The sequence below is a fragment of the Rhodococcus ruber genome, from assembly GCF_027270735.1.
In the GTDB taxonomy this organism is placed as follows: domain Bacteria; phylum Actinomycetota; class Actinomycetes; order Mycobacteriales; family Mycobacteriaceae; genus Rhodococcoides; species Rhodococcoides rubrum_A.
Window position 1 is genome coordinate 173,015 of record NZ_JAPWIJ010000005.1, and the last position, 57,671, is coordinate 230,685.

Consider the following 57,671-nt stretch of genomic DNA (forward strand, 5'->3'; position numbering starts at 1 on the left):
AACCGCGACGAAATGGACCACTCGGTGCCGACGCGTTCGAAAGTATCGTCGTAGCTACCGACCAGAATAGGTTGAAGCGCAATCACACCTTCGACCGCCTGCAGCACAACAGCACTGGAGGAGGACGAACCCGTCCCGGCATCCTCGTCGACGTCGATTATCAGGTTCGTGATGACGTGCCGCGTATGTGTGGAACCGTCCTCGTACACGCGCGCTGAGGCACGGAAGAAGCCGGATACAGCGTCCGCTCCTTCGAGACGGACGCGCCCCTCGGGGCCGTCCATCTCCACGACCGCTTTTGCGAACAAGTCGCCCACTCCGTCGAAGTCTGCCGCGTCGATCCGTTGCGCGTAGCGCGCCAGGATGTTTGCTATCGCGTTATAACCTGAAGTGCTCATTGCATCTTCCTCCGTATTGCCCGATGACGATTCAACCTTTGTTGACGTCACGTCGAAGATTATCGCAGTGTCATCGAGAACGTGGCGCTATCGAGCATCGGAGCCATACGGAAAACCGAGGAGGAAGTTTCCTTTTTCACCGGCTCATCGACGCTTTACTGAACGGCAGTTGACGCGTCGGATCCTCCTCGCGAGGCAACCCCAGCACTCGTTCACCGATGATGTTGCGCTGAACTTGGTCGGTTCCACCTCCGATCGAGGTCATGAACGCGTTCATCGACAAGAAGTTCGCTGTGTCCCCGTCGGGATGATCCCGGCCGTCTGCCATACACTCGGCCCCCACGATCGCGGACCGTAGAGCTGCGCTTTCGTGGAGAATGCCCGACATCGACAACTTGCCGAGCGCGGCGACGGCCGACTCTACGCCGGCTGCTGCTTCTGCCTCTGCTCGTTGGGAATTCCACTTGTTCACTGTCCGCATCGCCATCACGGTCGCGAGGCGATCCCGGATGACAGGGTCCTCGAGACGTTCGAAAGTTCGCGCCAGCCCGATGAGGTCTTCCTCGCCCGAATATTGTGTGACGGCCATTGCGTCGTTGTCGCGCCCAGCTCGTGCACGATCGCCCATCACCAAGCGTTCGAACACCAATGCACGCTGAAGTACCTTCCATCCACCGTGCAGCTCACCTAGTCTGAGACCGTCGCTGACCCGAGCTCCGGTGATGAATACTTCGTTGAATTCGGACTCGCCGGTGATCTGTTTGATCGGACGTACTTCGATACCGTCTTGTTTCATCGGGAAGAGGAAAAAAGAAATTCCTTTGTGCTTGGGAGCATTCCAGTCTGTGCGTGCAAGCAAGAAGGCGTAGTCGGCGTCCGCCGCACCGGATGTCCACACCTTTTGACCGTCGATCACCCACTCGTCGCCCTCTCGTACTGCGCGGGTTCGAAGCGAGGCTAGATCTGATCCTGCTCCGGGTTCGGAATAGAGCAGACACATCCGGAATTCCGACGTCAACATCGGCCGCACAAAACTCGCCCTGAGTTCGTCGCTGCCGAAGACGCGAACGGTGTTGGCGTGCATGTTGAATCTATCTTGACCGCTTCCCGGTGCCCCGACACGGTCGAATTCTTCTTCGACGATTGAGGCAAGTGAGTCGGGTAGTCCCCTGCCGTACGAGTCGGTGGGCCACCGCGGCACCGCCCACCTATTCCGGACAACCACGTCGAGCCAATCGGGGTCGCTCAGTTGGCCAGGCACCCACTTCTCGGCAAGGAATTCGCGAACGCCCGAACGTATACCGTCCGGCGTCGGATCGTCCGAATGTTGATCGACAGTCATGAGTGATCCTCCTGCGCCGCTAGCGTGCGGTCGATGAATTTCGCTCGATGAAACTGCGAGTCGCCGAGCAGTACCGCGCTCGTCCTGGCTCGCCGTAGGTAAAGATGGGCGGGGTGTTCCCAGGTGAACCCGATTCCGCCGTGTACTTGAATGTTCGTGTTGGCGGCTTCCACGAATGCATCGGAACAGTAGAACCGAGCAAGGTTCGCAGCTGCGCCGATCTCGGCATCGGAGGTGTCTGCCATGCCGGCGGTGTATCGGGCTGCCGTTTTCGCAGACTCCACTGTCACCAGAAGGTCGGCCAGGATGTGTTTGATCGACTGAAAGCTGCCGATGGGACGCCCGAACTGAACGCGCTCTTTGGAGTACTGCACGGCCATGTTCAACACCCGCGACGCTCCGCCAGCCTGTTCGCATGCCAGAAGCACGCAGGCCCGATCGGCTGCCGCAGCTATTCGTTGTGCCACATCGCCGCTGGGTCTCAACAACGTTGCTTCGGTATCGACGAAATTGACCTCGGCGAGCTTTCTGGTCCGATCCAGAACAGACATCGGTTGACTCGAGACACTCGTCGATTCTGGTTCGACCACGAACATCCGCGGTCCGTCGGTCGTAGCGGCGACCACCACGAAGAGGTCGGCCGTGTGTCCGTCGACGACGTACCCGACGGTGCCGTTCAGTCGCCACGAACTGTTGCTACCGGCAGCCTCGACCTGAGGCGTGCGGACACGTCCCGTCGGAGTCAGCACTGTCCCTCGGACGGACCCGTCTCCGATCGCTGGAAGGTACCGGTGACACGCTTCGACATCGCCCGACGCCACGAGATATTGTGCGGCAGTCATAGTCGATAAATACGGTGAGCACGTCAAGTCCGCGCCCATCTCCTCCAGTACCACGCCCGCTGCTGTTACGCCGAAACCATCGCCTCCGTACTCCTCAGGGAGGGCTGCCGAAAGCACGCCGAGACCTGCCAAATCTCGCCAGAATTCGATCTCGTATCCGCTTGCGGTTTCCATTGTCTTTCTGACCTGCTCTTCTCCCGAGCGTTTGGTCAGGAAGCCACGGAAAATTGTCCGCAGTTCGACAAGTTCATCGTGGGGAGCGAACACCCTTGTCACCATTCTCTCGGTCGCTCGAAGACGCGACGTTCGGGTTGTGGCCGCGGTGCCAAACAACCGTCAACCGCAAAGTCTCGAATTTCCAACGCCCGTCGACGTATACGTGTTCGCTGTCGTAACGGCCGCCCAGAACCCAAGCATCCCCGGCGTCTTCGCTCACGAGGTGTGTTGCCTGTACGTATGCCTTCGATGTGACAGAGTTGTCGTCCCGTCGAACAGCAACATTGCTGATCATGTGATGTGTCCGTAGCCACGACCCCAGTCGATGCTCTGCGATCGCCGCGATTTCGCTCTGCGGTATGGGATCTCGCCAGGCTACGACCAGACTGCCCGTGGGTGAGTACAGATCGGCGTAACCCTGCCAGTTCTTGGAATCGACCCGATCGGCAAACTCTGTGTACAAGGCTGCGATGACGTGATGCAACGCGAGTGCATCCGTCAATTTGGCGGTCTCGGTCATATTGGGGCTCCTCCGATAGTGGACAGTTTGGCTTCTGGCTACGACAGCCGAGCGGTGCGGCGAACCCGCTGCCGTTCGAGTTCTTTCCGACCGAGTGACATCGAATGAACTTCGTCCGGCCCATCGGCGATTCGCAGGCACCGAGCTGCCAGCCAAAGATCGGCAAGGGGGTGATCTTGCGAAACGCCGCCTCCTCCGTGCGCTTGGATAGCCTTGTCCACAACCCATTCCGTCGTCTGCGGCACGCCGACTTTGATTGCCTGGATCTCGGTGTGGGCGGCCTTGTTACCGGCAGTGTCCATGAGCCAGGCCGCCTTGTAGACAAGCAAGCGAGCTTGTTCGATTCGCAATCGCGATTGAGCCACCCAGTCCTGGATGATGCCCTTCTGAGAGAGGGCCGTCCCGAACGTCGATCGCTCATCTGCCCTCGCACACAAGAGTTCCAAAGCTCGTTCTGCCATTCCGATCGCGCGCATACAGTGGTGGATGCGTCCCGGCCCGAGCCTCGCCTGCGAAATCGCAAAACCCCCACCTTCGGTACCGATGAGGTTTTCGGCAGGGACCCGTGCGTCGACGAATTCGATCTCCGCGTGGCCCCCGTGCACACTGTCGTCGTTACCGAAAACCTCGATATGGCGGGTAATTTTGAGCCCTGGTGTATCTCGCGGAACCAGAATCATGGACTGTTGCTGATAGCGCGGTGCCGCTGGATCGGTCTTACCCATCACGATGAACACTGCGCAACGGGGACTCATCGCGCCGGAGGTCCACCACTTCCGCCCGTTGATCACGTACTCGCTGCCAGACCGTTCGATCCGAGTAGCGATGTTGGACGCGTCCGACGATGCAACGTCTGGCTCGGTCATGCCGAATGCCGAACGGATCTCACCATCGAGCAGAGGTTGCAACCATTCCGACTTCTGCTGGGGAGTACCGAACATCTCCAGCACTTCCATGTTTCCGGTGTCCGGTGCCGAACAATTCATTGCTTCCGGAGCCAGAAGAGGGCTTCGCCCAGAGATCTCGGCGATCGGTGCGTAATCCAGGTTGCTCAGACCGACACCGTCGTGTGTCGGCAAGAACAAATTCCACAGACCAGCTGCCCGGGCGGTCTTCTTCAGGTCGTCGATGATCGGACGAGGTGCCCACCTGTCGCCGGATTCCGTCAGGTCGCGGCTTTGCGCAGCCAGCACCGATTCGGCCGGATACACGTGCTGGTTCATGAAATCTTCTGCCCGAGAGCGTAACTCAGCGGACTGTTGAGGTAGTGCGAACTCCATCGAAATCATCCTTGTCAGCGAGTGCGGAATTCCAACGAGTGCCAACCGTCTGCGTTCAGATCGACAGTGTTTCTGCGGCTGCGCGGGCAGCGATCGGCACGATATCCGCGTAGGCACCAAGCCGGGGATCACTGGATTGGCCGGTCGAGGCTCGATTAGTCAACTGCTGCAATGCGATCGCGGTCTTCCACGAACCGAATGCTTCGTACCACGCAAGACGGGACACGTCGAAACCGGTTAATTGCGCGTATCGGTCTCGAAGGTGCGCTCTGGTCCACAAGCCCATGTTCTCCTGCCCCGGCCAGAGCGCCCGCGCGGCTTCACCGGCGTCACCGGCCTCCGGCCAATACGACAGAGCCGTCCCCAAATCGATCAGGGGGTCACCGAGGGTGGTCATATCCCAGTCGAAGACAGTAACGACCCGGGTGGGATCGGCGGGCCGGAACTGACAGTTGTCGAGCTTCAAGTCGCTGTGCACCAGCGACACCCGAACGGGATCAGGAATATCAGCGGCGAATCTCTCACCCAATTCATCCATCACAGGCACGTCATCGTTGGGTCGCGACGCTTCCCACCTCGCGCGCCACCCGCGCACCTGCCGTGCAGTGAACCCCTCAGGTCGGCCGAGACCGGTCAGCCCACATTTGGCAGGATCGACCAGGTGCAGGTCGGCCACCGCTCGAGCGAACGCTTCGCTGACCGACGAGCCAGCCCCCAGGATAGTGCGCATCGGACCTGGTAACTCGTTCCGTATGACCGCTCCACCTCGGTACTCCGTGGTCAAGAACGGCGCGCCGAGGACGGTCGTGTCTTCGCAGTACCCCAGGGCCCTGGGCGCGCGCGGGTACTCCTGCCAGAGGCGAGAGAGCACCCGGTATTCCCTACCCATATCGTGGGCACCGGCAGGGATTTCTCCTCGGGGTGGGCGCCGGACAACGACGCGGGTCTCGCCGAGCACGACATGGAATGTCAGATTCGCCGAACCGTTGGGGAATTGATGCACTTCCATCGCTGCATCAGCGGGGACCTCGAGGATGCCGGACAGGTACTCCTTGAGATTATCCCAGTTCTGCTCGTCCCCTGGACGCACGTCTGCGATCTCCGGGTCGTCGGCAATCTCATAGGTGCTCACTGGTAGCCTCCGTCGACGTTGAGCAGCGCGCCAGTGGTGAAACTTGATGCGGCACTGGCAAGGTAGAGGACCGTACCTGCGATTTCTCGCGGATCGCCCGCACGCTGCAGTGCAATTTTGTTCTTGGCGTCTGCCGCGAACGCGTCCATGTCCCACGCGTTGCTGACATCGGTCAGAAACGGTCCTGCCACGATCGCATTGACCCGGACGTGCGGGCCATAGGCGCGCGCCATTCCCACGGTCAACGAATTGAGGCCAGCTTTGGCAGCGGCATATGGAACTTCGGCCGGTGTCGGACTGTTTGCAGAAGCGCTGCTGATATTGATGATCGACCCCGCGATTCCATCCGACAGCATGCGTGCGGCAACGAGCGCGGACAAACGAAACGGACCCTTCAGGTTTACGTCGAACACTTTGTCGTACAGCTCTTCCGACATCGAGTCCAGAGACTCGTACAGCGGTGACATCCCCGCGTTGTTGATCAACACATCGATTCGACCGAATTCTTCGTAAGCCGCCTCGACGAGCTGCCCGACATCGTCCCAATGACCGACATGGCACCGAACCGGCAATGCCCGCACTCCGTAGTCACGAACGATCTCAGTCGCGAGTTGCTCACAGCTTTCGAGCTTCCTGCTCGCGATCACCACGTGGGCACCCGCGGAAGCCAGAGCACGCACCGACTCGCGGCCGAGGCCGCGGCTGCCACCGGTCACGACCGCAACCTTGCCTGTAAGGCCGAACAAATTATCTTCCATACCCATTTGCCAATCCGCTTTCTTTGTCTCGGCCCCGCCGGCCCTGGCAGGTGGGGCCGGTCACCTCGGACACCAGCTCGTCGAGCTGGATCGCGATATGGAGGCCGCCCGCCTTCACGCCGTACCGACTACGTATACGCATTCGCAAACAGGCATGTTCAGTAACTCCTCGGCAGACCTAGCACGTGTTCGCTGATGTAGTTCAGAATCATTTCGTTGTTGAGCGGAGCCACGCGCAGAATGCGAATCATCGGCCACAGAGTGATGAGGTCGGTAGTGCGGTCGAACGCCGAACCACCGTGAACCTGCATAGCCGCATCGATCGCGTCGTCGGCTGCCTCCGATGCGAGTAGCTTTGCCATGTTGGCGTGGTCGCCTGCCTCACCGCCTGCGTCGTATGTTGCTGCTGCGCGGTACGTCATCACCCGTGCAGCTTCGAGACGTGCCCGTGCATGGGCCAAGGGATGCGCTACGGATTGATAGGACCCGATCGGCGGACCCCACGGAGCCCGCTGCTTGACGAAATCGACTGCGCGAGTGAGGGCCAGGGACCCCAATCCCAGCGTCCAGGCCGAGATGACGATGCGCTCGGCATTGAGAGCCTCGAACATTCCACGCGCACCCTGACCTTCCACGCCGATAAGCGAATCAGCTGGGAGCGTCACATCGTCGAAATAGACAGTGAACTGGCGCTCTGGCGCGTGCCACTCGATATCCATAGCAGAAAGTGAAATGCCGGGAGTGTTCGAAGGAATCACGAAAAGGGATATTCCATCCGATTTTCGCTTCGCATCCACCGCCGCCGTGGTGCGCGCTACGACCAACATGTGATCAGCTTGGTCCGCGCCCGAGATGAAGACCTTCTGACCGTTCATCACATACGACCCGTCATCAGTCCGTCGCGCGAACGTTTTCATCGCAAAACTATTCGTACCCGCGTCTGGTTCCGTCATTGCGAACGAGAACAGCCGATCGGCGGTGAGCGACGGTACAACATGCTTCTCGATCTGGTCGGGGGTTCCGTTCTTGAGGATAGCCTGACGGGCAAACGAGGTCAGCGAGTACAGCATTGGAGGAAGTCCGGCTCGGCTCATCTCCTCCATCACGGCGGCTGTCGCAGTCACACCGCCGCCCGCGCCGCCGATGTCCTCCGGGATACCGAGCGCGAAAAGACCGGAGTCGGCCATGGCCTTGTACAGCTCAACCGGGGCCTCGTCGTTTGCTGCTTTTTCCAGGTAGTACGCGCGATCCCATTTGGCGGTCACGCCGGCAACGGCCTCCCGGATCGCCGCCAACAGGTCGGCAGTCTTATCCATGTTCATCGAGTTGACTTTCCTCTAGGCTTACGTCTCATCGTCCAACGAAACGCGGAATACGTTTCTCCACAAACGCTTTCGGACCCTCAGCGGCGTCGGCACTGCGTAGCACCCTCGTGTTGAGTGCGTGCTCAATGACAAATGCATCGGTCAGTGCGAGACCGCGAACTGCGGCTTCCTTAGCGGTCTGAACTGCAACCGGACCATTGGCTGCGATCCGCTCTGCAATCTCGAACGCCCTGTTCAAGACGTCTTGCGGCGCGGTGACTTCGTTGATCAGACCGACCTCGAATGCTCGGGCCGAGGTGATCTGATCGCCTGTGAGAAGTAGCTGCATCGCCACAGCCCAGGGGATTTGGCGCGGCAACCTGGCATGACTGCCCGCGCCAGGGATCAACCCCCATCGCACTTCACCGAGCCCGAACCGAGCGTCCTCGGAAGCAATCCGAAGGTCGGTCCCGAGCATGATCTCCAGTCCGCCGCCGATGCACACGCCACGCACCGCCGCGACAACCGGCTTGAACAGATCACTGAAGAAACGACGAGTTGGATCCGGGTTCACGACATCGTGCCCGGCCTCGACCGTCGCGGGCAGCAACGTCGCCAGGTCGCCGCCCGCCGAGAATGCCCGTTCGCCCGCACCGGTGACGACAACACAACGAACGCTGTCGTCTTGTCGGACCACGGAGGTCAGTCGATCGAGTTCCCACACCATCTCGAGTGTGAACGCATTCAACTTGGCCGGTCGGTTCAATGTGATAAGCGCGACACCACCACGTTGCTCGTACTCTACTTCGGACATTCTGCGCCTCTCAGCAATTGATCAAATCAATTCGACAACAGTCGCGTTGGCCATGCCGCCGCCCTCGCACATCGTTTGCAAACCGAATCGAATACCGTCTCGCCGCATTCGATGAATGAGAGTGGCCATGAGGCGAGTGCCCGAACACCCGATAGGGTGTCCGAGCGCTATCGCTCCCCCGTCGGAGTTCACAATCGTTCCGTCGGCACCGGTTTCGGCCAGCCACGCGAGTACAACAGATGCGAACGCCTCATTGACCTCGAACGTCCCGATATCAGAGAGATCGAGTCCGGCTTTCCGCAGGACTTTTGCAGTCGCGGGAATTGGCCCGGTCAGCATTGTCACTGGGTCGTCTGCAACTACGACAGCGGTGTGAATTCGCGCCAACGGCACCAAACCCAGCTTCGCCGCCTTCTCGGATGTCATCAACAGCAGAGCAGATGCCCCGTCACTGATCTGCGATGCATTCCCCGCTGTGATGTCGCCGCCTTCCCGAAAGGCAGGTCGCAATTCGGCGAGGGACTGCACGGAGCTTCCCCGCCGTATACCGCCGTCCATGGCCACTGACGTGCCATCCCCGAGTGGTACAGCATGGATTTGCGAGTCGAACGCGCCACCGTCCTGCGCCGCAGCAGCTCGAATGTGGGATTCGGCCGAGTACTCGTCGAGCTGAGTGCGGGAAAGATTCCACCGGTCCACGAGCGTCTGAGCGCTGGAACCCTGGTCCGGAAAAGCTCCGTAACGCCGTTTGCCCAACTTCCCGAACGGCGACCCGGAGGCCATGGACGAACCCATAGGAACACGCGACATGGACTCGACGCCGCCGGCCACCGCGACCTCGTACTGGCCCGAGATCACGCAGGCCGCAGCAAAGTGAACCGCTTGCTGCGATGAGCCGCATTGACGGTCGATGGTCGTGGCTGGAACCGACTCGGGCCACCCTGCCCCCAAGACCGCGTTGCGCCCGATATTGAAAGACTGATCGCCGATTTGTGCCCCGCACCCCCAGATGACGTCGTCGACCACCGCGGGGTCGATCCCGGTGCGCTGCTCCAACCCCTGCAGCACGACCGATGACAAATCAGACGGGTGCACATCCGACAGGGATTTTCCACGGCGCCCGATAGGCGTCCGGATTGCCTCTACAACCACTGCATCTCGCATCCAGACGACCAACCTCTCGAATGACACTTCGCTACTTACTGACGCAATGTTAGCATTAGCACTCGATGATATGAAAGTGGCCAGTGTCACCGAACGGCCCGGTTCAGGAGGCGAACGATGTTCGACAACGCGACAACGGATGCACATACGAGCGAGGACCAGCAGCGGTCGGATGCACCCGAGATCGCCGACGCTCGCGTCGAACGCGCGCTGAGCGAGTTACGTTTGGGCAGAATGGTTTTGGTCGTCGACGACGAAGACCGAGAAGATGAAGGAGACCTCATCGTCCCAGCGCAATTCGCCAGTCCGCGCGCGGTGGCGTTCATGATCAGACACACGAGCGGGATCCTGTGCGCCGCAATGACCGAGCAGCGCGCCGACGAGCTGCACCTTCCTCTGATGACCGACAACAGTGACGATCCACGGGGAACTGCCTTCACCATCTCTGTCGACCTCAAAGGTGTCACTACGACCGGCGTCTCCGCGGCCGACAGAGCTGCAACTGCCCGCGCATTGACAGATCCGGCAACCCGCGCCGAGGACTTGTCTCGCCCCGGCCACGTGTTTCCACTGAGGGCGCGCGCGGGGGGCGTATTGCAACGAGCGGGGCACACCGAAAGCGCAGTCGACCTATGCACACTTGCAGATCTCGAACCTGTGGCGCTCATCGGTGAGATCACAAATGACGAGGGCGAAATGGCCCGACGACCAGAGCTGAGGCAATTCGCGAGCGAACACGGTCTCACCATGCTGTCGGTCGCCGACCTCGTTCGATATCGCCGAGCACGAGCATCGGTGGTCGAACGCATCGCATCCGGACGAGTACCTACCGACGCCGGTCAGTTCACTGCCGCATGTTTCCGTTCGGTGATCGACGGCTGCGAACACGTTGCGTTCGTACTCGGCGACGTGGCCGGTGCCACCGAGCCAGTTCTCACCAGAGTGCACTCCGAGTGCCTCACCGGAGATGTCTTCGGGAGCCGCCGTTGCGATTGCGGCGAACAGTTGGACGCAGCGATGCGCCTGATCGGACAGGCAGGATGCGGAGTCGTCGTCTACCTGCGAGGCCACGAAGGCCGCGGAATCGGCCTCGCACACAAGCTTCGTGCGTATCAATTGCAGGATGCCGGTATGGACACATTACAAGCGAACGAAGCACAAGGCTTACCCGTGGACAGCCGCGAATATGGAGTCGGTGCCGAAATCCTCCGCTCGCTCGACGTCCGAAAGATACGACTGATGACCAACAACCCAGCCAAGTTTCGGGGCCTGTCGGGACACGGAATCGAGATCGTGAATCGGCTTCCGTTGGTCGTTCAACCCAACCCGGAGAATCAGAAGTACCTAGATACCAAACGAATTCGGTTGCAGCACGCTCTTTCTCCCGAACGCGCCTCCTGACCTCTTGGGTCTTTCCTGGTCATCAACCCAATCACCACAACCGAACGTCCAAGTTCCGCGATCGAATGGAACGCGGCAACAGATCGAGGCAGACATGGAAAACTTGTCGGAGACATTCTCAGTTCAGGTCACCAAGCGGCGAACAGTCGCCGAAGACGTCGTGGAAATCTCACTTGGATGGAGCTGTGCGTCACCGCCGTCCTGGGGTCCGGGTGCCCATATTGATGTAATTCTTCCGTCGGGCGCTATCCGTCAGTACTCCTTGTGCAATAAGACTGGGCACAACGAGTTCGTGATCGCCGTCTTGAAGGAGCTTGGCGGACGTGGCGGCTCCCTCGAGGTTCATTCGGCACTGGTAGTCGGAACATGGGTGCATGTGCGAGGTCCACGCAATCACTTCGTATTGAATCCTGCGCCTAGTTATTTGTTCTTGGCCGGCGGAATCGGGATCACGCCGATCATGTCCATGGCGCTCGACGCATCCGAACGCAGAATTCCCTGGTCACTCGTGTACGGAGGGAGAACCCGGTCCTCGATGGCATATGTCGAATACCTCACGTCGATGGCAGACGGCCGAGTGTCGTTGGTCCCTCAGGACGAGGAAGGCCACCCCGACTTCGTAACCCCAATGCAAGAGCTGCCACCAGGTGGACTGGTGTACGCATGTGGGCCTGAACCGATGTTGGCGGCGACCGAGGCTGCTGCCTCGGCAATCTTCCCTCAAGGAAGCCTGCATCTCGAACGTTTCGGAGCGAAAGAAGGTGGGGTCACCGTCGTCGGTGATCGATTCGACGTTGAACTTGCACGCAGTGGTTGCACCCTCACGGTCGGCCCGAACGACAGGCTGATCGACGTGGTGAGAACCGTTGCCGAAGTGCCATTTTCCTGCGAGGAAGGGTACTGCGGATCGTGTGAAACCAGGGTCGTGAGCGGCACTCCGGACCATCGGGACCAGGTCCTCAATGACGACGAACACGAGAGCAACGAGACCATGATGCTCTGCGTCGGCCGCAGCCTGTCGAGAACATTGGTACTCGACTTGTGAGTGGGCCCAACAGCGCCCCGGTGCGGTCGTCGACTGCTGGCCGCTCCGAACGCTCCTCCCCTCAACTGCGGTTGACTGAGCGCCAGACAATTGACTCTAGTAATGTCCTTGACTAAGTGATAGCCAGAATCGAAGGGGGATCAGTGCCTGCCAACGCTAGCGAAGCTGCTCCAACAGCAAGCCGTGACCGTAAGCGCCCCAACATCCGCGAACGGCAGCGCAACCTGACTCGTGAAGCGCTCCTGTCAGGTGCAGCCGAGGCATTCGCAGAGTCCGGCTACAATGCTGTGACCATAGAGGATATTGCGTTGAGGGCCGGCACGAGCCGCGGCACATTTTATCTATACTTCACAAAAGGCCAAATTCTTGCGGAACTCATACTTCGCGTGTTCTCCGAGGAAATCGGCGGCACCTCCGAAACGGCCCTCCTGCCCGACTTGAAGCTCGCCGAACCCTACGACGTCGACTCGCTCATGAAGTGGCTACGTGAGTACGTCGAGACGTGGGAACGAAACAGCAGTTTGGTTCGCGCATGGATGGAGGGTGAGGTCAGCGACCCCGAGGTTCAAGAGTTGACGAAGATGCGCGTCGCAAGGGCCGTGGAACTGTGGAGCGAGATTCTCCTGGCAAGGCGGAAAACGAGAAGGAAAGCCGACAAGGAATCCGCTCGAGCTCACGCCGTGTTGTTGGACCTGCAACTTCAGTATTTTTGCTTCTACGTCGTGGTGCGCAGGCTCGATACAACCGTCGAAGCCGGACTTCGCGCGCTCGCAGAGCAGTGGCATGCGGTAATTCACAGTCAGGCGTAGGTACACGCGCCACGTCTGCCGACACCGAGAACCGTTCACGCGTCTGCACACGATATGGGCAGGCTTCGGTCAGTTGCGCGTCACCGAAACGGGCATGCCGGTATCTGTTGAACTTCTCGGGCAAAACGTTCACACCCGGTCCCCGCACACTGCATCATCGAAGGGTGCAACATGAAGGTGGTGCGTTAGTGGAGAACCGCGCTTACGCACGCGATCGTTCAGGGCGATTCTGCCGGGCAGTTCGGCCGCACCTAAGCGCTACGGTGTCTTCGCGGTGCTGATCGATGCGGCGACGCTTGCTGACGAGCTCGTCGCAGCCGGATTCGATATGGTCGTCGAAATCGGCAGGGGTACCTACGGAATTGTGTTTCGCTGTGTGGAGCCCGATCTGGAACGGTTCGTCGCCGTCAAAGTTCTGACGCTGAGCAGAGATTCCGACGAAGGCGCACGCTTCGTTCGTGAGCAGCATGCCATGAGTCGACTGTCCAGTCACCCGAGCGTGGTCGAGATCCTGCGTGTTGGTGTGACGCACGAGAACCACCCTTACATTGTGATGCCCTACTACAGCGAGGGGTCACTGGAGAACCTGATTCAAAGCTCAGGACGGTTGACAGTTCCGTCCGGCTTGCACATTGCCGCGTCCATTACGCGAGCGCTGGCTGCCGCACACCGACTGGGCATAGTCCATCGCGATGTGAAACCTGCGAATGTTCTCGTCGGCGACACCGGTGCAGCCGTATTGGGCGACTTCGGCATCGCGCACATCCCCGGAGGGTTCGTCACAGGTACCGACACCATTACTGGCTCGCCGGCGTTTACTGCACCCGAAGTATTAGCGGGCTACCCAGCGACGTCCGCTGCGGACGTGTACAGCCTCGGCGGTACAGTGTTTGCTGCGTTGACGGGCCACGTGTTGTTCCAGAGGCGATCTGGAGAGAAGCTTTTCACTCAGTTCGTAAGAATTGCGGCCCGAACCGCCTCTGAGCTTGCCGAGGCGGACCTTCCTACTGACGTATCGGACATCATCGAGAACGCAATGGCGGATTCACCGAGCGATCGACCGACAACGGATGAACTCGTCGAGTTACTCGTCGAGTCCGCAGAGGCTCATGACACCCACACGGTTGCGGCCCCACGGCATGCGCAGAACACCAACACCAACACCACGCGCGTCGAGGCGACAGTAGGCAACTTTTTGACGCGAAACGCGGCTTTCGTCGGCCGGAAGATCGAGATGCGGGAGGCAGAACACGCCTTCGGACGATGTCGGTTGTTGACCCTGGCCGGCCCGGGCGGAGTAGGTAAGACCACTTTGGCCACCCAGCTGGCATCCAGGAATCGGGACAATTTCAAAGACGGCACTTGGATGGTTGAACTGGGTGAGCAACGGGACCCATCGCTGCTGTTTCCAATGGTCGCAACTGCTTTACGACTGAGCGGTCGCCGAACTGCCCATCTGGACGACATCATCGACCATCTGTATGAGCGGAATCTACTACTCGTCATCGACAACTGCGAGCACATGGTCGGCGATGTGGCGATATTTCTGGACGCCGTCTTGAAACGGGCTCCCGGCGTCCACATCCTGGCAACAAGCCGAGAGCCCCTCAACCTCGCCGACGAACAGATTCTGCGTGTCCTTCCAATGACGCTGCCCGACAGTGATGCTGCAACCACGCTGAAAGATCTAACCCATTACGACGCGGTCGCTCTTTTCCTCGATCGGGCAAGAACGGCGGCACCCGGTTTCGAATTGACCGTCGACAACCAGGACGACGTTGTCGACATCTGTCAGCAGCTCGAAGGCATCCCCCTTGCGATCGAGCTCGCCGCCGCCCGACTAGCTACACTTTCTCCACACCAGCTTGCGCATCGTCTCAGCGATAGATTTTCGCTACTCAATCACGGATACAGAAATCTACCGGACAGACAGCGGACACTTCGCATGTGCATCGATTGGAGTTACGACCTGTGCACCCCTGTGGAACGAGTTCTATGGCACAGGGTGTCCGTCTTCGCCAACGAATTCGAATTGGATGCCGTCGAAGGTATCTGCGGGACTGGTATGACGCCCAGTCAAATTTTGGACACTCTCGATTCGCTGGTCGAGAAGTCCATAATTCTACGTGGCCAGAGCGGATCGACCGTCACCTTTCGACTTCTCGTGATGGTACGAGACTACGGTCGAACACCGGCGGATGAATCGAGCGAATTCCTGGAGACAGTCCCTCTCCGGGACACTTGGTACCAGGCCCTCGTCGAACGAGCCAACGATAGCTGGATTGGTCCGCAGCAGCTCAGCTGGCTCGACCGACTGGAGCGCGAGCTGCCGAACCTGCGCGAGATCTTGCAAAACTGCATCACTAATCCGGAGCCGGACGGAACGAGACTCGGTCTGCAGATCGCATCCGGACTGTTCAATTACTGGACCTCACGCGGTCAGCCGGCAGAGGGCCGGACATGGTTGCGTCATCTACTTCGGTCGAATGAGTGTTCGTCCACGTACGAGGTGGCAAGAGGTTTGGCATCCGCGAGCATTTTAGCCGAACTGCAAGGCGACCTGGACGAAGGCGAGCGCCTCGTCTCGCAGGGAATGCGCTTGCTGGACCAAACGGCCGACCGACGTGCGTGGGCTGTGATCAATCATGCAGATGGTCTCACGGCACTATTCAGCGGCGACCTCGGGCGCGCGACGATGCGTCTCGAAAGCTCATCCGTTTATTTCGGCCACAGCGGCGAAGTCGCAAGGCAAGTCGAGTCACTCGAGTTGCTGGGACTCTCCGCAGAGTTACTGGGCGAATCCGAGAAAGCTATAACATCGTTCGAGCAGGCTGTCGAAATAACCGAACGCGCTGGTGAGTGTGTGTACCGATCCTATTCTCTGTGGGGAATTGCGATATCCGTTTGGCGGCAAGGTGATTGGCGTCGCGCGCAGATTCTCCTCAAAGACGCTCTGAGTCTTTCGTACCAAGCGGAGCATCAGATAGCGGCAGCGGTGGAGCTCGAAGGAATGGCCTGGATAACCGCCGACGAGGACGCCGAGCGCGCGGCGATATTGTTGGGATCGGCTCAATCTTTGGGATTGAATTCAGGCTGTTCGGCAAGCTTCATACCAAGTTTGTTCGACTGTCACGACAGCTGCGCAGATACAGTCCGACAGACACTGGGTACGCGCGAGGCTGCAGCCGCAATTCGATACGGACGATCACTGAATTTCTCAGAGGCAATACGATACGCATTGCATAATTTGAAACCCAAGATCGATATCCAGGTTAACGATCGCCCAATCGGCTGGTACCGCCCTATCGAGACGTAGCCACACTTACACGACGCCGCGTCAGGTCTATTGAAACTCCTACGCTTACGTCATCTTCGAGCGGAGTGCTCGATCGGGTGGGACACCTCGACATGCGTGAAGTACTGACCACCGGCGTCGCTATGGCCGATGAGCCCCGGGTCGATGCACCTCCACACCGCGCAATGCACTCGGCCGTTCATGCGTATGCGTTATCCTTACCTACGGCGCGACCTTGGGTCGAAAGCTGGACAACCGGTGTCCCTGCCAGAAGGTCGGGTCACTCGACGAGTTCACCGAGAAAGGTGTGGAGGATGCACTTGCTCCACCCGATCACGCCGTGTGTACATATCCCAATAGTATTCGGCCAGAACATCGGGATCTATTGCTGGAAGAGTACTTTCGACAGAACTTGCATCTCCGGACGACAAATAGGCCGCCGCAGCCTCGCTTCTATCGATAGAAGCAGCAATTGCGAGCGTGCCTGCATAGACGCCTGTATCCTTCAGCTCAGCATTGAGCGAGTACAGGTAGTTCCGTGCCGCGGACATCAGCGGGCCTGGCCCGCTGAGAAAGGGCATCGGCTGAACCGCGCTGTAACCATGGGTGAACAAGATCGCGCCGTCGCCGCGTTCGAGCATTTCCGGCAGAACTGAGCGAACGACCTCGACAGGCGTAAAAAGGAATAAGGGCGCGAATTCCGCCAAAACCTTATCGTCCAAATCCTTGGCAGCGGTGAAACCTTGATTTCCTCCGTTGGGACCGTACTCCACCACGTCGATCCGACCGAATCGCTCGCGAATCGCCTCGACTACGCCTGGCATCTCGTCGGGTTTGTTCAGATCGGCCGAGAAGGATGCAGCTTCGATGCTCTCCTTTGTAAGCTCACGCACCAATCCCTCGAGCCGCTCGGGCCGCCGAGCAACTAACGCGACGCGAAACCCTTCCCTGCCAAATCTACGCGCAACTGATAAACCCAGTCCGGTACCGGCCCCGAACACCGCAATTACCCTATACAATCTTCATCCACCCCAATAGTTTCGTCGTATCGATGTATGTACAATTCGGAGTATTCAACTATCTTGGCAGTATATAGTTACTCTACTTTCTTGCTGGATTGATCAACACCGCTATCGATGTCCGTAGTGGGCGATCGCGACTTCGCAACGCCGCGCTGTGGGATTTCTAGCGCTGTGCCCCGATTCGCCACCCCTGAGATCGCTCTCGTTCAGCCCAGAAACGCGAGTATCGGCCACCCGAGCCGAGGAGTTCTTCGTGACGGCCGGCCTCGGCAATCACGCCATCGTCGAGGACCAGTATCTGATCCGCCGCCATGATCGTTTGCAATCGGTGAGCGATCACGATGACCGTCCTGCTTGCTGCGAGTGCGCTCAGCGCCTCCTGAACAAGGGCTTCGTTCTCCGGATCGAGTGCAGCAGTTGCCTCGTCGAGCAGGACTATCGGTGCATCCTTGAGGAGCGCACGCGCGATGGAGACTCGCTGGCGTTCGCCGCCGGAGAGGGATGTTCCCCCTTCGCCCGTCTGTGTGTCGAGTCCTTCAGGAAGCCTGTCGACAATCTCGTCCACTCGGGCGAGTCGTACTACCCGGTCGAGTTCTTCGGATGACGCTTCCGGCTTTGCGAGAAGAATGTTCTCGCGAATACTCCCACGGAAAAGGTAGACGTCCTGAAAAACGAATGAGAGTTGTCGCATGAGTCCGGCCGCCGTAAGAGTACGTACGTCTTGGCCTCCGATGAGGACTTGCCCTCCTGTGACATCCCAGAACCGTGCGACGAGCCGGGTAATTGTCGTCTTTCCTGCACCGGACGGGCCGACGAGCGCCGTCAATGAGTTTGCCGGGGCGCGGAAGGACACGTTTCGCAGCACCGGCTGATCCTCGTTGTAGCCGAAGGTTACGGATTCGAACTCGACGGACGCGTCGACCCCGGCGACGACCGAGCCCTCCTTCAATGCTGGAGTATCGAGTATGGCTTCGAGCCGCCAGATATTGCGCCGAATGATCCTTACAGCCCCTCCCAGATCCCCTGCGTCGAGGAGAGGTTGAACAAATCGGGTCGCCAAGATCAGCAGCATCACCAGATCCACCGAAGCGAGAGTTCCGCCAACAGCGACGAATACGCTCGCGAGCACCAGCAGCGTGAAGGCAGCCTGCACGATCACCCCGAATCCGAACTGAGCGACGACCACCGATCCGACGCGCTTTCGATCGGAGTCACGCTGCTCCTGCAGCGCAGCATCCAAACTTCTGGTGCGAGCGTCGCCGCCTCCGAATGCCCTCAGGACGGGTTGATTCTGAGCGAACTCGACGACTCGATTTGCGACCTCTACGGCAGCGTCGTGGCTGCGTTGGTCGGTGCGGAGCAACAGGGAGCCAGTCCACCGATAAGCGATATACAGCAGCGGGGCCACAACGGCGGTGATGAGTGCGATACGCCAGTCGACGAAAAGCATCCCAACGATCACGGTCGCAGGAGTGACGACGGTCTCGATGAGCGGCCGCAGGAGATTGGCTGGTGCGCCCATGATTTCGAACACACCGCCCCCGACAACTTTGCTGACGTCTCCAGAGCGCCGTGTATCGAACCACCCGAGCGGGAGCGTAGCTATATGATCGCCGACCCGTTGCCACAGCGACAACGCTACTGCGGTCGACGTGTCGAGGGTCGCCCACTTGCTCCAGTAAGTAAGTGCGGCGTAGGCGGCAAGGAGCGCCCCTTCGAGTGCTATCCACGACCACGCCGCGCTCGGGTCCGGCCCGAGCAACACCCGGAACACCGGTACCAGCACCACGAATGCGGTTCCCTGTACGAACGACGACGCCACAAGGGCGATGAGGAGGCTGCGAAATGCGCGGCCGTCGTCTCCCAACAATCGAAATAGGTCCCGGATCATCTGATGCTCTCCTCGGTCAGGCTCAGGCGTGGTGTCCACACCTTGGCGCGTTCATGGTCGTGCCACAGCCCGGCGTACACGCCACCTGCGGCCACCAGTTGGTCATGGGTTCCTGTCTCGGCGACCTTGCCACCGTCGAGAACCACGATTTGATCGACGTTGCGCACAGTCGAGAGTCGGTGCGCAATGACCAACATCGTCCGCCCGACGGCGAGTTCGGACAGTGCGTCTTGGATCTGCGCCTCGGATTCAGGGTCAGCGAATGCCGTCGCCTCGTCGAGGACGAGGATCGGCGTGTCGGCGACCAGCGCTCGGGCTATCGAAACCCGTTGTGCCTCACCGCCTGATAGCTGTGTTTCGTCACCGATGATGGTGTCGTATCCGTGTGGCAGTGCACTGATTCGCTGGTGGATCTGCGCTATCCTCGCGGCTTGTTCCACGGCGGCATGGTCCGCGCCCGGCCTGGCGAGAGCGATGTTCTCACGGACACTGGCGCGCAACAGTTGCACATCCTGGAAGACGAAGCTTATGTGGCGGTACAGCTCTTTTGGTGTCAGGTCACGGAGGTCGACTCCGCCGAGGAGGACGCTCCCCTCTGCTGGGTCCCAGAACCGGGGGATGAGCCTTGAGACTGTAGACTTCCCGGCGCCTGAACGACCGACCAACGCGGTGACGGTGCCTGGCTCGAGTACGAAGCTCACGTCGTTGAGCGCTGCATGCCCGTCGTGGTAGCTGAAGCCCACGTTGCGCAGTTCGAGCCGCGAACTCTCGAGGACAGGCGAAGCACTTGGAAAGGTCAGGACCGGGGTCGCCAGTAGATCACGTACCCGCTGGCTGGCCGTTCGAGCCTGCATGAGGGTGTTGGCCGCGGACCACATACCGAACAGAGGCCCGAGTACTCCCAACCCGAGCACCACGAACGGCACCACATCTTCCGTGCTGACCCACCCCCTCTCTGCGAATGCCAGACCGGCAACGAGCACCACCATCAAGGTGGTTGGCGTCGCCAGTACGATCTCGCCAACGGCCATGGACCGGTTGCTCTTCGCGCTCATGCGATAGAACAACTCGGCATGTGCCCGAGTCGTGGCCAAGAAACGGCTGGACGCGCGGGAAGCGCCGCCGAATGTCTTCATGACGGCGATCCCCTGTACGAACTCGACCGCCGAACCGTTGACGTTCTCGGTCGAGACGGAAAACTCTTGCCATGCGTCCTTCCCGACCGCGAAGCGACGCGCGTAGAGGGCCATGCCGATTGCGATCGGAATGAACAGCGTGGACGTCAGCCTCCAGTCGACACTGAAGAGATAAGCCAGCATGGCTACTGGAATCACGACGGCGCTGACAATTTCGAGTGCAGCATGCGCAACGAGGTGGTGCATCTCGACGACGTCGTCCGCTACCGCCTTCTTCACCGCACCCGCGCTTCGATGAGAGAACCAGCCGAGCGGCACCCGAGTGAGGCGTGCGACGAGCTTACGGCGAAGATCGAGCTGCAGATCGTTGTCCGCGTAGTGGGTTATCGATCCGGCGCTCATTACTGCAACCGCTCGTACGGTGAGCGCAACCGCCGCGACGATCGCCCAGGTCCAGGCGGTGCGCACGGGGAAGGAGTCGGCGACGATCGCGGCCATCGATAACTCGGACACCGCGATGAAGGGGACAACCGTTGCCAACGCTGCGACGAATTGCACCCCGAGAGCGAGGATCAGAGCGCCGCGGATAGGAGCGAGAAGCTCCACCAGGGAACTGCGTCGAACGGCCTGCTCCGCTCGATCTGCGCTTCGCTCTTCGGTCGGCTTCATGAGCTCTCCATTCGTTACCTTCGTTGCTGTGGGAATCAGTACATTCAGAGCTCCCTGGGCCGGATTCGCCGATCCTTGGATTGCACAAGGCGTTGCTCGTCGATTGCGACATTGCCTCGGAGACAAACATTCTCGGGCTCGATGTAGACTCATCCTGGTCTTGGTCACCGATCAAGTCAAGGGCTACGTCGAGTCGTGGGCTCGGCCAACGAGGTGGTCTTACTCACACCGCGTCGCGAGCACAGCCGATACACCGGGACATAGGACGCCTGACTTCACCCCGATGTAGGGGATCGACGATTTGCTCCTAGTCGGAAGAAAGTCGAGCAGGAGTGGAGATTGCAAAGGAGACGAGGGCTGCTATTCCGAACTCCGCCCGCTCGGCAAAGGAATCGTCCAGGAAGAACGATCCGACCCTGGCCAAACCGGGGTGCGTATCCGCGTCGAAATCACGGCGGGGGGAATCCATCCGCTCGGCCTGTTCTTCCTCGACGAGTCCCAGTACGAGACAGTGCAATCCCCACATTGCGCGAGCTGCAGTATGTTCCTCCACACCCAATTCAAGAAAGGCCGAAACGACGACTTCGGCGTAATCGAGCGTGTTGACGTCGAAGGTCTCGGTCATGGCCACGAGCCTTGCTCCGTCTCGATGAGAAAGCATCGCACGCCGTGACCGTCGAGCAACCTCTGCTATTCGTTCTCGGGCAGCTGCGGGCAGATTGTCGAGCGAAAGCTCGCCGAGAATCGATTCGGCGAGAAGTTCGAGAAGTTTCGCCTTGCTGGTTACTTGAAACGACACCGAATTGAGGTGCAATCCCATGCGCTTTGCGACACCCCGGAGTGTGACAGCCTCCATGCCACCCTCGTCGAGCAGGGCGAGGGCCTCCCTGACCACATCACTCCGGCTGTGCCGCTTCTTCTTCATGGACCCTCCTTCGACGTTGACTTCACGATTGTCGGACCACGCGTGCGTCGACCCCGATTTGCTACTCGACACTATTCGATCGATCAACTGCTCGATTCGCGGTGTGTGCCGATGTGAGCTCGACCAGGTCCGTCAACCCTGGGAGCTCTTGCAGCCCGGGACCTGAGCTGTAGACTAACTTGGTCAGCGACCATCTACGAAACTCGGCACTGTTCGGGAACCGTTCTCGATGACTGCGGAGTCGTCGATCAATTCAAAGGGTGATGCATGCCGGAGCCGACTACCCAGCCGCCAACGCCAATTCCACTGGTGATCATAGATGTGGCCGGATTTTCGGCGAAAGAAGGAATGAAGATGGTCTACGACACTCTGATCGCTTCAACGGCGCAGGGAAGACCATTTGCGGCAGTGGTGACGATGCCCGCTGCCATGACACATCTCGACATGTTCAGTGGGTATCGTCAACGCATATCGATGGCGTTGACTCTTCGAGCGAAAATGAAGGAATCATGTCGCGGACTTGGGTTCGTCTCGCAGTCCAGAACCAACCCGGCCAATTCCAGGCTCACTCGGTCGATTCTCGAATTCTGGGGTTTCCCAGTCATGATTACCGGCGACATCGAGGCAGCGAAAGTGTGGGCCTACCAGCACATCGGGACGTGAAGGCTGCCGACGCTGCGCCGTCAGCACAGCGTCGGCAGCCTTCCTTCTAACCTTCGAGTTCGTGGCGCAGTCTGCGGAACCGATAGTACGTCCACGCAGCGAACCCTGTTGTGAGTATGCCGCCGAGGACAACGACCGACAGAACCCACCAGCCAGGCACGAAAAGGCCATCAGTTCGGTAATTGAGGGGAATGACAGCGGCGTTGTCATTCGTGTTCGGTAGGCCGACCGAGGTCGATGGATTCGCGGCCGCCGTCACGGGCGGTGAAGCCGGCGCTGCTGGATCGCCGCCGGGAGATGCGGGAATCGCAGCGGCGGAACTCAGAGCGTGGGGCTGCACGGAGTTCGATTCTGCAGGCAGTGCTGGGCTCACCGCGATGGGGAAGACCGCGATCGAGCGCGGGTCATCGGGGGTCGACGCGCACGAAATAGTCGCATTCACTGTTTGATAGGGACCGACCGGGCCACCCGTCACGGTCAGCGACGCATTGAACGCCGCCGGACTGGCATCGAGTTGGCTCGTCGCAGAACCGGTGGTCGGCATGTCTACCCGAATTTCACCGGTTGCGTCCGGAGGTATCACGATGTCGGACAGGGTGGTCGAGCCACCCAACGCGAGTGGGTTCACTTGCGTGGAGACTTTCCCGGACTGAACACGCGACACACGGGCCGCGCTGCTTTGCCCCCCGATAGAAACAGGCAACTCCATGTCCGAGATGACCAACTCGGCTTCTTTGGAGTATTGCGCCGCAAGCGTTGCAAAGGCGTCTGGCAACCTCATCGAGACTCTGCCCGTCAGACTCACCGTTTGCCCAGGGCTGACGCTGACAGGCGCGTCGATTGTGATCGTCATCGGCATAGGTTCGCTCCGCGCGAGAGTTTCGTACCCAACGGGAGCGTATTTGCAGGGGTAGCTGACTTGAGTTACCTCAGTCTGTGCGTGAGCCTGCGCAACGAACAAAGCTGGAGCACCTGGAACGGCGCAGACCACGATCGACGTTGCGAGCACACGAGCGGCATATTTATGAGCCTTCGAATTCTGAGTCATATCTGGAGAACCTCACTTCAATAGAGTCCGGTGAAAAGCAGATGCAGGCCGAATGCCAGAAAGTAGGTCAGTCACTCCGACCATCGACAAGCGCGCAACACCAAGCGCGGCCACCCACGTAACCGCGGCGAATGCAATCGGTACCGTTGCTGTCGAGCCGAGGCCAGTGCCACTGTCGAGAGCTTCGACAGCTGCGCTCGCGGCGATCATGCCGAGGACAGATCCCCCTACTGCTGCCGCGAGGGTGACGAGTAGCGATTCGGCGATCACCATGTGGCGCACCGAGGAACCCTCGGCTCCCACCACCCGCAAGAGCACCACTTCGTCGAGTCTCGTCCGGACAGTCGCTGCTCCAGTGAGGGTGACGCCGGTCAGTGCCAGCCCTAGACCTAAACCGCACACTGCAAGTGCCAAATCCCTTGCCAGATGTGTCAATAGGACAAGACGAGCCGAGTCGCCCAAGGTCCCGCGTACCTGATAATCGCCTCCCAACAGCGCTGTGGCGTCGATGAGCGAAATAGCATCCGCCGGATCGACGTCGTCGTGGATGTGTAACCACAGCCCGGAGATTGCTGCGTTGTCGGCGGAAGGACCTGCCGCCTCGGGCGTGAGGAAGGCTTCGAATGGCAATCCGTCGACGTACTGGACGCGGATGGATCGCGTGGACCCTCCAGGCGGCGTCAACTCTATGTATTGACCATCGGCGAAAGCCGGGTGGGACGATGCAGCGAGATAGATCGTGTCCGGGCGTGCCCAACCGATCGAGAATCGACCGTTGGTGACCGTGTTCAGTTCGGGCACCGCTGCGACGTCGATATTTTGGAGCACCGTCGTCGCTGCTGTTGCTTCGTCACCTGACAATTCGGCCTTGTCGATCGTTCGAATAGCAACGGAGGCGGCGACTGCAGGTAAGCCCACGAGCTTGTCGACGGTCTGCTGATCGACGGTACCGTCCGCGGCAGTCGCGGCTACCATTGCGTCGGCGACGATTTCGGATGTATCCGGCCGGGTGAACGTCTGATCGAGCGAAGAAAAAGCGACCCATACCATCATCAACAACGCGGTCGCGCAGATCACGGGAAGACCGAAGTTACTGGCTACGAGCGGGTTTCGGTGCATTCGACCGCCTGCGATTTCGATCAACGGCCAGCGTGCCCGACCGGCGGCCCAGGACGTCGCTTTGCCCAGCTGCGAATAGAAGGCAGGCGTCGAGCCGACGACTGCAGCGATAAGCAGCGCGTGGACGAGGAGAGTAGTCCAGGGTGGGGTCGTCCAGAGTATTGTGGACGCAAGCGCAACCGCCCAAAGGAAGGCGATCAGTACAGGCAACATGCCTCGACGAAAACGCACGGCCCAAATGTTCCCCACGCGCATCTTCGAGTCACCCACAGATGGTGTGCCGCGGGTACAGACCCACGACGGGCACGCTCCCCCTAGAAATCCGACCACTGCGTATCCGATGGGCACGAGGGCGAGTAGCGTCCAGTCGATCCGAACGTCGGAAAGCCCGAAGCCCGGAGCGCCTGGTATGTATCCGATCATCGGCACCACCGCGATCGCCAGAACCACGCCGACGACCAAGCCGACCGCACCTCCCACCACACCGATCGACGTTGTCTCGGCGAGAATCGCCGCGCGCACCTGACCACGTGTGGCTCCGATGATTCTCAACATTTCTGCGCGCCTACGGCGAGCCGGCACAGATGCCATCACAACAGTCGATATCACCACGATCGAGATAACTGCGACGACAATTGCCAACACCGCGGTCGTTGCCCTGAGCGCCGCCACTTCCGATCCGTACACCTCCTTGGCAGACGAAACGAGTATCTGAGTTGTCTGCGGCCACGCCTGCGGTGTGATCGCCCCGATTGCAGACAAGACCTGAACGATCTCGGTCGGTGTATCCATCAGTTCGATCCGCAGATCTGTGAAGCCGGTGACCCCCGCAAAGGCTCTGGCGGTATCGAGGGTGACGATGCCGTAGGGGATGGCGTTATGGTCGACGGACGCGCCCACGTCGACGACACCCACTATCCGCATTGTGGTCGTCGCGCCACCGGGTCGCGACATGGCGACGACGTCTCCGATCGAAAGATGCAGCGAGCGCATCGCAGTTCCCGTCAATGCCAGTTCGGCACCGGCCATCGGCGCTCGGCCCTCCGAGATTCGTTGCCAGACCATCTCTTCGGCCGTCGGCGCTGATTCCAGATCGATCGACTCGGTTCGGCCGTCGATCCGCAGTGCCGCGCGCGCTCGCACGCTCCCTCCGACAGCCTGCACCTCTCGGAGGTTGCCGATCTCATCGCGCTCCGACGCCGAGATGCCGGGCTCGACATTCGCGCCTGCATTCTGGACCGTCGCGCTTGCGGCCTCGGTTCGCACGATGATGTCCGTGTTCAGGTACTGAGCTTCTATTCCCCGCGCAATGCCGTACGATACGCTCGACCCGACCACGGTTGTCAGCGACAAGGCTGCGGCTGACAGAACGACGCACAGCAGCAGGCCAGTCTTGCGGCTACTTCGGTCTCGAATCGCACTGTGCAGCAACCATGTTGCCCTCGGACCCCGCAGTCGCCTCACGCAATGAACTCCGTCATTCCATGTCCGCGCTCCATTGTCAGAACACGATCGCACCACGGGAGGACGCGGTCGTCGTGGGTGACGACGAGCACCGTCTGCCCCCGATGATCCGCTGCGAGCCTGAAGAGCCCCATGACTCTCTCCGCCGCAGCGCGATCCAGGGCACCTGTAGGTTCGTCTGCGAGCACAACGTCCGGCCTGCTGAACAGCGCTCTCGCGACAGCGACTCGCTGCTGTTGCCCGCCAGACAAATCCCCGGTCGACTTTCGCAGGCAGATGTCGATATCGAGAAGCTGGGCCAACTCGTCCAATTCGACGATGTCGACTGTTCTTCTACCCAGGCGAACCGGCAGGGTGATGTTCTCCTCGGCAGTGATGTCGGGCAAAAGCTGCAAAGTCTGAAAGACGAAACCGATCTTCTCGCGACGAAGCCTGGTCAACTTGCGATCACCGAGTGTGGACACGTCGATTCCCCCCACGACGACAGAACCACTGCTTGGCCGAACCAGCCCGGCAAGAAGCTGCAATAGCGTCGTCTTTCCTACGCCGGAGGGCCCGACAATGGCGGTGAGACTGCCGGCAGCCACACTGAACGACAAGTTCTCGATGGCCCAGGATTCTGTCCCGCCACCGTCCGGGTACCGCTTGCCAAGCGCCTGCGCAACAACGACATCCGAGTTGAGAGCATGAAGCCCCTCTGCGTGGCGGTCTCGCTGCACTGCAGTCTCACACATCAGACGACACACTACGTCCGTGAGAACGCCGTCGACAGACTACGAACAGGAAATCGTTCGAACGAAGCATTTCAAGACCACCAGCTTTCTTCCCGAAAGGCAGATTTACCACCTATGCGCTGTATTCACATGATTGGAATCAGTCGTATAAATATCGCGAAATCGACGCCAGACCTCTATGAGCCACCCAAAATATGCGAACAGCGTCACTCGAAGAAGTAGAAAAGGATCCGCAAACGGATGAATGCGTTCTGCGCTTCAACAAAACCTGACCGCGACCCTCATCTGCACTCAGGACGTTGCCCCGATCATCGCAGCGGACGCTGACTAGTCCCGAATCTTGCTCCGCTTGACTTGTACAGTGAACAAGTTAGGTGACCCTCGGCTTGCTGTCAAGCGCGATCTCGCGTCGGGACCATGGGCGGGCACGGCTCCCGTGAATACAATCGGGACGCACGATGACGATCACGAGCCTGACGGCGTTGACCACGGTCGCGATACGGGCATCGACCATGCATTCCGGACTCGAAAGGCACCTTCGTTGAGCATTCTCTGCGGTGGAGTGGAGCGGCTTCCACTCGGCAGTGGGTATGTCGCCGCCGGGATCGTGGAAGTTTCCAGGAAACAGGTCCTACCACTTGGTCGTCGCGACACCGCAGCCTGGACGCGATTCCGGGCGGACCTACCGTCCGTTTCCGTTGCGCTGCAATCCGTGTGGCGGGTTCGGTGGGAATGACGGGCTCGGCACGAGCTACCTTGCGAAGCGATGTTCCGGGCGCAGCTATCGATGATTGTTCCCACCGACCGTCCTGCTCAGACCTCTGCTCGCGCATCCCGGACGTCGAGGCCTGGCCGGTCAGCGTCGTCAGAGTGACCGCACGCCCAGGCCTTCCCATCCGCAGGTGGTGCAGTAGGAGAAGATGCGCGTCATTGCCTCACCTGTGGTCGCCGTGTCGACGACATTCTCACTCACAGTTTTGCGTTCACAACGGGAGATTGGCCGTGTAAGTAAGCACTGTCTCCTCAAGTTTCCTCGGCTGTCGGAGTCCACACCGATATCGGGCCGTTCAGATCATCGCCCACGCCACCCACGCCACCGCTGAGAGTGCGACCACCGCAACGGTGACGTAGAAGAACCGAGCACTCAAGATCAAGGCCGAGCCTTCAGTCGTCGGAGACGGCTCGATACGCATGTCCATGCTCGGAAGTGGAGTCAGGTCCTCGGGCGACTCGTTGTCCGCATTCGCTGTCGACACCACAGCATGTCCATCCCGGCCCCGCCACTTCACGGCGGTGAAGGTTAGCTGTGACCAGCTCACGAACGGCGTAGGCCGGTCGGCGGCGTGCTCATCGAGTCAGGGTCGAGTCAGACGGTACTCCTGCGCACGTGCGAAGGTGCGGACGAGTCCAGGGCCATTCCTAACCCCGCTCGATGAGCCACTGCCGCCGTGCACACCTCGGCGCGCCAACGGCCGCATCGACCATCTCGGCGCGAAAAACCGCGTGGTCGAATGTCCTTGCCATGACAACCTCACGCTGAAGGGGGTTACGGGCTCGAGCTCCGGGCAGCGCTGATGCAGCTCAGTCGGGGTGGCTCCTGTGAACGTTCGTGGGTTTTTGATCGCATCCGAACAACAACACGCCGCCCCGGTCTAGGTTATGGCTTGTCGCAGGTCAAACCAAAGAGCGGAGAAATCTGGTTCAAGTCGCATGGAGATTGGCATCGAAATCTTCGGCCGAGATGCGTTACAGCCGAAATGGGTTCCACCATATAATTCGCAGCAAAAAGGTCCGGTCCCCGCGTCATCAGACGTGAGGCCCTGACCAATACTAAAGCCCGAGCGTTAAATCAGTTCGCCGCGATAGCGTCGATTTCAATGGTCGAGTCATTGAAGAGCGCGGCGACGCCGATCAACGTGCTTGCCGGAATATTATTCGTGTCGATGAATTCATCACGGACTCGTCGGTATGTCTGCAGTTTCTCTTTGTCCAGTCCGGCGACGTAGATGTTCATTCGAACAAGGCTCGAGAAAGTGGCACCGCCGGCTCTCAACGCGCGCTCCAACTCCCGCAGGGTCAGCTCTGCGGCGCGGGCGAAGTCGCTGGGAACCGACCCGTCCTCCTCGAAACCGACGACGCCCGACACGAACAGGAGATCACCGGCCGCCACCTTGACACTGCCGGAGATGCCCGGGACTGTTGGCGCGGGTGTACGGGTAATGCGGTCGTTAGTGATGAAAGATCTCCTTCATGGATGGGTCGAACAGTGGTGATGTAGCTGGGTGTCGATACTGATTCGCCACAAAGAGCTGCTGCGCCGGGAAGCGCGTAAAGGATTCGTTGCCGTAATCGGTGACTGTGACTTTCTTCTCGATCCTCGCGATTGAAACACCCTGAGCCGCAGGGTAGTACGTTCTCGTAGCAAAGACCACCTAAGTCGTCAACCAGCGGGATCGCGCTTCGATTTCAATCGCGAAATGTTCGGACGCTCGTGCAGACCGAGCCCGAGGCAGTCAGAGAAATGCAAACCGAACTCCTCGAGCCTGCCAGATCAGGTGACCGACAAAACCCTGTGCTAGCAGCAGAACTGTGAATAGGCCCGCGGGAGGAGCCAGGTATGGCGCACCGAAAATGCCGTCGGTTCGGCTGCGCGGGTCAGCGATCCAGGGCGATGTCGACGAACACTCGGCCATGGTCGTCACGGGATGCCGTCGCGATGCCTGTCTGATGAACGCCGCCACGTTCGACATCGACGCGACCGCCCTCGTTGATGAAGTTCCGCCACCAGTTCTTCTGATCCGGCACCACCACCCTGACCTCCAGGTCTTTACCTTTCCTTTTGAAGGCGACGGGCAGTGAGATTTTCTTACCGGACCTTCGGCCCGTATAGGTCAAGATGCCCATCCCACGCCCGACTACCTTGCCGAGCACAGGTGCATTCATCACCGCCACAAAGACTTTATTGAACGCTAGCGCCGATTTTTGCAACATGTTCATGGTGTCCGCCTCCGAAATAGGTACCGCCCTGATGCAGGGTAACCGTGATGTCTGTGTCATGGGGATCACCGTATTCGCGCGACCGCGGACCACAGTACAGAAAATAACTGTCCGGTCTCGGGCTGAAAAAATAACACCCGATGCCGTTGATCTCGAGATCTATCCCCGGATGCGCCCCGAGCAGGTCGAGATCGTCGTTCGTGCCGGTTGACCGCATGATGGCGCAACCGGTATCGATCGGCAGCGCTCCGATCCACGGCCCGAGCTAGGGGGTCTGTCGGGTCGTCGGGTTTAGTGAAGTGCAGCCAGGCGGGCGCGGGTAGCGCCTGGAATCGAGGGACAGCATGGGGTGCGACGACGTGGACTCGCTCACCAGGAAGGGCGCTCGTCTAGATGAATAAATGCGCCTTTCACTAGTCGACTTCGCTCGTCTCAGAGCAAAATTCTTATGTTCGACACACCTCGCCTACCGACCGGCGTTGAAGCACGAGGTCAGGTTTGTTCATCCGAACCACCTATTTCATTGGCCAAGCAATCACGGACCACACGGACCGTTCTGCTCGTCGCGGCCGGATCAGCCCGAGCTGCTTTTGCCGTACGGCCAATACCCGCCGAAAGTGATGTCGTACTTGAGGATTCCTCGATCGTTTGACCAGATGTCGCCGCAGTCCGGTCGGTGACTTGTGTTCACCGGCGACCCAGGTGTAGGACCTCCGTCGAGGAAGGGGCACATCCTTCATCTCCCCCAGCAGTTTGGTCCCGGGTACTTCGCTCGGGTCATCACGAACGATCCAATAAATCTGCGCGGACTTTGGGGCGTACACCTTATCGGGGATGTCGGACGCCAGGGGAACTTCGAGAAACACCTCGGCATGCAGATCATCAGGCGCACAGTCTTGACGAGGTTAACAGATTGCGGTGACCTTAGCGGTCGCCATCTCAAGTGCCGCGAACAGTGTTGTCGTGCTGTTGCGGACGTAGTTGTGGGTCTGTCGCTCCGGTATATCCCGATCTGCATCGGCAACGTCGGCGCGGTGCGGTCCAATGCCTGAATCTGCGACTTTTGGTCCACGGACAACACGATCGCGTTCTCCGGCGGTTGGAGATAGAGGCCGACGATGTCGGTGACTTTCGCGGCCAACTCCGGATCGGTCGAGAACTTGAATGTTTCACTACGCCATGACTGAACGCCGTGCACAGGCCACACGCGAGCGACGGTGGCGTGCCCGATCTTCAAGTGATCGGCGAGCAATCTCGAACTCCAATGCGTGACGCCATACTTGGCCGGTGGGGGTGTCAGGGTCACCGAGATCAAATTCTCGCGGTCGAGGGTGCGAACGTGACTCACAATAACTTGAGGCATTTGGTCAGATGAGAGCCTCCGACAGGTAGTGCCCGGTCAAGAGCTCCGCACGCACCAGCAGATATCTTCGTGACTGGCTGGCATGCGCAATTCAGGCGGACAGGTGGCGGAGTACCGCGAGAACTCGTCGTTGGTCCGACGGCGACGTTTCCAAGCCGAGCTTGTTGAACAACGTGGTGATGTGCTTCTCGACCGTGCCGTTGGAGAGGAACAACGTACTCGCGATCGCAGTGTTGGACCGGCCTTCTGCCATGAGCCGCAGAACGTCTCGCTCGCGAGGTGACAGTGTCGCAAGGTCGGTACGGCCGGAAGGTGAGGCACCGACCAGAGCGGCGGCGACCTCGGGGTCGAGTACGACGTTGCCCGCAGCAATTTGATGAAGCGAGTCGATGAACCCACTGACATCGGCCACTCGATCCTTCAGTAGATATCCCACGCCACTGGTCCCCACCCCGAGAAGCGTTCGGGCCCAGTGAACCTCGGCGTATTGCGAGAAGAGCAGCACCCCGACTTTCGGGCGCGATTGCGCGAAACAATGGCGCGCGAGCGGCGGTGCGGGGAACTCCCCCGCGGCACACGTGCTCGATGAACGGTTCCCGCTTACGGAGTAGCCGGATCATCGAAGGCCTGCCACCAAACATTGAACGCGGCGACCACCTGCACCCAGCGGACGTACGCGCAGGGCGAGCAGGTCTCGTGAGACTCGTTGTACAGCAGACCTTTCACCACTTCCCTGCCTTCCTGGTCGGTCTTCGACTTCCTCAGTCGTATGTGCAAGGCCGCCGTGCCGATGCACGGCGACGTCTCCGCACACGAGCTCCGACAGCCCGCTTCGGCGGTAGGCACCGGCGAACCCAAGTAACAGGATGGCCGAGTCCCGGCGCTCCAAGACCTCGTCGGCCCACCCGCGGCACTCTTCGCGCGCGATCTGCACGAGAAGTTTGATGTCATCGACGAGCAGCGGATCCCGTGATGTGCGGGGTCGGTCCCCCGTAGCGGCATACTCGCGCCGAATCCCAGACAAGGTCGCAATGACCAACTCGTGCGCAGACGGCGACAGATGCCCGGTGGTGCGGTGCTGATGGTTGATCGCGGCAATCCAGGTACCGAAGGTAGCGACGGCGTAAGCCCGCTCCCCTGTTTCGTTGCGGGTGTCGGCCTCGTCGACCAGGTATGCAGCGATGAAGATCGGGTGTGCCGGAAGCGTCACGTGACCGTTTGCCGCGCACCAGTTGGTGAAGCGTCTCCACGCGGCCGCATACGTCTTGCGCGTTCCCTCGGACCGGGACGACTGCACTGCGCTCGCGATGCGCTTCGCGACGGCCGGCGGGATCTCCTGCTCGACAGCGACCGGTCTGACCGCGTCGGCGATGCCCGCAACGGTGGTTCTCGCAGGTGCGCGGCCTGGTCGGAAGTCCATACGACCAGGGTATCGCAGGTCGCCGACTCGTCTGCAGAGCAAAACTGTGCTGAGCTGGCGTTCTTCGGTAGACGGTGCGGAAAATGCAATTTACGTTGGGGACATCCGAGAATGCTTCGCCGAAGGCGTAGCTCTTGTCGCATTGCCTGCCTACTTGCGAAACCTGTTTCAGCACAAACTCTTCAACAAGAAAAGCTGAGAGGTCGCGGGGGTCGACGAGGTCAGCAGCCCCAGTTGTGACAGCCGCGTGACAACGAGCCACCCGCAGAGACGACCATTCGACACGAAACCCAGCCCTGAGCTGCATGGATGCGAGGATACAACTACGGAGAAACTACATCCCGCGCGGATCCGAAATCCGCTGTCTCGGTTGTCCACTCAAATCCGTGGCAGGCCGTCGAAGTCCACGCTACCACCCGAAAAGCACTGTCCTGGTCCAGAAATCTGGATCCATATGGACTCCAGTGCCCCCAGTCGGACTCGAACCGACACTTGACGGATTTTAAGTACTCCCGACCCGCTTTTCGTGCGCTCCCTCGACCTCGCGGTATTTGACCTTGTCAAGGTCAATCAAGCTGTAGCGCAGCGTCTTTAGACCGACCGAGTACGCGCCGAGTTCCGACCGGTTTCGATCGAGTACTCCCGCATCTCACGGCCTTTTCACGGCCCTAGACCTCCGTCGCGGGAGTCGCGTAGGGTCGCTCTCGTAAGCCGGTGAAGCCGCTCGGAGAGCGCTCCCGGTGAACACGGATTCACGGGCCAGAGGCCCACCCGAATGGACTGGAAGTCCGCTGGCGATTTGGTCGCCGTCTGCGCAAGACGCGCACCCCTCCCCTGCCGACCTCGGCTCCACTCCATTCCTGAAGGAAACACTCATGAAGACCACTGCTCTCGACCCAGCGCTGCGGACAGCTATGGCCGATCCCGCGTACTTCTCGATCTTCGGCGGCGAACGCGGCACCAACATCGAAGGTGACGTACTCGTCTCGCATACCTCGGACGGCACAGACCTCAACACGGTCTGGGCCGAGTTCGTCACGACACTTTCCATCTATAACGAGGAACGCAGCGCTCTTGCGTCGCTCCTGAGCTACCAGACCACGCGGCAGATCGACGCCGTCCCGCAGTCCGTTGCCGGTGCCCAGTTCGAGGTCGCCAGCGAGTTCGGGGTGCCGCAGGGCCACGCCATCCCGAACGACGTGATCAAGCTTGGATACGACTACGAGGACTACGACATTGCGACTCGCTACACCTGGAAGTACCTTCGCGACGCAGACGCTCGTCAGGTCGCCGCAGTCCACAATTCCGTTCTGGAAGGTGCGAACCGAGCTACAACGACGGCTGTGCTCAAACGCCTGTTCGACCCGGAGCAGCGCCAATCCACCGAGGGCAACACGGTTTACGGCCTCTACAACGCCGACGGAATGTACATTCCGCCATACCTGGGCGACGAGTTCGACCCGGCAACGGACACCCACTACCTCACTACAGGCAGTGCGATCCTGGATCCGTCAGACGTCGAAACACTGATGGACAAAGTCACCCGCAAGGGATTCTCGAACGACACGGGCCGCCAGCTCGTCATCCTGGCCAATCCGTTGGAAGCGAAGCGCATCGCACAGTTCCGCGCAGGCGAACCCGGTGCAGATGGCGTGGAAGCTCACTTCGACTTCATACCAAGCGATTCCGCGCCTCCGCGACTTCTCGCGGAGCAGATCGTCGGAGACGTTGCACCAGCGAAGTGGAACAACCTCCCTGTCCTCGGAAGCTACGGCGAGGCATACGTCATTCAGTCGGCCTTCGTGCCCAAGGGCTACGTGGCCGTTGTTGCTTCTGCGGGACCGAATGCTGAGGGCAATCCGATCGGCTTCCGAGTCCATGCGAACCCGGCGTACCAGGGGCTGCGGTTGATCCCCGGCTCGGACTCGCGGTACCCGGTCGTGGGCTCGATCTATGCGATTGGCTACGGCACCGGCGTGCGGTACCGGGGTGGAGCGGCCGTCACGCAGGTCACGACCGGCGCGTACACCGTCCCGACGTTCCCGAAGTAGCCAGCCATGGCCAGGCGAAAGAGCGGCAAAGATGCACCCGCACCGGGTAAGTCCGAGTTCTCGCACGGCGCGGGACTGACGCCGCCCGGTACGACTCGATACATCGGTACCGTCGCTGGCCAAACCGTGTCTGACCCGAACAGTCGCAAGTCCCGCAGGCTGATTCGGGCCGCCACGCCCGGTCGGCCCGTCTAATGGCGGGGCGCAACTTCCGGTCCAAAACCCGCTACCGGGGTCAGCCCCGCGACAGCGGTGGACGGTGGAGCAAGACGTCAGGCGGTCCGAGCGCACGATCCCGCGCGACGAGAACGGCCATCGGTGCCTCGGCAGGCGCGGCGTCGGGGGCGGTTGTCGGCAAGGTGCTCGGACCGCGCATCGGTGGCGCAGTCGGGCTGGCCGCGACCGGAGGCAACGCGTTCGGCGGTTTCATCGGCGCGGCTCTCGGAGACATCGCAGGCCCCAAGGTTGGCGCACTCGCGGGCGGGGCGATCGGTGGTGCGTATGGCTACCGATCCGCGCAGGCGCGCAGGCCATCGCCGAAGCGCCATTCTGCGCGGTCGAAGTCCGGCGTCAGGGCGTCGGCTCGTACGACAGCCCGCAGGCCCTCCACAGCCAGTACAGCTGGGCGCAAAGTGCGGTCGCGGTAGCCCCGGCACTCAGGTAAGTGCGAACCGAGTTTTCGGCTGTTGAAGTCAGGCGCGCACTGTGTTTACAACGAGCTTGCACTGCCAGCATTCGTACTGACCTTGGAAACGGTCCACGTTCTGACGGGCGTTGCACCGGGGGCAGTGGACCACCTTCATCCCCTTCGGTGCAGGCGGTTCGCCTTTCGACGCGACCACCGCTGCGATGATCGCGATTGGACCGAGCAACCCGAGAAAGAAGAAGCCGCTGCCACTCCGGTTCTTGCCGGTAGCGACGAACGCCGCGATAGCGCCGCAGACGACCGCGACAAAGACGTACGTCGCGAACATGCCGAGAGCTTCAGCGGCCATCACATCAGCGTCCATCACATCTCCAGATGATTCCGTGGCCCCGTCTTGAGACCAACCGGTCCAGACTATAGACGATTACGCACTAGACGTTTCTGCTCTGGATTGATCGACTGTAGACGGTTGTGCTTAACGAGCCATGCCGAACGCCGACCCAAAACCTCCGATCAACGAAACCCTCGGGGCTTTCGGCGAGCGAGTGCGGGCTCGTCGTCGCGAGCTGGGTCTGTCTCAGGAGTCCGCGGCAGAGGCGTGCGGGGTCCACTGGACCTATCTGAGCCAGGTTGAGCGCGGCCAACGCAGCCCCCGCCTGGAGAACTTGCTGCGGATCGCCAATGGCCTCGGATGCACGCCCGGCGCTTTGGTGGACGGTCTGACGTAGAGATCGAATGGCCACTCACCTTCGTCAGCTGCCCCGGTAGGGTAGGCGCGCAACGTCTTTCGGAGTACCGACCTAGCGCGTCCGGAAGCGATCGGGTAACGTTCCGGCTAGAGGCTCGGCCCGCCCGAGCTTCTAGTAGTCCCACTGACTCCATCTGGGCCAGGCGAGCGATCCGAGGCTAGTACCCTCCACGACTCGTACCAGCAGGGGCAAGTGACGGAGCACCGCGATTGCGGGCTGTCAGTGTTAGAAGCACCCGTCAGGCCAGTGGACACGAAGATCGGCAGTCAAACCCGGCTGCCGTGACCCCCGTAAGGGGCGTGTCCGTGTGCCGTGCGCATTTCATGGTCTCGCCCCTGGTTCACTGACCAGGAGATTCTAGTGGGAAAGCCCGTCGAAGTACCCCGCGTCAATCGGCCCGATCCGACGTTGCCGTCGATGACGGTGGAGGACGCCGTCGCGTTCTGTCACGAGCAAGGACTCGACTTCGTCACCAAGCGGACGATCCAAACCGCTATCTACTCAAAAGCAATGGTCCGGCACCTGGTCGCGAATCGTGTACGCCTATCTGAGCAGAGCGTCCGCGACTGGCTCGCGAGTACTGCCGAAGCCGACTTCATCCCGCGGCACATCCCCGGTCGTGCGTCGTGAGCGCGCCGATGAGCGACGCCGAGATGCGTGCACACGTCGAGAAGCTGCGCGATCCGCACCGCAGGGACCGCCTCGCGGACGCGTTCGAGTCAGCCAATGTGCATGGTGACAAGCCCGTTATCGACGGGTGGTCCGGACCAGACGGAGACCAAAGTCCGAACGTCATCGGTTACAAGAAGTACTCGCCCGGTGCTCGGTTCCACCCGGAGATTGCGGCGGCGCTGGACGAGGCGCACCTGATCAAAACCACAGTCCCCGAGCCGAAGTGGCTGGGCAAGAATGCGTTGCTGGACTACGACCACTCGAACTTGCGGTCCGGCAAGTGCCTTCCTGCGGTGTACCCGGACCCTGAGTTCGAGGACGACGAGGGCGGTCACGAACTCAATGTCTACGACCTGAGTAGTCGGCTCGGACGGCAATCGTTCGCGGAATCCCTGGATCTCGCGACGAGAGGGGAAGCAGGCCGATGCGTGGTGATCGTTGACCCCGGCCTGCCGTTCGTTACCCCGGACCTCCCATTGCGGTTTACGGATGAGGGCGACATCGCACCGAGTGCCGCGACGTTTCCGGTCACCTACGGATACTCCAGCAAGCGGGTAGCTCAGCTGGTCATGGAGCGGTTCGCCACGCAGTGCCGATGGTGCGACTCGCTGCACGCGGAACCGGAGTGGGGCCTGCTCTACTCAGCCGGGGCGACGGTTTATATCTTTCCGACCTGCTCGAGCTGCAAAGCCGGGTTCGACAGCGACTTCAGCTGGGACCCAAGTCAGCTCGACTACGTAGTCAACGACGGATGGTTCCGGGCGGCCGGCTACCCGTCGGACGAGAACTGCTGACAGAAAAGCGGCCAGACCGGATCGAGTTACGGTCTGGCCGCCTTCAGTTCTGCCTACATGCGATCCCACTCGCACATTCAATCCCATTGTCTCGTAAGGAATCTAAGTGAAGTCTACCGTAACGCGAGCGTCGACACCGGTTCGGCATTCGAAGTTGAAAGTTTCAGCCGGCACACGCCACCGGTTCGAGTTCCTCACCGACGTGCCGCCGTCGGTACCACGGGACTTGTCTGAGATGACCAACCGCGACGCAGCCCGTGCTATGGCTCAGGCGGGTTGGTACGTACTACCAACCAGCTCGGACCCGGCTGAAACCAAAAGGCCCGGCAGCGTCGTGGGTAGCCACTGGCACTGGGAGTCCTCTCGTGACCTCGATCAGATCGAGAGGTGGTGGGAAGATGATCCCGATCGAGGTGTGGCGTTACACGTCGGGCGTTCGCGCGCAATTGGTTTCGACCTCGACGCTGACTCGTTGGACGGGTTGCCTACCGATCTCGCCAAGGCGCTCCGAACCGGACTCGTACAGAAGACTCGCACCGGAGGAACCGACCGTGGGCACTACCTGTTCGCGATGGCTGTAGGAGACGACTTCAGCAACGGAGCCGGAGCGTTCGCACCCTTCGGAGAGGTACGCGGGCGGAACGGCGTGCTGATATGTGAACCCACGATCCACCCGAAAGCTCCGGTCGGCGGCCAATACCACTGGGAGACCTTCGGCGCGCTCCCACCTCTGCCCGACATATTGCGGGCGTGTTTAAAGGCGGCACCGTCGTCGGATGTCGCACCGTTGACATCTGCCGCTCTCGACGCGTTCTTAAAAGAGCACAACAAGAGCGAACGAGTGTCGCTGCTCGATGGCGTCGTGACCGTCTTCGAGCAAGATGTCGACAAGGGCATGGCGAGGCACGAGGCCCTGGTTCGTGCACTGCCGATGGCGTTCCGCGAGGCGATGGTCGGGTGCTATCCCGCGCGGGACGCGTACGTCCGGCTAGAGGGCGTCTTCGAGGCCGCGTTCACGATCCCCGCCTCGACGAACGGCTCGTTGAATCGAGGTCGGACTAGTCCGGGGCCGAACGAGTTCCGCAGAACCGCCGAGTGGGCCGCAGCACAAGCGGCAGTGGCTAGTCCGGATGAGACGCTAGCTCGGATCAACCGCGACGATCCGGCGCATGCGGTTGTCGATGAGGATGCCTTCTGGGATTCGCGGCCTTCCCTTGAGCACCTGCGCATGTTTGCCCGTTCGCGTCGAGTCGGCCCGTGGTCGATGCTGGGAGCGGTTTTAGCCCGCGTGCTTGCGGTCGTCCCGCCGTCGGTCGTGTTGCCTCCTACGATCGGCAGTCACGCCAGCCTCAATTTCTTCGTGGCGTTGGTTGCTGCGTCCGGCGACGGAAAGGGCTCGTCGGAGAGTGCCGCTGCCGACGCTATCGACACCACCCCAGACGTGTACGTTGCGACGCCCGGCAGCGGGGAAGGCATACCGAAGCAATACGCCTACAAAGCCAGCGGCAAACAAGTCAACCTCCGCAACTCTGTCATGTTCTCCGTCGCCGAAATCGACACCCTCGCAGCCCTCGGCAATCGCTCCAACTCGACGTTGATGCCGGAGCTTCGGAAGGCGTGGATGGGCGAACGCCTCGGCTTCGGCTACGCCACCGCGGACAAGGCGGTTCCGATCCTCGATCACCGGTACCGGATGACGATGGTGGTCGGGGTGCAGCCCGGACGATCCCGCGCGTTGTTGGAGGACAGCGACGGCGGCACCACCCAACGGTTCTTGTGGATGCCGACGACTGACCCGGACGCTCCTGATGAAGCCCCGGACGACCCCGGTACGTTGGCGCTTCACCGTTGGCCTAGGGGTGTTGTAGCTACTCATGAATCGGCATCTTCGGCGCAGCCGGTTCTGGAAGGTGGCGAGGTCACCCATCTCATCGAGATTGACGTTCTCGGTCTACAACATCCGGTCAAGCACTCCGAGCTTCAGGCGCTTCAACTTCCAAGTGTCGCTGTAAACCTGATCCACAGTACGCACCTCGTGAAGTTGCGGGGAGGGGCGCGGGACGGACTCGACGGGCACGCAATCCTAGCTCGATTAAAGGTGGCTGCGGCGCTCATGGTTCTCGATGGGCGAACCGACGCGGTCAACGAATCCGACTGGGACCTGGCGGGCATGGTGATGACAGTCAGTGACCGCACGCGCGCACAAGTGCAGAAGGACGTGGCTTTCAAAGCTGCCCAGCTTAATCGTCACCGCGGCCAGACCGAAGGCGAGCGCGAATTGGTCAAGGCCGAGGTGGTCGATACGGCCCGCTTCAAGCGAGTCGCCGGCAACCTACGCAAGCACCTCCGCAAGACCAGCCCCATGATGATGAATCAGCTCAAAAAGCGAGTCGCTCAACGAGACCGGGAATTAGTCGAGGACGCGCTGGGTGCTCTGGTCGATCTTGGGGACGTTGAGCTGGAGGACTTCGAGTACAAGGGAACGAAGGGCGTGCGGGTCTCCTGGACGGGGTGATCGCAGGACTGCGTCGGAAGAGGGCGTCTAGGCGGGTACGCGGGTACGAAGTACCCGCCTAGCGCGAGAAGGAAAGTGAAAAGTGGAGGAATCGTGCAGTGCAGAGACCGTAAAACGCCTGGTAAACACACAAAATGTCAATCGCGGGTAAGGAAGCGAATCGGCCGGACGACGCCGACGGGGGTACGCGTACCCCCGTACCCGCCTTCCCTCGGCCGAGGAGCGAGTATCGACGACTCGGTTCACCTTGGACGAGAAGATGGGAGGACGTGATGGCGAGTGAGTCGTGGACGAGTGAGCGGCGGACTGCGCGCCAGGAGGCCCTGAACCTCGATCATGAGCGCATCTTGAACGCACGCCGAGACGCGAAGATGTGGGCCGAGGTCGACGCCATGGCGGCCGACGAGGAAGAACGCAGGAAGGCACCGAAGAAGCTGAACGACGGGAACTTTGGTGCTCGGATGCCTCCGCCTGCTGAGGAGGGATGGGACTGGTTCTGAGCAAGCACGATAATCACGGTTGTAGTGGATTCGACGCGTTTGCCTCCCCGCTCAGCCTCACCCTTGCGGAGCGTCAGCCAGTCAGCTCACCCCGGCCTCAGCAGTAGCCCCAGGGTCAAGGTCGGGGACGCTACCGCTCTCTCGCGGAGTACGGGCCGAACGAGAAGCGACGACACAGATTGCACCCACCTAGCTCCACAGCTCCTCAGCGTTGACGGCGAATCGGGGGACTCGTCTCATCTCAGGGGTTCAAGCCCTTAGAGCCAAAATGCACTGACACTGAGCATAATCCAGTTGTAGCAACCCTTGTAGCTTCCGATGCGCGACTGGCGTACTTTCGGGGCCGAAAGCGTTCCCGATGACCGACGGCGACGTTTCCGACCCCACTCAGCAAGGCGAACAGGAGAACGAAATGACGACGATGCATGCGCTCGACCAGCGCGAACAACCGGTGACAAAGCTCAAGGGCCTCAGGGTTATTGGCTATGCGCGGGTCTCGACCAGCGCCCAGGAGAAGGGGCACGGCCTTGGAGCACAGTCCGACGAGATGCGTAGGTACTGCCAAGCAAACGAGCTCCAGTTACTCACTGTCACATACGATGTGATGAGCAGTGGGAGCGTGCCTAAGCTCTTCGGTCGTCAGACGGCCATCGCAGCGATCGAGTCAGGCCTCGCAGACGGGCTGCTGGTTCGCGCACTCGATCGCGCCACGCGGGACCAACTCGATGCTGCTTCAATCGCCAAGCGCGCCAATATAAATGGTTGGACGCTGCTTGACTGCAACGGGGCGAACTCCAGCGATGCGAGCCAGCGACTGCTCTTCGACATTCGAGTGGCGATGGCCGCCGAAGAGCGTAGGAAGATCAGCGAGCGGACCAAGGAGGGGCTACGTCGGGCCAAGGCGCAGGGCCAGCAGCTCGGCAGGCCGTCGAAGATCGACCCGTCCATCGTCGCGGAGATCATCGCCATGCGCCAGGAGGACGGCCTTAGCGCCAAGGTCATCGCACGCAAGCTGGACGAGTACGGCGTGCCCACCCCAGGTGACGGCATCCAGTGGCACCACAGCACGATCCGTCGCCTGCTCCAGCGAGAAGGCGTGGCCTGACGTGGACACCTTCGCCCTGATTCTCGTGGTCGTCCTGCCCATCGCGTTCATCGTCATCGGCGCAATCTTCGGAACCGGAAAGAAGTAGCAATGGCCTACGTACGCAAGATCGAGACCAGCCGTACCAAGAACAGCAAGCCAGTCCCGAGTTACCAGGTTCGGTGGCAGGAACCAGCTCGCGACGAGATGGGTAGGCCGATCCCCGTCAGCTCGTCTCGACCCGACGGTCAGACGAAGCAAGTCCACCTCAAGGAGACGTTCGGTTCCAAGGAAGCTGCGCAGGAGCGATGCGACGAACTGAATGCCCAAAGGCACAGGACTACTGCGCAATCCGCCTCGGAGATTCGCAAGGCAGGCGACCAACCATTCGGCCACTATGCGGCGGCGTGGTTGGAGTCGATGGAGGTCAAGGTCGCACGCGGTCAACTCAAAGAGCGCACCCTCAGCGACTACCGGAAGCTGCTCCATCGGTACGTGCTCGATAGGTTCGGCGGCCAGGCCGTCGCGACCATCACAGCGAGACAGTGCGAGGAGTTCCTAGCGGCGCTAGTTCGGCAGCAATCCCGACAAGGCGCGGACGGCGTGCTGAACAACCGACTCACCCCAGCGACTATCAAGCACGCCTGGTCGACATTCGGACGAGTCCTCAAGTACGCCATGCGGCACGACGCAATCCCGTCAAACCCAGCCGACCGAGTGGACTTCGCCGGGAAGCGATCCACCGGCGACCACGACCGCTTCGAGCACCACCCGCTCACTGCCGCTCAGGTTTCCGCAGTCTCCAACGCGGTCGCGGGTGAGGTGGACGGGCTGCCGGCGTACCCGATCTATGCGCTGATGGTGGACTTCCTCGCATACAGCGGCATCCGCGCCGCCGAGAACGCGGGCCTGGAGGTCGGAGACCTGGCTTTCACGACCGGCCCTGCCAGAGTCGACGGCTCCCCCACCGTGCGCTGTGCGGTCCAGGTACGCCGAACCAAGGACCGCAAGAACGGGCAGTGGGTATCGAGCACGCCCAAGTCCCGGAAGTCGCGTCGTACGGTTCCGCTGCCGACCTGGCTGGCGGAACGGATGCGGGCTTACCTCGCGGAACACCACCCGAGAGCCAACGAGCCGACCGCTCCCCTGTGGCCGTCGCGGAAGAACGGCGGTGGCTACCGCGCAGCAGGCGAACGCTACGCGGTACCGCTGGACTGGTCGCGGCCGTTGGCGATGGGAGCGTTCTACGACACAATCTTCCGACCGGCGTTGGTGTCTGTCGGCTTACCTGCCAGCGCCCCGTCGAACGGCAGTACGCCGGCCACTCGCGGGGTCCGTCTACACGACCTCCGCCATACATTCGCCACGATGCAGTTGATGGCCGGGACGCACTTCATGCAAGTCTCAAAATGGCTGGGACACAGCACTTTCACCCTGACGCTCGACACGTACGGCGATTGGATCCCCGAGGAAGACGGCGGCGCAGGCAATAACCTTCCCGAGCCAACCGCCGTCCTGATGACGCCCACAGCCGAACCATCGAACGTGGTCCCACTCTTTGGCAAGAGGTCCGGCTAAAACAAGGGCTCCTGAGTGTCTTGTCCATCGTCGTCGTTATCGTTATCGTCATCGTCATCATTGGACGCGCCAACTATCGACGACACGTTCGCGGGACCCAGCAACCAGTTATATTTGCCTTCCTTCGTCAGCGTCCCGGTCACCCGTAACGGAGTGTCATTGCGATGCGCCTCAATAGCTACTTTGTACTGATCAGGGTCCAGGTTAATTCTTACGATCCGCGTGCCAGGCCTATTAGAGACATGTAGTCGAATGGTGTGCGACTCCAGCGTGGAGACGTGATCGAGCAAGGTCACTTCGCCTACGAGGTTCACAGTCTCAGGCTCTGCTGTGATTCGAAGCTGATCCGCGATCCTAGCAAGGATTGGAGACTCAACAGAATCGAATGCTATCTCAGTAACCCTATCCAATTGCCTGCCTAAGCCCGGGCGGGAAATTGTCACAGCACCATCACCGTTATCAGTCAACGAAGCAAGCGCGTGGGACATCTCGTGCGAGAATCCAGTTTCAATCAAATCCTCAAATATCACATCCCGCGGATCACGCTTATATTCGTCCAACTTGTCCCGAGTTGCGGAAATTACATCCTCGAATTTTTGAATTATTTCCGCCCCAGACCGACTCTCGACATTAATCAGCTTCGACGAGCTCGATTCTTCGCTTGCTTTGCTGTAATAGAATCGTTTTCCTGAGGGCGTGTAGGCGGTTACTACGAAACTTCCAATTTCGGTCTGCCCCATCAGGGTTTCGTCCATAAATCTTTTTGCTATATACGGCGATGAGTTCCCGAAATACCGGCGAGGCTCCTTAGAGGCTTTAGCAGCCGCCATTAAGGTCTCTCGCGCGACACTGAACAGGGCCTCGCCTAAGCGCCATCCAATAAGTCCCGGGGTAACTGCCGTTTCCTTTTCCCAACGCGTAGCCTCCAACATCGACCGATGCTGCACAGTCATCAGGGCGTTGACGCTTTCCACCTCTTGCCCATGTTCATACCTGAGCGCGCGGTAGGCGCGTCGCAGCAACTGGACGTAATCACCCTTTGTGTGATCAATCGGGAAAAGAATCTCCTGGTCACTCAAACTTTCATTACGCCAGACCTGCAAAGTGTCAGATGCTAGAGAATCCAGATGCCAGTTGAATCGCTGCAGTAGGGAGGTTATGATTTCTGGGTCGTAAACCTCTTCGCCCGACTCGTTGCCGATAGTCATGGCCTTCCACCCTGCCCAATACGCTCCATGATCCCGCACAGAGCAACATCGTCAAACCTATTCGCGATTGGCGCCTTAACTGTTGTCGTACTACCTGCGATGGGCGGCATCCCTTCGAGGTCGACCCAATATGCACGGTGCCGTAAATGCAATGCGTCGACACCTAAATTCACCCACTCATGCTGATGCGCAGGAAGATGCATGATCACAAGAATCTTCTTTACATCAGGGTTTGGGCTCCGGAAGTAGTCGTAGCGCGCTTTCTTCACCCGCGCGCTGACGTGAGTTCCACCGCGACCAACCGATGTCGCTGTGGCTTTCAGCTGGATCTCGAGGCGCGCCACCCCATCGCCCCCTTTGTGCTTGTCAGAGCGGTGGGTGAGGATAATGTCGATGCCTTCATCAATCTCAGGCCTCCCTGAGATTACGCACCCAGCGGCCGCAGCAACGCCACGTACGTACGACTCCTGAAACGCTTCCATGAGGTCGGTGAGCCTGGACACGGAGCCACGCAGGGGCGGTGGAGGACCCGGAGGAGCGCCCGTCGTGCTCGACATGACTCAGGACTCTACTGCTCGAATGCATGTTCGACATCATGGCAGACAGTACCGACAATCTTTAGGCATCCACCAACCAGCCACCCATACACAGACGCCCGCACCTCACGGCCTTTTCACGGCCCTACAAGAGTTGGGAGACGAGCCGAACCTAAAAAATCAGACTCTGACCTGCGGAAATACAGTGCCCCCAGTCGGACTCGAACCGACACTGTGCGGATTTTAAGTCCGCTGCCTCTGCCAATTGGGCTATAGGGGCCACCGCCGAAGGTTCGCTCCGGCGGTGACGATCATATCGGGCTGCTACTGCGCCGGGATGACCGGCGGCACGAAGTCGAAAGTCATACCGAGTAGCCACACCAGCAGCAGGACCACCGGGAAGTGAAAGATGAACTGCAGGAACGTGAATCCGATCAGATCACGTGCTCGCAGGCCCAGCACTGCCAACAACGGGAGCATGAAGAACGGGTTGATCAGGTTCGGCAGCGCCTCGGCCACGTTGTAGATCTGGACTGTCCAGCCGAGGTTCATCTGCACATCGGTGGCCGACTGCATCACGTACGGCGCTTCGACGAGCCACTTGCCGCCGCCCGAGGGAACGAAGAGTCCGAGTACGACGGTGTACACCGCGATGACCACGGCAAATCCGCCGCCGCTGCCGATATCGGTGAAGAAATTCGCGAGGTGTTCGGAGATCGTGACACCTCCCCTACCCTCGGCCTTGGTCAGCATGGCCGCCATCGCGGCGTACAGCGGGAACTGCACCAGGATGCCTGCGGTCGCAGGGACAGCCTTGCTCACCGAATCGAGGAATCGGCGCGGAGTGCCATGCAGTACGAGCCCGAGCATCAGGAACACCAACAAGTACCCGTTGAGGCTGCTGACCACCGACAGCACAGGCAGCGTCAACAGTTGGGAGACAAGCCAACCCAACGTCATCGCGCCCACGAAGAGCGGAAGAATACGACTGTACTCGAGCCACTCCCCCGGTCGACTGCGTGGAGCAGGCTCGGACACGGTGTCGTCCAAATTGACGTTCATGTCCTCGGCCGTTTTGATCGCCGCGCCCTTGGGTGCCGAGAAGTGCGCAATGGCCACGGTGAGGACGATGATGATCACGCACATCAGCAATGACTGCCACGTGAAGATGGTGGTTCCGAAATCGAGTACTCCGGTGACCGAAAGTAGAGCCGGCGGAAGCGAACTCGCCGTCGCCTGCAGCTGAGCCGCCGAGGACGACATTCCGAGTGCCCAGACCGCTCCGAGTCCCATGAATGCCGCAGCCCCGAGTGCCCGGTAGTCCACGCGCAGATCGTCACGGCGCGCGGTGGCACGGGCCAGCAGACCGGCGAACACCAAGCTCAGGCCCCAGTTGAGGAACGACACCGAGCAGGACAGCAGCGCCACGAAACTGACTGCGCTACTGGAACTCTTGGGCACCTGCGCCAACCGGGTGATCAATCTGGCGACCGGTGGAGATGTGGCCACCACGTATCCGGTGAGAACCACCATCGCCATCTGCAGAGTGAACGCGGTCAGATCCCAGAAGCCGTTCCCGAACGCGTCGACCACATTCTGCGGTGACGAGCCGTTGGCGAAGGCAGCGACAGCCACGACCACCACGCCGACGAGGGCGAAGATGTACGCATCGGGGAACCACTTCTCGGTCCCCTTGGCGAGCGCTTGCGCTACGCGGGCCAGCCCTTTCTCGGCCGGCGCCTGGTCGGCCGGAGCCTGTTCGGCGGGTGACGTCATCGGTGGTCCTCACCTCGAAGGGAGCCGTGACGTGGGCCACAGCACCTAACAGGCTTCACCGAAACATGCAGCGATGCAACCTACATCGCCGCAGACCGCGTCTGCATAATTGCAGATCAGATCTTGATGGACATCGCGATGCCGTCGAGAATGTCGTGCTCACTGACCGTCAACGAGCTGACGGCACCGCGTCGCTCGAACTCTTCGGCCAGCACGCTGCACACGATCGCTCCGCCGCCGATGACGTCGACCCGTCCGGGATGCATGGGGCCCAACGCGCTTCGCTGCGTGTGGGTCATTCCGATCAGGTCCTCGCATACCTCGAACAACTCCGAGAAGGGCACTCGCGACAAGTGCACCGCGTCGGCGTCGTACTCGGGTAGTTCCTTGGCGATGGCCGCGATGGTCGTCATCGTGCCGGCCACCCCGACCCAACTCGACGCGTCGCCGATCGATACTTCCTCGAAAGCCTCCGCCAACTTCTCGCGGGCGTACTCACGCGCGCCGTTGATCTCGTCCGCGGTGGGGGGATCCGAATGCAGGAATCGTTCGGTCAGACGAACACACCCGATGTTCGCCGAGAACGCCGCCTTCACGCCTTTGGCGTCGCCCAGTACGAGCTCGGTGGAACCGCCGCCCAAATCGACGACCAGGAAAGGGCCTGCAGCAGAATCGAGTTCACCGACCGCACCGGCGAAGGACAACCGCGCTTCCTCGTCACCGGTGATCACCTCGGCCTCGGCACCGGGAATGACCTTGCCGAGCACCTCGCGCACCATCGAGAAGAAGTCCTCCCGATTGGACGCGTCACGGGTGGCGGAGGTGGCGACCATGCGCACCGCGGTGGCCCCGGTCTTACGGATGATCTCCGCGTACTCCACCAATGCAACACGGGTCCGCTCGATGGCCTCGGGCACGAAGGCTCCGGTCGCGTCGACGCCTTGCCCCAGCCGCACGATCCGCATCTCACGAGCGACGTCGGCGAGGGACTTCCCGTTGTTGTCGGCGACGAGCAGGCGGATCGAGTTGGTGCCGCAATCTATTGCTGCAACCCTGGTCATGATTTCTCCGCACGTAGTTCTTCGATGGTCGGCCAGTCGGCCGGAATAGCTTTGCCACGCAACGAGTTCTCGGCGGCAAGGGCCACCGACTCGTCACCCAGCGGGTTGACGCCCGGGCCCTTGGCCAACGAATGGGCGATCAGCACGTGCAAGCATTTGACCCGATCGGGCATGCCACCGCCAGTGAAATCCGTTCCGAGAGATTCGATCTCGTCACGTTCGGCCAGATACGACTGATGCGCGCGCAGGTAGGCTGCAGCCAATTCGGGATCGGTACCGAGGCGTTCGGTCATCTCCCGCATCACCCCGGCCGATTCCTGACGGCTCGCCTCTGCCGTCAGCCGGGGGTCCGTCAAGTAGAACAGGGTGGGAAAAGGTGTACCGTCGGGCAGCTTGGGGGCGGTTTTCACCACGCCCGGCCTGCCGTCAGGAGATCGATATGCGATCTCGAGTACGCCACGTGGTTCACGTCCGAGCTGCGATGCGACCGCATCGAGATCTTCCTGCGAGACTGCCGAGGAATTCACCCGACCGGTCCTCCTTCTGATTCTGGTGCCGGCGGGGCCGGCACGGGTTCTGGCTGTACGACGGGCATCGGTGCGGACGTCGGCTCCGCAGGCTGGTCCGAACCCTGCGGCTGGACTGCGGTGTTCCAGAGGTCGGTGTACCAGGGACCCGTCGGGGCACTGTCGGCTGCGAGTTCCTCCGGGGTCTTGCCGTAGTCGCCGGGCAACTGCACCTGGTACGGCGTCTCCCCCGGCATCACGAACCGCAGGCGCTCACGCGCATCCGCCGCAATCCGGGACGGCTCGTCGAGCTGAGATTTCTGAATCCGGAGCGCTTCCACGTCGTTCTCCAACGCCCGTCGCTCGGCCAGCACGGACTCGAGTTCGCTGCGCTGCGAGAAGTAAGTGCGTAGTGGTACTGCCAGCGTCAACGCCAGCGCACACACCACAACGCCGAGAATGACGGCCCGTCCGGTGGACAGTCCGAGGAACGTCCGCTCGGGCATCTTGGGCCGACGAACACCGACGCGCCGGGGAGCGGCCTTGCCTCCGACCACCGCGTCGCGCACCTGCTCCGATGGTTCCGGCGGGGTGGCCGGCCGGCCGGAGGCGTTCTCGTCACGAGAGACGCCCCCGGACTTCGACCGACTCGAAGAGGAGGAACGGCCGCGGGGTCGGGGATCACGTCCACCTGGACTGGTCCCGGACCTTCCGCGCCGTGCCATCATTCATCTCCACTTCGTGCGATATGTACCTGTCTGCTATCCCTCGTAATTGAACCGGGGGAAAGACAACTCGCCGGCGTAACGCGCCGCGTCGCCCAGAGCTTCTTCGATACGCAGCAACTGGTTGTACTTGGCCACGCGCTCGCTTCGAGCCGGGGCACCGGTCTTGATCTGGCCGCTGCCGACGGCAACTGCCAGGTCAGCGATGGTGGTGTCCTCGGTCTCGCCGGACCGGTGGCTCATCATCGTCTTGTAGCCGTTGCGGTGCGCGAGATCGACTGCGTCGAGGGTCTCGGTGAGCGTGCCGATCTGGTTGACCTTGACCAGCAGCGCATTGGCCGCACCCTTGACGATGCCGTCTTCGAGGCGCTCCGGGTTGGTGACGAACAGATCGTCGCCGACGAGCTGAACCTTGTCGCCGATCGACTCGGTGAGGGCAACCCAGCCGTCCCAGTCGTTCTCGTCGAGCGGATCCTCGATGGAGACCAGCGGGTAGGCGTCGACGAGTTCGCCGTAGAACGCCGACATCTGCTCAGCGGACTTGGTCTCACGCTCGAAGGCGTAGCCCGTGCCCGCGGTGTAGAACTCGGTGGCTGCCACGTCGAGCGCGAGCGCGACGTCCTGGCCGGGCTTGAGGCCGGTCTTGCCGATGGCCTCGAGGATCAGGTCGAGAGCTGCCTTGGTGCCGGCGAGATCGGGAGCGAAGCCGCCCTCGTCGCCGAGTCCGGTGGACAGGCCCTTGGCCTTGAGCACGGACTTGAGTGCGTGGTAGACCTCGGCACCCCAGCGCAGCGACTCCTTGAACGTGGGAGCACCGATCGGCGCGATCATGAATTCCTGCACGTCGACGCCACTGTCGGCGTGTGCGCCGCCGTTGATGATGTTCATCATCGGCACGGGGAGGATGTGTGCGTTCGGTCCGCCGAGGTAGCGGAAGAGCTCCAGGCCGGTGGACTCGGCCGCAGCCTTGGCGACAGCGAGCGAGACACCCAGCAGGGAGTTCGCGCCCAGGCGGGACTTGTCGGGAGTGCCGTCGAGATCCAGCAGAGCCTGGTCGACCGTGCGCTGCTCGATGGCGTCGAGGCCGATGACCGCGGGCGCAATCTCGTCGAGCACCGCGTTGACGGCCTTCTCGACGCCCTTCCCGCCGTAGCGGTCTCCGCCGTCACGAAGCTCGACGGCCTCGTGCTCACCGGTGGATGCGCCGGAGGGGACGGCTGCGCGGGTCAACGTCCCGTCGTCCAATGCGACCTCGACCTCAACCGTGGGGTTGCCACGGGAATCGAGGATCTCGCGAGCTCCGACCTGCTCAATGATGGCCACGAATGCTTCTCCTAGTAACGGGGACCGGCGGACTGTGCCGGGTGCAAGACTAGCCGCTCCCCGGGCTAGCCCGCGATGCACGGAGTTCTACGGCCTGGTGCCCACCGAGTACGCGGCCGCTCGATCTCGCACGTCACGCAGATACTGACCCGAGAGGTTGTACGCCATCAATGCCGTCTCCCAGCCCTGTGCCGTCCGCAGATCGCCGCCGCGGGCGCACAGATAGCGAGCCGCGGTCAACGCCGCATCGTCGATGTTGTCCGGATCTGCGATGCCGTCGCCGTTGGCGTCGACACCCCATTTCTTCCACGTCTCGGGGATGAATTGCATGGGACCCATCGCTCGATCGAACTCGGCGTCACCGTCCATCACGCCGCCGTCGGTGTCCGGAATCTCGGCGACACCCGGCCCGCCGTCCAGAGGAATCCCGCGGATCGGCGGCGCGACCAGGCCGTCGGGCTGCACCGAGGATCCCTGGAATGTGCCGTGCCGGCTTTCGATGTAGCCGATGCCGGCGAGTGTCGTCCACGCGATTCCGCAGTCCGCGTCCGTCTCGGTCATGATCGCGGCCGCGTGCCCGTACGACGCGAGAGCCGTCACCGAGATACCCAGTGCGTCGGTCTGAGGTTCGGCCCACGCGAGCAACAAGTCGGCTGTCCGGCCGGGTGCGTTGAAGTCGATCACCGGCACGTCGGTTCCCGGACCGGGCGGAATGCCCTCGGGAATCTCACGCTTCGGCTCGCTGCTGCCGCACGCGGTGAGCGCAAGGAGGACCGATGCGGTGGCGAGCACGCAGATTCGTGAGATCACCTCACCATCCTGCACACGCAAGGTAATAGAAAGCTAAAGGTCCGTAAAACCCCAGTTCAACGTGCATTCGGCCGGCGATGCAGGGTGTATGTTTCTGTCAACCTTCACGCATGAGGGTCGCCTACCCTTTGAGAGGGAAGGCGTACCAATGTTCATTGCACAACAGGAGAAGTGCCCGTGTCCGTTCTCGCCGCAGCAGGATCCGCGCCGTCGATCGCCACTCAGATGTTCGGCAGCGGTCTGATCGGTCTTCGCGAGGGCCTCGAGACCGGCATCGTGGTGATGATCCTCGTTGCGTTCCTCGTCAAGGCCAACCGACGCGACGCACTCAAGTGGGTGTGGCTGGGCGTCGGGCTGGCCGTTGCCATGGTGGCCGCGATCTTCTTCGTCATCCACTACGGCACATCCACGGTCACCGGACTGACCGCCGAGATCATCGCGGGCGCGGCATCGCTCGTGGCCGTGGTCATCGTGACGGCAATGGTGCTGTGGATGCGCACCGCCGCCAAGAACATCTCCGGCGAACTGCGAGCGAACATGGAGAAAGCGCTGACCGTCGGGCCTGCTGCAGTGCTGACGCTGTCGTTCTTCGCTGTCGGCCGCGAGGGCGTCGAGACGGCATTGCTCATGGTCGGCTACGCCGAGAACACGAACGGCAGCCTGTGGCCGCTGCTCGGTCTGCTGTTCGGCATCGTTGTCGCTGCCGTGCTGACGGTGTTCCTGTACTTCGGTGCCGTGCGCATCAACTTTGCCGTCTTCTTCAAGTACACCGGCATCTTCCTCATCGTGGTCGCCGCCGGAATCCTCGCCTACGGAATCCGCGCACTGCAGATCGGCGGAGTACTGCCCGGTGGCAGCGCTGTCGCCTTCGACATCAGCGCTCACTTCGACGCCTCGAGCTGGTACGGCACCGTGCTCGGCGGCATCTTCAACTTCCGTCCCGAACCCACTGTCTTCCAAGCGATCGCCTGGGTGCTCTACATCGTCGTCGTGTTGTTCCTCTTCCTCCGCCCGGTCCGCGTTCCCGCGGCTCCCGAGCCTGTACTTCAGAACTCCTGAAAGGCACCACCATCATGCGTCGTTCCACCTTCGCTCTGGCCGCGGTCGCGGTTCTGCCGATTGCCCTGGCCGGATGCACCGAAAAGTCTTCCAACGAAGCCGCATCGGGCGATATCGCCGTCACCGCGACCGACTCCTCCTGCGACGTGAGCGCATCCGAGGGCACCACCGGTAACTCGACGTTCCAGATCACCAACAACGGCAGCAAAGTCACCGAGTTCTACGTCTACGGCGAGGGCGACCGCGTCATGGGTGAGGTCGAGAACATCGGACCCGGGTTGACGCGTCAGCTCATCGTTGCGCTGCCTGACCCCGGCACGTACCAAACCGCCTGCAAGGCAGGCATGGTGGGCGACGGTATCCGCGCCGATTACGTCGTCACCGGCGACTCGGTCCGCACCGCAGGCGAGGACGGGCTCCTCACCGAGGCCGCCGCCGGCTACAAGCGCTACGTCGTCAGCCAGATCGACGCGTTGCAGGACACCACGGCATCGTTCGTCACCGCCGTCAAGAGCGGGGACGTCGACGCAGCCAAGGCCCAGTTCCCCATTGCGCGTAGCTATTACGAGCGCATCGAGCCCGTGGCCGAGAGCTTCCCCGATGACCTGGACCCACGCATCGACCTGCGTGAGCCGGACGTGGAGCCCGGTGCCGAGTGGACCGGATTCCACCGCATCGAGAAGGACCTGTGGTCGCAGGGGCTGCAGCCGGACACCAACGCAATGGCTGATCAGCTCGAGGCCGACATCACCGAACTCGCCGACAAGATCAAGGCCGACGATTTCACCATCGACCCCATTCAGGTCGCCGGTGGCGCACAGGGACTGCTCGACGAAGTTGCCAAGACCAAGATCAGCGGTGAAGAGGACTTCTTCTCACACACCGACCTGTGGGACTTCCAGGCCAACGTCGACGGCTCCCAGGCCGCCATCGCCGCGGTGCGCCCCATCCTCGACGAGCGCAACGCCGATCTCGGTACCGCCATCGATGCCCGCTTCGCAGAACTCGACGCCGAACTCGCCAAGTACCGCAGCGGCGACGGCTTCGTCTTCTACGACACGGTGACCGAACCCCAGCGTCAGGAACTCTCCAACAAGATCGACGCATTGTCCGCCGAAGTGAGCCAGGTGCAGGGTGTCGTTGCCGGACAATAAGACTGGACAATTTTCCCGGCGGCGCCTGTTCGGTGCCGTCGGGACGGGGGCTGCACTCGTTGGAGTGGGAGCCATCGCTGGACACGCGACCGCCTCCGGAGCCGAGGCACCCGCTTCGGACGTCGTCGACTTCCGTGGCGATCACCAGGCCGGGATCGTCACACCGGCGCAGGACCGCATGCACTTCGTCGCCTTCGACATCACCACCGATTCTCGTGAGGATTTCGTTGCCCTGCTGAAGAAGTGGACCCTGATGGCCGAACGGCTCACCAAGGGCGAGGAGACGTTCGACGGCGGCGCAGTCGACGGTGGCCAGTACAACCCCCCGTCCGATACCGGCGAAGCACTCGGCCTGACGGCGTCGTCGCTGACGTTGACGATCGGATTCGGTCCGTCGATGTTCGACCGATTCGATCTGGCCGCGAAAAGGCCTGCGTCGCTTGCCGATCTGCAGCATTTTCCGGCCGACAACCTCGATCCCCGACGCTCCGGCGGCGACCTCTGCATCCAGGCCTGCGCCGACGATCCCCAGGTTGCCGTGCACGCGATCCGCAACCTCGCTCGCGTCGGGTTCGGTACCGTCTCGGTGAAGTGGTCTCAACTTGGCTTCGGTCGAACCTCGTCCACCTCGACCACCCAGGCAACACCGCGAAACCTGTTCGGATTCAAGGATGGAACGGCGAACCTCAAGGCCGAGGACCCGTCGTTGCTGGACGAAAACGTCTGGGTTGCGTCCGATGACGATCAGGAATGGATGACAGGTGGCTCCTACCTCGTGGCGCGTCGGATCCGCATGCTCATCGAATCGTGGGACCGCACCACACTGAAGGAACAAGAGCGAGTGATCGGGCGCAGCAAGGGCTCCGGCGCCCCGCTCGGCCAGAAGGACGAGTTCGACGCACTCGACTTCGAGTCCCAGGGTCCCGAGGGCACCTTCATCGACAAGACCGCGCACGTGCGCCTGGCGTCGAAGGAAAACCTCGGCGGCATCCAGATCCTGCGTCGGGGATACAACTTCACCGACGGATCCGACGGCTTCGGCCACCTCGACGCAGGCCTGTTCTTCATCGCCTACTGCCGCGACCCGCTGACCCAATTCGTCCCGATGCAATTGGCCCTGTCCCGCAAGGACGCACTGAACGAATACATCCAACACGTGGGTTCTGCGGTATTCGCCTGCCCTCCCGGCGTCGGAGAATCCGAATACTGGGGTTCGACGCTGTTCGAGTAGTTCGGTCCTCCGCTGCGGTTGAGCCCTGAGTCCAGCGGAGGACACCGAATCATCTGGGTGTCAAATTTCCACTCAGGGTCACAAATTCCGTTATTTTGCAACAGCTTTCGCAATTTTTTCGAGTTTGACAGAACTGTGCGGTCTGCTTATGTTCTAGCGGTTCGGATTCGTCGCCGACTGCTCCTCGAAGGGATTCATGCCCCTCCCCCAGACTGCCGATACTCAAGCGACCTACCTCCTCGATCGTCACATGTTTGCCCTGTGGACCTGGTCTTCCGGCACTGTCGGGCCTCCCCCACCCGTCGGCGATGCCCAGACGGTCACGCTGGCAGTTCCGACACCGAACCTTTCGGGGTTCGAGGTATCCGACGTCGACTGCGCGTTGATCGAGCCCGATCGACTGGCCGACGTTGTTCTCGACTCCCCCGGTGCCTCGGTCGACGCGTGGCGCACGCACCTGACGGGCGACGATTCTGCGCTGCCGATCGCTGGGCATGCGGTTCCCGATGCCACCGGCAGAGCGGTGGCATCGGCGGAACACGCCGTCGCCGCTTTTCGCCATACGACGGCCATTGCCGCCGAACTGCGCACAGCGCTGGTCGCGGAGATGCGGCCCTACCAGGTGCGCGGCGTGAGTTGGCTGCGGGAGACCGTGTCCGCCCACGGTGGTGCGGTGCTCGCGGACGAGATGGGGCTCGGCAAGACGCTGCAGGCAATCGGCTACCTCGTCGGGCGCGCAGACGAGGGGCCGCAGGTGGTGGTGAGTCCGACGTCGCTGGTCGGAAACTGGGCGCACGAGATTGCTCGGTTTGCACCGAACCTGTCGACGGTGATCTGGCGCGGCGGGCCACTGCCTGCGATGGACCCGAGAACGGTGCTGCTCACGGGGTATCCGACGTTGCGCACACACGGTCCGCAGCTCGCCGATCTTCATTGGGCCACTGCAGTATTCGACGAGGCACAGGTGCTGAAGAACCCGCGTACGCAGATCTCGAAGGCCGCGCGCATCATCGACGCCGGCGCGACGATCGCGATGACCGGCACGCCCGTCGAGAATCATCTCGACGAATTCTGGGCGCTGCTCAACCTCGTCGCACCGCACTTGTTCGGGAACAAGACTCAGTTCCGGCGTCGATTCATCAAGCCGATAACGGACGGTTCCGGCGTCGCCGCCATTCGGCTCCGCGCAGCGATCGAACCGGTTGTACTGATGCGAAAGAAGTCTCAGGTCGCCGGATCGCTTCCTCCGAAGATCCATGCAGACCTCATCTGCGACCTCACCGAGGAACAGCAGAACCTGTACGACCGCGTCCTCGATCAGGCGATCGACGACGGCTTCGGCGATGGCGTGCAACGCCAGGCCCGGGTGCTGGCGGCTCTGACCGCACTGAAGCACGTATGCAATCACCCGGCACTGGTCACGGGCGACTCCGACGATCTGACGGGACGGTCGGGGAAGCTCGACCTCTGCACCGACATCGTGGCCAACAACCTCGAAACCGATTCGCCCACAATCATCTTCACCCAATATCGCAAAACCGGCGAACTTCTCGTACGGCACTTCGGCGAACAGTTCCGAGTGTCGGTGCCGTTCTTTCACGGAGGCCTGAATCAGGAACAACGGGCGGATATCGTTCGACGCTTCCAGGCCGACGATGGCCCTACCGTACTGGTTCTGAGCCTGAAAGCAGGCGGCACCGGACTCACCCTGACTCGCGCAGCCGACGTCGTCCACTTCGACCGATGGTGGAACCCAGCCGTCGAAGCGCAGGCTTCGGATCGAGTCCATCGGATCGGGCAGACCCGCACGGTCACCATCACCACGCTGACCACCGACACCACCATCGAGGAGCACATCGCGGCCATGCATTCGCGAAAATCGACGCTGTCCGACGTCGCCGATATGTCGGGTGTAGCCGCGCTGGCGAAGCTGGACGACGACCGGCTCGTCGACACCCTGCGCCGCAAGCGAACCCGCTGACATGGCGGACGACGACTTCGGCTACACAGCATGGGGGCGGGACTGGGTTCGACTCGCACAGCCGCTACGCGTGACCCGACCCGACCCCCGGCTACCCCGCGCCCGCGCGCTGGCGAAGGGTGGAAAAGTGGAGGTGACGATCAGTGCCGGCAAGATCCGAGGAGTCGTCGAACACGGGCGCACAACACCTGAGGTCTCTATCGAGGTGGCACCGCTGCCTTCACCTGCTCTGAACATCATCACCACCCAATTGCAGGGATCCCGAACAATTCTCACCGACGAGATGTATCGCGCCTGCACCGAGCGAGGTCATCCGCCCGTACCCACACTCACCCGGGTCGAGTGCACGTGCCCCGATAGCACCGGTCGGTGTATCCACGTGCTCGCCGTCTATTACGACATGGCTCGGCGCATCGACGACGATCCGCGTCTTGCCCTCGATGTTCTGACTCCGTCCGACGGCCCTCGCGAATCCGCGGCAATCCCACGGCGGTGGACCGCACTCGACGGCCTCGATCCGGCTGATTACTTCGCGGTTCGGTGATCGATGACGAGTGCCACCGGACTAGTCTGATCCGATCCAGTTCAGCGATGAGTTTGCACGCGCGGCTCGGTCTACACGTCGTACATCGTCATCATCGACATCGGGAGCACACATGGGACAGCTGGTTCGGGTACAGAACTTCACCGTTTCGAGCGATGGGATCGCAGCGGGAGTGGACCAGAGCTTCGAGAGCCCGTTCGGTCTCGATCATGGAAGCCTGATGGCGTGGTTCTTTGCCACCGCCAGCTTTCCGGGAAACGTCGATTCCAACGGTAGCCGCGGACTCGACGACTACCTCGCCCGTGACTTCAGCAACAACATCGGTGCCGAGATCATGGGCCGACACAAGTTCGGCCCTCAACGCGGACCGTGGACCGACCACGAATGGCAGGGCTGG

General features: G+C 61.1%; 52 protein-coding genes, 1 tRNA gene and 1 pseudogene (2 of these 54 running past the window's edge). 20 read left to right on the forward strand and 34 right to left on the reverse strand.

Annotated features, from left to right (window positions below):
* The 10 genes from O4220_RS13215 to O4220_RS13260 all read right to left on the reverse strand — a co-directional run.
* Positions 1-449, reverse strand: the 5' portion of a protein-coding gene (locus O4220_RS13215) for a nuclear transport factor 2 family protein (RefSeq protein ID WP_269604844.1). The gene continues 49 nt to the left of window position 1, outside the view; the window shows 449 of its 498 coding nt (coding positions 1-449); it begins with the start codon at positions 447-449; its stop codon lies off the left edge, out of view.
* Positions 450-534: 85 nt separating this feature from the next.
* Positions 535-1,740, reverse strand: coding sequence for an acyl-CoA dehydrogenase family protein (locus tag O4220_RS13220; protein ID WP_269604846.1), 1,206 nt, complete (start codon positions 1,738-1,740; stop codon positions 535-537).
* A complete protein-coding gene (locus O4220_RS13225) occupies positions 1,737-2,861 on the reverse strand; it encodes an acyl-CoA dehydrogenase family protein (protein ID WP_269604848.1) in 1,125 nt (374 codons plus the stop codon). Before O4220_RS13225 ends, O4220_RS13220 begins: the two co-directional genes overlap by 4 nt.
* A complete protein-coding gene (locus tag O4220_RS13230; protein WP_269604851.1) occupies positions 2,830-3,318 on the reverse strand; it encodes a nuclear transport factor 2 family protein in 489 nt (162 codons plus the stop codon). The genes O4220_RS13225 and O4220_RS13230 overlap by 32 nt, the downstream gene beginning before the upstream one ends.
* A gap of 38 nt (positions 3,319-3,356) precedes the next feature.
* The gene (locus tag O4220_RS13235; RefSeq protein ID WP_269604854.1) at positions 3,357-4,598 is read right to left on the reverse strand and encodes an acyl-CoA dehydrogenase family protein; all 1,242 of its coding nucleotides are present in this window, start codon (positions 4,596-4,598) and stop codon (positions 3,357-3,359) included.
* A gap of 55 nt (positions 4,599-4,653) precedes the next feature.
* Complete coding sequence (locus O4220_RS13240; protein ID WP_269604856.1) at positions 4,654-5,730, reverse strand: phosphotransferase family protein; 1,077 nt, start codon at positions 5,728-5,730, stop codon at positions 4,654-4,656.
* The gene (locus O4220_RS13245) at positions 5,727-6,494 is read right to left on the reverse strand and encodes an SDR family NAD(P)-dependent oxidoreductase (RefSeq protein WP_269604858.1); all 768 of its coding nucleotides are present in this window, start codon (positions 6,492-6,494) and stop codon (positions 5,727-5,729) included. Before O4220_RS13245 ends, O4220_RS13240 begins: the two co-directional genes overlap by 4 nt.
* 152 nt (positions 6,495-6,646) lie before the next feature.
* Entirely contained in the window at positions 6,647-7,810 is a 1,164-nt protein-coding gene (locus O4220_RS13250) for an acyl-CoA dehydrogenase family protein (RefSeq protein ID WP_269604860.1), read from the reverse strand.
* Between the two features lie 28 nt (positions 7,811-7,838).
* Positions 7,839-8,606: an enoyl-CoA hydratase/isomerase family protein gene (locus O4220_RS13255; RefSeq protein WP_269604862.1), complete on the reverse strand. Its 768-nt coding sequence runs from the start codon at positions 8,604-8,606 to the stop codon at positions 7,839-7,841.
* Positions 8,607-8,627: 21 nt separating this feature from the next.
* Complete coding sequence (locus O4220_RS13260; RefSeq protein ID WP_269604864.1) at positions 8,628-9,770, reverse strand: thiolase family protein; 1,143 nt, start codon at positions 9,768-9,770, stop codon at positions 8,628-8,630.
* Between the two features lie 117 nt (positions 9,771-9,887).
* Between O4220_RS13260 and O4220_RS13265 the strand changes: the two genes are divergently transcribed.
* The 4 genes from O4220_RS13265 (at position 9,888) to O4220_RS13280 (ending at position 16,341) form a co-directional block, all read left to right on the forward strand.
* Complete coding sequence (locus tag O4220_RS13265; protein ID WP_269604866.1) at positions 9,888-11,171, forward strand: bifunctional 3,4-dihydroxy-2-butanone-4-phosphate synthase/GTP cyclohydrolase II; 1,284 nt, start codon at positions 9,888-9,890, stop codon at positions 11,169-11,171.
* A 94-nt stretch (positions 11,172-11,265) separates the two neighbouring features.
* Complete coding sequence (locus O4220_RS13270) at positions 11,266-12,216, forward strand: PDR/VanB family oxidoreductase (protein WP_269604869.1); 951 nt, start codon at positions 11,266-11,268, stop codon at positions 12,214-12,216.
* A gap of 143 nt (positions 12,217-12,359) precedes the next feature.
* Positions 12,360-13,025, forward strand: coding sequence for a TetR/AcrR family transcriptional regulator (locus tag O4220_RS13275; protein WP_269604870.1), 666 nt, complete (start codon positions 12,360-12,362; stop codon positions 13,023-13,025).
* Positions 13,026-13,299: 274 nt separating this feature from the next.
* Positions 13,300-16,341, forward strand: coding sequence for a protein kinase domain-containing protein (locus tag O4220_RS13280; RefSeq protein ID WP_269604873.1), 3,042 nt, complete (start codon positions 13,300-13,302; stop codon positions 16,339-16,341).
* Positions 16,342-16,613: 272 nt separating this feature from the next.
* Here the strand turns inward: O4220_RS13280 and O4220_RS13285 are convergent, their stop codons facing one another.
* From O4220_RS13285 to O4220_RS13300, 4 genes are all read right to left on the reverse strand, one after another.
* Positions 16,614-17,321 (reverse strand): SDR family NAD(P)-dependent oxidoreductase, encoded by a 708-nt coding sequence (locus O4220_RS13285; protein WP_269604875.1) that lies wholly within the window; start codon positions 17,319-17,321, stop codon positions 16,614-16,616.
* 184 nt (positions 17,322-17,505) lie between these two features.
* Positions 17,506-19,233, reverse strand: coding sequence for an ABC transporter ATP-binding protein (locus O4220_RS13290; RefSeq protein ID WP_269604877.1), 1,728 nt, complete (start codon positions 19,231-19,233; stop codon positions 17,506-17,508).
* Positions 19,230-21,038, reverse strand: coding sequence for an ABC transporter ATP-binding protein (locus O4220_RS13295; protein WP_269604879.1), 1,809 nt, complete (start codon positions 21,036-21,038; stop codon positions 19,230-19,232). Before O4220_RS13295 ends, O4220_RS13290 begins: the two co-directional genes overlap by 4 nt.
* 307 nt (positions 21,039-21,345) lie before the next feature.
* Positions 21,346-21,963 (reverse strand): TetR/AcrR family transcriptional regulator C-terminal domain-containing protein, encoded by a 618-nt coding sequence (locus O4220_RS13300; protein WP_269604882.1) that lies wholly within the window; start codon positions 21,961-21,963, stop codon positions 21,346-21,348.
* Positions 21,964-22,230: 267 nt separating this feature from the next.
* On the opposite strand from O4220_RS13300, the gene O4220_RS13305 reads away from it, so the two are divergent.
* Entirely contained in the window at positions 22,231-22,626 is a 396-nt protein-coding gene (locus tag O4220_RS13305; RefSeq protein WP_269604884.1) for a hypothetical protein, read from the forward strand.
* Between the two features lie 46 nt (positions 22,627-22,672).
* Here O4220_RS13305 and O4220_RS13310 read toward each other — a convergent pair whose 3' ends face one another.
* The 10 genes and pseudogenes from O4220_RS13310 to O4220_RS13350 form a co-directional block, all read right to left on the reverse strand.
* Positions 22,673-23,674 carry a hypothetical protein gene (locus O4220_RS13310; protein ID WP_269604886.1) on the reverse strand — a complete coding sequence of 334 codons (1,002 nt, stop codon included), beginning with the start codon at positions 23,672-23,674 and terminating at the stop codon, positions 22,673-22,675.
* Positions 23,675-23,686: 12 nt separating this feature from the next.
* Positions 23,687-26,257, reverse strand: a complete 2,571-nt coding sequence (locus O4220_RS13315; protein WP_269604888.1) for an ABC transporter permease — start codon at positions 26,255-26,257, stop codon at positions 23,687-23,689.
* Positions 26,254-26,991, reverse strand: a complete 738-nt coding sequence (locus tag O4220_RS13320) for an ABC transporter ATP-binding protein (protein WP_269604890.1) — start codon at positions 26,989-26,991, stop codon at positions 26,254-26,256. Before O4220_RS13320 ends, O4220_RS13315 begins: the two co-directional genes overlap by 4 nt.
* A 1,067-nt stretch (positions 26,992-28,058) precedes the next feature.
* The gene (locus tag O4220_RS13325; protein ID WP_269604891.1) at positions 28,059-28,280 is read right to left on the reverse strand and encodes a hypothetical protein; all 222 of its coding nucleotides are present in this window, start codon (positions 28,278-28,280) and stop codon (positions 28,059-28,061) included.
* A 560-nt stretch (positions 28,281-28,840) separates the two neighbouring features.
* Positions 28,841-29,161, reverse strand: coding sequence for a RidA family protein (locus O4220_RS13330; RefSeq protein WP_269604893.1), 321 nt, complete (start codon positions 29,159-29,161; stop codon positions 28,841-28,843).
* 485 nt (positions 29,162-29,646) lie between these two features.
* Positions 29,647-29,988, reverse strand: coding sequence for a nitroreductase/quinone reductase family protein (locus tag O4220_RS13335; RefSeq protein WP_269604895.1), 342 nt, complete (start codon positions 29,986-29,988; stop codon positions 29,647-29,649).
* Between the two features lie 515 nt (positions 29,989-30,503).
* Complete coding sequence (locus O4220_RS27930; RefSeq protein ID WP_420030394.1) at positions 30,504-30,866, reverse strand: SIP domain-containing protein; 363 nt, start codon at positions 30,864-30,866, stop codon at positions 30,504-30,506.
* Between the two features lie 30 nt (positions 30,867-30,896).
* A pseudogene (locus tag O4220_RS13340) lies at positions 30,897-31,291 on the reverse strand (IS630 family transposase); the annotation flags it as partial.
* Between the two features lie 151 nt (positions 31,292-31,442).
* Positions 31,443-31,787 (reverse strand): LuxR C-terminal-related transcriptional regulator, encoded by a 345-nt coding sequence (locus tag O4220_RS13345; RefSeq protein ID WP_269604897.1) that lies wholly within the window; start codon positions 31,785-31,787, stop codon positions 31,443-31,445.
* Between the two features lie 180 nt (positions 31,788-31,967).
* Positions 31,968-32,771: a hypothetical protein gene (locus tag O4220_RS13350; protein ID WP_420030385.1), complete on the reverse strand. Its 804-nt coding sequence runs from the start codon at positions 32,769-32,771 to the stop codon at positions 31,968-31,970.
* Between the two features lie 875 nt (positions 32,772-33,646).
* Between O4220_RS13350 and O4220_RS13355 the strand changes: the two genes are divergently transcribed.
* Positions 33,647-34,822, forward strand: a complete 1,176-nt coding sequence (locus tag O4220_RS13355) for a hypothetical protein (RefSeq protein ID WP_269604899.1) — start codon at positions 33,647-33,649, stop codon at positions 34,820-34,822.
* A 194-nt stretch (positions 34,823-35,016) separates the two neighbouring features.
* On the forward strand, positions 35,017-35,469 hold the full coding sequence (locus tag O4220_RS13360) for a hypothetical protein (RefSeq protein WP_269604901.1): 453 nt from the start codon (positions 35,017-35,019) through the stop codon (positions 35,467-35,469).
* 45 nt (positions 35,470-35,514) lie between these two features.
* On the opposite strand, the gene O4220_RS13365 is transcribed toward O4220_RS13360, so the two are convergent.
* Entirely contained in the window at positions 35,515-35,832 is a 318-nt protein-coding gene (locus tag O4220_RS13365) for a hypothetical protein (RefSeq protein ID WP_269604903.1), read from the reverse strand.
* Positions 35,833-35,953: 121 nt separating this feature from the next.
* Between O4220_RS13365 and O4220_RS13370 the strand changes: the two genes are divergently transcribed.
* From O4220_RS13370 to O4220_RS13400, 7 genes are all read left to right on the forward strand, one after another.
* Positions 35,954-36,196, forward strand: coding sequence for a helix-turn-helix domain-containing protein (locus O4220_RS13370; RefSeq protein WP_269604905.1), 243 nt, complete (start codon positions 35,954-35,956; stop codon positions 36,194-36,196).
* A gap of 381 nt (positions 36,197-36,577) precedes the next feature.
* Positions 36,578-36,847 (forward strand): hypothetical protein, encoded by a 270-nt coding sequence (locus O4220_RS13375; protein ID WP_269604907.1) that lies wholly within the window; start codon positions 36,578-36,580, stop codon positions 36,845-36,847.
* Between the two features lie 8 nt (positions 36,848-36,855).
* Positions 36,856-37,683: a hypothetical protein gene (locus tag O4220_RS13380; RefSeq protein ID WP_269604909.1), complete on the forward strand. Its 828-nt coding sequence runs from the start codon at positions 36,856-36,858 to the stop codon at positions 37,681-37,683.
* A gap of 262 nt (positions 37,684-37,945) precedes the next feature.
* Positions 37,946-40,198, forward strand: coding sequence for a bifunctional DNA primase/polymerase (locus tag O4220_RS13385; protein WP_269605403.1), 2,253 nt, complete (start codon positions 37,946-37,948; stop codon positions 40,196-40,198).
* A 272-nt stretch (positions 40,199-40,470) separates the two neighbouring features.
* Entirely contained in the window at positions 40,471-40,698 is a 228-nt protein-coding gene (locus O4220_RS13390; protein ID WP_269604912.1) for a hypothetical protein, read from the forward strand.
* 358 nt (positions 40,699-41,056) lie between these two features.
* Positions 41,057-41,803 (forward strand): recombinase family protein, encoded by a 747-nt coding sequence (locus tag O4220_RS13395; protein ID WP_269604914.1) that lies wholly within the window; start codon positions 41,057-41,059, stop codon positions 41,801-41,803.
* Positions 41,804-41,893: 90 nt separating this feature from the next.
* Positions 41,894-43,360, forward strand: coding sequence for a tyrosine-type recombinase/integrase (locus tag O4220_RS13400; RefSeq protein ID WP_269604917.1), 1,467 nt, complete (start codon positions 41,894-41,896; stop codon positions 43,358-43,360).
* Here O4220_RS13400 and O4220_RS13405 read toward each other — a convergent pair.
* The 9 genes from O4220_RS13405 to O4220_RS13445 form a co-directional block, all read right to left on the reverse strand.
* On the reverse strand, positions 43,357-44,568 hold the full coding sequence (locus tag O4220_RS13405; RefSeq protein ID WP_269604920.1) for a hypothetical protein: 1,212 nt from the start codon (positions 44,566-44,568) through the stop codon (positions 43,357-43,359). The genes O4220_RS13400 and O4220_RS13405 overlap by 4 nt on opposite strands.
* Positions 44,565-45,071: a DUF4365 domain-containing protein gene (locus O4220_RS13410; protein WP_269604923.1), complete on the reverse strand. Its 507-nt coding sequence runs from the start codon at positions 45,069-45,071 to the stop codon at positions 44,565-44,567. The genes O4220_RS13405 and O4220_RS13410 overlap by 4 nt, the downstream gene beginning before the upstream one ends.
* Before the next feature lie 239 nt (positions 45,072-45,310).
* Positions 45,311-45,384, reverse strand: a tRNA-Leu gene (locus O4220_RS13415).
* Positions 45,385-45,428: 44 nt separating this feature from the next.
* Positions 45,429-46,880 (reverse strand): short-chain fatty acid transporter, encoded by a 1,452-nt coding sequence (locus tag O4220_RS13420; RefSeq protein ID WP_269604925.1) that lies wholly within the window; start codon positions 46,878-46,880, stop codon positions 45,429-45,431.
* Between the two features lie 116 nt (positions 46,881-46,996).
* Positions 46,997-47,941 carry a Ppx/GppA phosphatase family protein gene (locus O4220_RS13425; RefSeq protein ID WP_269604928.1) on the reverse strand — a complete coding sequence of 315 codons (945 nt, stop codon included), beginning with the start codon at positions 47,939-47,941 and terminating at the stop codon, positions 46,997-46,999.
* Positions 47,938-48,468, reverse strand: coding sequence for a DUF501 domain-containing protein (locus tag O4220_RS13430; protein ID WP_032404265.1), 531 nt, complete (start codon positions 48,466-48,468; stop codon positions 47,938-47,940). Before O4220_RS13430 ends, O4220_RS13425 begins: the two co-directional genes overlap by 4 nt.
* On the reverse strand, positions 48,465-49,016 hold the full coding sequence (locus O4220_RS13435; RefSeq protein WP_269604934.1) for an FtsB family cell division protein: 552 nt from the start codon (positions 49,014-49,016) through the stop codon (positions 48,465-48,467). Before O4220_RS13435 ends, O4220_RS13430 begins: the two co-directional genes overlap by 4 nt.
* Positions 49,017-49,208: 192 nt before the next feature.
* Positions 49,209-50,495 carry a phosphopyruvate hydratase gene (gene eno, locus O4220_RS13440; RefSeq protein ID WP_008718800.1) on the reverse strand — a complete coding sequence of 429 codons (1,287 nt, stop codon included), beginning with the start codon at positions 50,493-50,495 and terminating at the stop codon, positions 49,209-49,211.
* An 87-nt stretch (positions 50,496-50,582) separates the two neighbouring features.
* Entirely contained in the window at positions 50,583-51,305 is a 723-nt protein-coding gene (locus tag O4220_RS13445) for a lytic transglycosylase domain-containing protein (protein ID WP_269604938.1), read from the reverse strand.
* Positions 51,306-51,482: 177 nt separating this feature from the next.
* Here O4220_RS13445 and efeU point away from each other — a divergent pair, with 177 nt between their 5' ends.
* The 6 genes from efeU to O4220_RS13475 form a co-directional block, all read left to right on the forward strand.
* A complete protein-coding gene (efeU, locus tag O4220_RS13450) occupies positions 51,483-52,364 on the forward strand; it encodes an iron uptake transporter permease EfeU (protein ID WP_269604940.1) in 882 nt (293 codons plus the stop codon).
* 14 nt (positions 52,365-52,378) lie between these two features.
* The gene (gene efeO, locus O4220_RS13455; protein WP_269604942.1) at positions 52,379-53,518 is read left to right on the forward strand and encodes an iron uptake system protein EfeO; all 1,140 of its coding nucleotides are present in this window, start codon (positions 52,379-52,381) and stop codon (positions 53,516-53,518) included.
* Positions 53,499-54,749 (forward strand): iron uptake transporter deferrochelatase/peroxidase subunit, encoded by a 1,251-nt coding sequence (gene efeB, locus O4220_RS13460; protein WP_269604944.1) that lies wholly within the window; start codon positions 53,499-53,501, stop codon positions 54,747-54,749. The genes efeO and efeB overlap by 20 nt, the downstream gene beginning before the upstream one ends.
* 250 nt (positions 54,750-54,999) lie before the next feature.
* A complete protein-coding gene (locus O4220_RS13465) occupies positions 55,000-56,730 on the forward strand; it encodes a DEAD/DEAH box helicase (protein WP_269605406.1) in 1,731 nt (576 codons plus the stop codon).
* Position 56,731: 1 nt separating this feature from the next.
* Complete coding sequence (locus O4220_RS13470) at positions 56,732-57,274, forward strand: hypothetical protein (RefSeq protein ID WP_269604946.1); 543 nt, start codon at positions 56,732-56,734, stop codon at positions 57,272-57,274.
* A gap of 112 nt (positions 57,275-57,386) precedes the next feature.
* Positions 57,387-57,671, forward strand: the 5' end (the start) of a protein-coding gene (locus O4220_RS13475) for a dihydrofolate reductase family protein (RefSeq protein WP_269604948.1). 357 nt of this gene lie beyond the right edge of the window; only the first 285 of its 642 coding nucleotides appear in the window; it begins with the start codon at positions 57,387-57,389; its stop codon lies off the right edge, out of view.

Coding starts and splice junctions, on each gene's coding strand:
- O4220_RS13295 (WP_269604879.1), bottom strand. CDS start 21,038: ATGAAGCCGACCGAAGAGCGAAGCGCAGATCGAGCGGAGCAGGCCGTT.
- O4220_RS13270 (WP_269604869.1), top strand. CDS start 11,266: ATGGAAAACTTGTCGGAGACATTCTCAGTTCAGGTCACCAAGCGGCGA.
- O4220_RS13265 (WP_269604866.1), top strand. CDS start 9,888: ATGTTCGACAACGCGACAACGGATGCACATACGAGCGAGGACCAGCAG.
- O4220_RS13395 (WP_269604914.1), top strand. CDS start 41,057: ATGACCGACGGCGACGTTTCCGACCCCACTCAGCAAGGCGAACAGGAG.
- O4220_RS13355 (WP_269604899.1), top strand. CDS start 33,647: ATGAAGACCACTGCTCTCGACCCAGCGCTGCGGACAGCTATGGCCGAT.
- O4220_RS13470 (WP_269604946.1), top strand. CDS start 56,732: ATGGCGGACGACGACTTCGGCTACACAGCATGGGGGCGGGACTGGGTT.
- O4220_RS13300 (WP_269604882.1), bottom strand. CDS start 21,963: ATGAAGAAGAAGCGGCACAGCCGGAGTGATGTGGTCAGGGAGGCCCTC.
- O4220_RS13360 (WP_269604901.1), top strand. CDS start 35,017: ATGGCGGGGCGCAACTTCCGGTCCAAAACCCGCTACCGGGGTCAGCCC.
- O4220_RS13420 (WP_269604925.1), bottom strand. CDS start 46,880: ATGACGTCACCCGCCGAACAGGCTCCGGCCGACCAGGCGCCGGCCGAG.
- O4220_RS13380 (WP_269604909.1), top strand. CDS start 36,856: ATGAGCGACGCCGAGATGCGTGCACACGTCGAGAAGCTGCGCGATCCG.
- O4220_RS13365 (WP_269604903.1), bottom strand. CDS start 35,832: ATGGACGCTGATGTGATGGCCGCTGAAGCTCTCGGCATGTTCGCGACG.
- O4220_RS13235 (WP_269604854.1), bottom strand. CDS start 4,598: ATGGAGTTCGCACTACCTCAACAGTCCGCTGAGTTACGCTCTCGGGCA.
- O4220_RS13310 (WP_269604886.1), bottom strand. CDS start 23,674: ATGACTCAGAATTCGAAGGCTCATAAATATGCCGCTCGTGTGCTCGCA.
- O4220_RS13350 (WP_420030385.1), bottom strand. CDS start 32,771: ATGGACTTCCGACCAGGCCGCGCACCTGCGAGAACCACCGTTGCGGGC.
- O4220_RS13335 (WP_269604895.1), bottom strand. CDS start 29,988: ATGAACATGTTGCAAAAATCGGCGCTAGCGTTCAATAAAGTCTTTGTG.
- O4220_RS13425 (WP_269604928.1), bottom strand. CDS start 47,941: ATGACCAGGGTTGCAGCAATAGATTGCGGCACCAACTCGATCCGCCTG.
- O4220_RS13305 (WP_269604884.1), top strand. CDS start 22,231: ATGCCGGAGCCGACTACCCAGCCGCCAACGCCAATTCCACTGGTGATC.
- O4220_RS13225 (WP_269604848.1), bottom strand. CDS start 2,861: ATGGTGACAAGGGTGTTCGCTCCCCACGATGAACTTGTCGAACTGCGG.
- O4220_RS13465 (WP_269605406.1), top strand. CDS start 55,000: ATGTTTGCCCTGTGGACCTGGTCTTCCGGCACTGTCGGGCCTCCCCCA.
- efeO (WP_269604942.1), top strand. CDS start 52,379: ATGCGTCGTTCCACCTTCGCTCTGGCCGCGGTCGCGGTTCTGCCGATT.
- O4220_RS13390 (WP_269604912.1), top strand. CDS start 40,471: ATGGCGAGTGAGTCGTGGACGAGTGAGCGGCGGACTGCGCGCCAGGAG.
- O4220_RS13245 (WP_269604858.1), bottom strand. CDS start 6,494: ATGGGTATGGAAGATAATTTGTTCGGCCTTACAGGCAAGGTTGCGGTC.
- O4220_RS13220 (WP_269604846.1), bottom strand. CDS start 1,740: ATGACTGTCGATCAACATTCGGACGATCCGACGCCGGACGGTATACGT.
- O4220_RS13400 (WP_269604917.1), top strand. CDS start 41,894: ATGGCCTACGTACGCAAGATCGAGACCAGCCGTACCAAGAACAGCAAG.
- O4220_RS13250 (WP_269604860.1), bottom strand. CDS start 7,810: ATGAACATGGATAAGACTGCCGACCTGTTGGCGGCGATCCGGGAGGCC.
- O4220_RS13405 (WP_269604920.1), bottom strand. CDS start 44,568: ATGACTATCGGCAACGAGTCGGGCGAAGAGGTTTACGACCCAGAAATC.
- O4220_RS13255 (WP_269604862.1), bottom strand. CDS start 8,606: ATGTCCGAAGTAGAGTACGAGCAACGTGGTGGTGTCGCGCTTATCACA.
- O4220_RS13290 (WP_269604877.1), bottom strand. CDS start 19,233: ATGATCCGGGACCTATTTCGATTGTTGGGAGACGACGGCCGCGCATTT.
- O4220_RS13260 (WP_269604864.1), bottom strand. CDS start 9,770: ATGCGAGATGCAGTGGTTGTAGAGGCAATCCGGACGCCTATCGGGCGC.
- O4220_RS13370 (WP_269604905.1), top strand. CDS start 35,954: ATGCCGAACGCCGACCCAAAACCTCCGATCAACGAAACCCTCGGGGCT.
- O4220_RS13320 (WP_269604890.1), bottom strand. CDS start 26,991: ATGTGTGAGACTGCAGTGCAGCGAGACCGCCACGCAGAGGGGCTTCAT.
- O4220_RS13385 (WP_269605403.1), top strand. CDS start 37,946: ATGGCTCAGGCGGGTTGGTACGTACTACCAACCAGCTCGGACCCGGCT.
- O4220_RS13230 (WP_269604851.1), bottom strand. CDS start 3,318: ATGACCGAGACCGCCAAATTGACGGATGCACTCGCGTTGCATCACGTC.